This is a genomic window from Streptomyces sp. SLBN-118 (assembly GCF_006715635.1).
In the GTDB taxonomy this organism is placed as follows: domain Bacteria; phylum Actinomycetota; class Actinomycetes; order Streptomycetales; family Streptomycetaceae; genus Streptomyces.
Genome location: NZ_VFNP01000001.1, coordinates 3,380,419 through 3,436,460, shown reverse-complemented (window position 1 = coordinate 3,436,460; position 56,042 = coordinate 3,380,419). Strand labels below are relative to the sequence as shown.

Here is a 56,042-nt window from a genome sequence, read left to right as displayed (position 1 = left end):
TGCGGCAGGCGGCTGTTCGGCCTCGCCCGCACCCATCAGACCTGGAACACCGAACGCAAGCCCCGCCACCAGCGCAACGGCCACAGCCGTCGCCCCCACCACCCGCCGACGCCTGCCCCGCGCCTCACCGCGACGCCGGACCTGCCCGCCGGCCAGCGACGGCGCCGCCTCCGCATCCGCGGCCAGCACCCGCAACGCGGAGCCGAGCGAGTCCGGCTCGTGCTCAGACATGGCTCCCCTCCCTCTCGTCGGCGGACTCCTCCGGAGACAACAACTTGGCGAGCGCGGCCCGCCCACGAGAGAGCCGGGCCTTGACCGTGCCGGCCGGGGACCCCGTCTCCGCGGCGATCTGCTCAATGCTCAGGTCGCAGAGATGGTGCAGCACCACCGCCTGCCGCTGCGCCTCCGGCAGCTGCCGCAACGCCTCCACCAGCACCGTGTGCTCCGGCCCCGGCCCCGGCGTACGGTCCGCCGGCGGATGGTGCCGCACCAGTTCGAGCCACCGTCTCGCCCGCCGCCAGCGGCTCACCGCGAGCCGCATCGCAACCGTACGGATCCACGCCTCCGGAGCCGCGTCGGCCAGGAAGTGGACACGACGGTCCCAGGCCCGTACGAACGCCTCCTGGACCACGTCCTGAGCCTCGCCGTGATCCCCCGTCAACGCATACAACTGCCCCACCAGGCGCGGGAAAGAGGCCGCGTAGAAGGTGTCGAATTCCTCCTCGGTCACGAGCCGTAGGACAGCCCACACGCCCCCGCGGTTCCCTCGGAACTTTCCGCGCCGCTCGTGCAACCTGCGCCTCTCCCCGTTCGTACAGAAGCCGGACCAACACAGCTGACCCATCAGCTGATTCAGGGGGAGGAATTCATGCGAGGACACATCGGCGCCGCCGTACTCGGCCTCATCTGCGCGCTGTCGCTCACCGGCTGCTCGGGAGCGAGCGTCACATCGGGTGCCGCAACCGCACCGGCGCGGCCGGGCGACAACAGCTCGACCACCTCGCCCGGGGCATCCCGGCCCACGGCCACACCGCCGACCGCCGCCACCCGTGCCCACCTGGCCGACGCCACCGTCAACGTCGCAGAAGGAGCGCACGTCGGCGTCGGCATGCCGATATCGGTCACCTTCAAGCGCCCGATACCCGAGCCGGAGCGCGCCGACGTGGAACGCCTGCTGAAGGTCACCGCCAACCCCGGAGTCACCGGCGCCTGGGCCTGGATCAAGGACCGCAACCTCCACGACGGCCAGCGCGTGGACTTCCGCCCCGAGAGCTACTGGAAGCCGGGCACCAAGGTCAGCCTTACGGCGGGCCCGTCCATCGCACGCTCCTTCACCGTCGCCCGCTCACTCGTCGCGACCGTCGACGTCCGCAGCCACACGATGACCGTGGTCAGGGACGGCGAGGCCACCCGGACCATCCCGATCACCGCGGGCGGCCCCGGCTACGACACCTGGAACGGCACGATGGTCGTCTCGGACAAGCAGCGCCGCGTCTATATGGACTCGCGCACCGTCGACATCGCCGACTCCTACCAGGGCTGGTACAGCTACGCCGTCCACCTCACCACCTCCGGCACCTACCTCCACGAGAACGACCGCGCCAACACCCTCGCGGGCCGCAGCAATGTCACCCACGGCTGCATCGGCCTCGCATCCGACGGCACCGCTCGCGGCTTCTACGAGCAGGTCATCCCGGGCGACGTCATCCGCGTGACCAACTCCAAGGACACCGTCGCCGCGGGCAACGGCTACGGGGACTGGAACCTCTCCTGGTCCGAGTGGCGGTCCCGCAGCGCGCTGTGATCCCGCCCCTCGGACGTCACGGCACGGTGACATCCCCGGTGCGAGGATGGCCCCACGTATCCCCACCGGCGAGGTGAACAGAGCCATGACCCAGACAGTCGCAGTCCTCGGCACGGGCAAGATCGGCGAGGCCCTCCTCAGCGGCATGATCCGCGCCGGCTGGCGGCCCGCCGATCTGCTGGTCACCACCCGCCGCGCCGACCGCGCCGACGAACTCCGCACCCGCTACGGCGTCGAGCCCGTCACCAACGCCGAGGCCGCCAAGCGCGCCGACACCCTCATCCTGACCGTCAAGCCGCAGGACATGGGCAAGCTCCTCGACGAACTCAGCACGCACATCACCGCGGACCGTCTCGTCATCAGCGCCGCGGCCGGTATCCCCACCTCCTTCATCGAGGAGCGCCTGACCGCAGGCACGCCCGTCGTACGCGTCATGCCCAACACCCCCGTACTGGTCGACGAGGGCATGTCAGTGATCTCGGCCGGCAGCCATGCCACCGCCGACCACCTCGCCCACGCCGAGGAGATCTTCGGCGGCGTCGGCAAGACCCTCCGTGTCCCCGAGTCCCAGCAGGACGCCGCCACCGCCCTGTCCGGCTCGGGTCCGGCGTACTTCTACTTCCTCGTCGAAGCCATGACCGACGCGGGCATCCTGCTCGGCCTTCCCCGCGCCCAGGCGCACGACCTGATCGTCCAGGCCGCCATCGGTGCGGCGGTCATGCTCCGCGACAGCGGAGAACACCCCGTCAAACTCCGTGAAGCAGTCACTTCCCCCGCCGGAACCACCATCAGCGCCATCCGCGAACTCGAGAACCACGGTGTACGCGCCGCACTGATCGCCGCCCTCGAAGCGGCCCGCGACCGCAGCCGCGAGCTCGCATCCGGCAGCGGCTGAGGCCTGTCGACCCACCGCTGTGGCGCCACAGCGGTGGGCTCGCCGTCCGCCGCTACCCGGGCAGCAGCCCGATCGCCCGATAGGCGGCATCAACTCTCGGCCTGGCCATTCCCCTGGCCCGCTCTGCTGCCGACTTCAGCACGCCGTCGACATATCCCGGATCCGCCGCCAGCTCGGCATGCCGCTCCCGGACCGGCCGCAGCAGTTCCACCACCGCCTCGGCCGTGTCCTTCTTCAAAGCCCCGTACGACGGATACGCACCGGCCAGCTCGACGGGGTTCCCACCTTCACAGGCCGCCAGGATTTCGAGCAGATTCGCGACACCCGGCCTCGCCGCACGGTCGTACTCGACCTCGCGCCCGCTGTCCGTCACCGCCCGCATGATCTTCTTGCGGACGACATCGGCATCGTCGAGCAGATAGACGATCCCCGCCCCGGCCGCGTGCGACTTCCCCATCTTCGACGTCGGGTCCTGCAGATCCATGACCCGCGCGGCCACGGGCGGATGCGTCGCCCTGGGCACGGTGAACGTGTGCCCGTACCGCTGGTTGAACCGCACCGCCAGATCCCGGGTCAGCTCCACATGCTGTGTCTGGTCGTCCCCCACGGGCACCTCGTCGGTCCCATAGGCCAGGATGTCCGCCGCCATCAGCACCGGATAGGTCAGCAGCGACAGCCGCACACTCTGCCCGGCCGCCCGCGCCTGCGCGGCCTTCTCCTTGTACTGGATCATGCGGCGCAGCTCACCGTCCGTGGCAGTGCACTCCAGCAGATACGACAGCCGCGCGTGCTCGTCCACATGACTCTGCACGAAAACGAGGCACAGCTCCGGATCCAGCCCGGCCGCCAGCATCAGCGTGGCGGCCTGACGACTGAGTCTGCGCACCCGGGCCGGATCGTGCTCGACGGTCAGCGCATGCAGATCGACCACGCTGAACAACGCGTCCGATTGATGCTGATCCACGTCGACCCACCGGCGCAGCGCCCCGAGGTAGTTGCCCAGCGTCAGATGCCCCGTGGGCTTGATCCCGCTGAAGATCCGAGTCATTCCGCTCTCCGTCTCCTGTCGGAGCCGCCGCCACCAGCGGCCGGACTCCCGTAGGGAGAAACGCGAACGGCCGCCGTAGCGGCGGCCGTCTAGTGCATGCGTAAGTGCCGGCCGCCTCAGGCGGCCCACCACTGAAGGAAGCACCTACGCATAGTCATGCGAACGAGAGTACGCTGGCAGGCACCAGGTTGACAGCGGATTCCCAGATCCGTACTGTTCTCCGAGTTGTCCGGCGTGAGCACCGACTTCGGCCGGTCCCGGGACAACCATTCCGCAAGATCCACTTCAGCAAGCGACCTCCTGTCGCCCGGCTTTCCGTGCGCTTTTGCGAAATGAGGAATCGGCGTTCGAACGGACGCAGCCCCGATTAGCGTCGGGGACAAGGATTCCGCTAAAGTCTCACTCGTCGGAACGGCTCAACGGCCGGAAAGGCATCCCGAGTTCGACCGGGAATCAGGCCCGAAAGGATCTGGTAGAGTCGGAATCGCCGGAAAGCCGAAAGGCCGCAAAGCGAAGAACCCGCCGACGGGGAATCGGACACGAAAGAGTCTGATAGAGTCGGAAACGCAAGACCGAAGGGAAGCGCCCGGAGGAAAGCCCGTGAGGGTGAGTACGAAGGAAGCGTCCGTTCCTTGAGAACTCAACAGCGTGCCAAAAGTCAACGCCAGATTGACAACCCCGGCCCATTTCGGTGGGTTGGAGGTTCCTTTGAAAGTCCTGTCGGCCCTTGTGGCGGGCAGGCGAAAACACAGCGAGGACGCTGTGGACGACTGGTCTTATTCCGACTGGTTGTCCCGCTCTTGTGGTGTTGAACCCGATTACGGGTAAACATTCATGGAGAGTTTGATCCTGGCTCAGGACGAACGCTGGCGGCGTGCTTAACACATGCAAGTCGAACGATGAAGCCCTTCGGGGTGGATTAGTGGCGAACGGGTGAGTAACACGTGGGCAATCTGCCCTTCACTCTGGGACAAGCCCTGGAAACGGGGTCTAATACCGGATACCACCTCCCGAGGCATCTTGGGGGGTTGAAAGCTCCGGCGGTGAAGGATGAGCCCGCGGCCTATCAGCTTGTTGGTGGGGTGATGGCCTACCAAGGCGACGACGGGTAGCCGGCCTGAGAGGGCGACCGGCCACACTGGGACTGAGACACGGCCCAGACTCCTACGGGAGGCAGCAGTGGGGAATATTGCACAATGGGCGAAAGCCTGATGCAGCGACGCCGCGTGAGGGATGACGGCCTTCGGGTTGTAAACCTCTTTCAGCAGGGAAGAAGCGCAAGTGACGGTACCTGCAGAAGAAGCGCCGGCTAACTACGTGCCAGCAGCCGCGGTAATACGTAGGGCGCAAGCGTTGTCCGGAATTATTGGGCGTAAAGAGCTCGTAGGCGGCTTGTCACGTCGGATGTGAAAGCCCGGGGCTTAACCCCGGGTCTGCATTCGATACGGGCTGGCTAGAGTGTGGTAGGGGAGATCGGAATTCCTGGTGTAGCGGTGAAATGCGCAGATATCAGGAGGAACACCGGTGGCGAAGGCGGATCTCTGGGCCATTACTGACGCTGAGGAGCGAAAGCGTGGGGAGCGAACAGGATTAGATACCCTGGTAGTCCACGCCGTAAACGTTGGGAACTAGGTGTTGGCGACATTCCACGTCGTCGGTGCCGCAGCTAACGCATTAAGTTCCCCGCCTGGGGAGTACGGCCGCAAGGCTAAAACTCAAAGGAATTGACGGGGGCCCGCACAAGCAGCGGAGCATGTGGCTTAATTCGACGCAACGCGAAGAACCTTACCAAGGCTTGACATATACCGGAAAGCATCAGAGATGGTGCCCCCCTTGTGGTCGGTATACAGGTGGTGCATGGCTGTCGTCAGCTCGTGTCGTGAGATGTTGGGTTAAGTCCCGCAACGAGCGCAACCCTTGTTCTGTGTTGCCAGCATGCCCTTCGGGGTGATGGGGACTCACAGGAGACTGCCGGGGTCAACTCGGAGGAAGGTGGGGACGACGTCAAGTCATCATGCCCCTTATGTCTTGGGCTGCACACGTGCTACAATGGCCGGTACAAAGAGCTGCGATGCCGCGAGGCGGAGCGAATCTCAAAAAGCCGGTCTCAGTTCGGATTGGGGTCTGCAACTCGACCCCATGAAGTCGGAGTTGCTAGTAATCGCAGATCAGCATTGCTGCGGTGAATACGTTCCCGGGCCTTGTACACACCGCCCGTCACGTCACGAAAGTCGGTAACACCCGAAGCCGGTGGCCCAACCCCTTGTGGGAGGGAGCTGTCGAAGGTGGGACTGGCGATTGGGACGAAGTCGTAACAAGGTAGCCGTACCGGAAGGTGCGGCTGGATCACCTCCTTTCTAAGGAGCACTTCTCACCAGACCCCGGTCTGGTCAGAGGCCAGTACACCGGCGCACGTCCGGTGCTGGTAGCTCATGGGTGGAACGTTGACTATTCGGCACGGTTTCAGGGCTTCACTAGTACTGCTTCGGCGTGGAACGTGTGGTCAGGGGATCGTGTCGGGCGCGCTGTTGGGTGTCTGAGGGTGCGAGCGTGAGCTCGTCCTTCGGGATGCCGGCCCCGGTGAACTCGCCCTGTTGGGTGGGGTGGTGGGTGGCTGGTCGTTGCTTGAGAACTGCACAGTGGACGCGAGCATCTGTGGCCAAGTTTTTAAGGGCGCACGGTGGATGCCTTGGCACCAGGAACCGATGAAGGACGTGGGAGGCCACGATAGTCCCCGGGGAGCCGTCAACCAGGCTTTGATCCGGGGGTTTCCGAATGGGGAAACCCGGCAGTCGTCATGGGCTGTCACCCGCTGCTGAACACATAGGCAGTGTGGAGGGAACGAGGGGAAGTGAAACATCTCAGTACCCTCAGGAAGAGAAAACAACCGTGATTCCGGGAGTAGTGGCGAGCGAAACCGGATGAGGCCAAACCGTATGCGTGTGATACCCGGCAGGGGTTGCGCATACGGGGTTGTGGGATCTCTTTTTCATTGTCTGCCGGCGATGAGACGAGTCAGAAACCGTTGATGTAGGCGAAGGACATGCGAAAGGTCCGGCGTAGAGGGTAAGACCCCCGTAGCTGAAACGTCAGCGGCTCGTTTAAGAGACACCCAAGTAGCACGGGGCCCGAGAAATCCCGTGTGAATCTGGCGGGACCACCCGTTAAGCCTAAATATTCCCTGGTGACCGATAGCGGATAGTACCGTGAGGGAATGGTGAAAAGTACCGCGGGAGCGGAGTGAAATAGTACCTGAAACCGTGTGCCTACAAGCCGTGGGAGCGTCGCGTGCAGAGCTTGCTCTGTGCGTCGTGACTGCGTGCCTTTTGAAGAATGAGCCTGCGAGTTTGCGGTGTGTTGCGAGGTTAACCCGTGTGGGGAAGCCGTAGCGAAAGCGAGTCCGAACAGGGCGGTTTAGTAGCGCGCTCAAGACCCGAAGCGGAGTGATCTAGCCATGGGCAGGTTGAAGCGGAGGTAAGACTTCGTGGAGGACCGAACCCACCAGGGTTGAAAACCTGGGGGATGACCTGTGGTTAGGGGTGAAAGGCCAATCAAACTCCGTGATAGCTGGTTCTCCCCGAAATGCATTTAGGTGCAGCGTCGTGTGTTTCTTGCCGGAGGTAGAGCACTGGATAGGCGATGGGCCCTACCGGGTTACTGACCTTAGCCAAACTCCGAATGCCGGTAAGTGAGAGCGCGGCAGTGAGACTGTGGGGGATAAGCTCCATGGTCGAGAGGGAAACAGCCCAGAGCATCGACTAAGGCCCCTAAGCGTACGCTAAGTGGGAAAGGATGTGGAGTCGCAGAGACAACCAGGAGGTTGGCTTAGAAGCAGCCACCCTTGAAAGAGTGCGTAATAGCTCACTGGTCAAGTGATTCCGCGCCGACAATGTAGCGGGGCTCAAGCGTACCGCCGAAGTCGTGTCATTCACACATGATCCCCAACGGGAGTGTGGATGGGTAGGGGAGCGTCGTGTGCCGGGTGAAGCCGCCGCGTAAGCGAGTGGTGGACGGTTCACGAGTGAGAATGCAGGCATGAGTAGCGATACACACGTGAGAAACGTGTGCGCCGATTGACTAAGGGTTCCTGGGTCAAGCTGATCTGCCCAGGGTAAGTCGGGACCTAAGGCGAGGCCGACAGGCGTAGTCGATGGACAACCGGTTGATATTCCGGTACCCGCTTTGAAACGCCCAGTACTGAACCCTCTGATGCTAAGGCCGTGAAGCCGTCCTGGATCCTTCGGGTGAAGGGGAGTGGTGGAGCCGCCGGTCCAAGGTGGTAGTAGGTAAGCGATGGGGTGACGCAGGAAGGTAGTCCAGCCCGGGCGGTGGTTGTCCCGGGGTAAGGGTGTAGGCCGTGTGATAGGCAAATCCGTCACACATTGAGGCTGAGACCTGATGCCGAGCCGATTGTGGTGAAGTGGATGATCCTATGCTGTCGAGAAAAGCCTCTAGCGAGTTTCATGGCGGCCCGTACCCTAAACCGACTCAGGTGGTCAGGTAGAGAATACCGAGGCGTTCGGGTGAACTATGGTTAAGGAACTCGGCAAAATGCCCCCGTAACTTCGGGAGAAGGGGGGCCATCTTTGGTGATCGGACGTGCTCCGTGAGCTGGGGGTGGCCGCAGAGACCAGCGAGAAGCGACTGTTTACTAAAAACACAGGTCCGTGCGAAGCCGTAAGGCGATGTATACGGACTGACGCCTGCCCGGTGCTGGAACGTTAAGGGGACCGGTTAGTCACATTTCGGTGTGGCGAAGCTGAGAACTTAAGCGCCAGTAAACGGCGGTGGTAACTATAACCATCCTAAGGTAGCGAAATTCCTTGTCGGGTAAGTTCCGACCTGCACGAATGGCGTAACGACTTCTCGACTGTCTCAACCATAGGCCCGGTGAAATTGCACTACGAGTAAAGATGCTCGTTTCGCGCAGCAGGACGGAAAGACCCCGGGACCTTTACTACAGTTTGATATTGGTGTTCGGTTCGGCTTGTGTAGGATAGGTGGGAGACTGTGAAGCTTGGACGCCAGTTCAGGTGGAGTCGTCGTTGAAATACCACTCTGGTCGTGCTGGATGTCTAACCTGGGTCCGTGATCCGGATCAGGGACAGTGTCTGATGGGTAGTTTAACTGGGGCGGTTGCCTCCCAAAGGGTAACGGAGGCGCCCAAAGGTTCCCTCAGCCTGGTTGGCAATCAGGTGTTGAGTGTAAGTGCACAAGGGAGCTTGACTGTGAGACCGACGGGTCGAGCAGGGACGAAAGTCGGGACTAGTGATCCGGCGGTGGCTTGTGGAAGCGCCGTCGCTCAACGGATAAAAGGTACCCCGGGGATAACAGGCTGATCTTCCCCAAGAGTCCATATCGACGGGATGGTTTGGCACCTCGATGTCGGCTCGTCGCATCCTGGGGCTGGAGTCGGTCCCAAGGGTTGGGCTGTTCGCCCATTAAAGCGGTACGCGAGCTGGGTTTAGAACGTCGTGAGACAGTTCGGTCCCTATCCGCTGTGCGCGTAGGAGTCTTGAGAAGGGCTGTCCCTAGTACGAGAGGACCGGGACGGACGAACCTCTGGTGTGCCAGTTGTCCTGCCAAGGGCATGGCTGGTTGGCTACGTTCGGAAAGGATAACCGCTGAAAGCATCTAAGCGGGAAGCCTGCTTCGAGATGAGGACTCCCACCCCCTTTGAGGGGTTAAGGCTCCCAGTAGACGACTGGGTTGATAGGCCAGATGTGGAAGCCCCGCAAGGGGTGGAGCTGACTGGTACTAATAGGCCGAGGGCTTGTCCTCAGTTGCTCGCGTCCACTGTGTCAGTTCTGAAGTAACGAACTGTCGAGTCCCCCCTGGCCGGGGGATTCCGGTGTCGGATATCTTCATAGTGTTTCGGTGGTCATTGCGTTAGGGAAACGCCCGGTTACATTCCGAACCCGGAAGCTAAGCCTTTCAGCGCCGATGGTACTGCAGGGGGGACCCTGTGGGAGAGTAGGACGCCGCCGAACAATCTTTAGCCTCAACCCCCGGACTCTGTCCGGGGGTTGAGGCATTTTTGCGTTGTACGTCATGAGTGCGGGACAGCCCTTTAGGCTGAGGGCATGCGCTATGACCTCGTCATTTTCGACAACGACGGTGTGCTCGTCGACAGCGAGCCCATCTCCAACACCATCCTCGCCGGATATCTGACCGAGCTTGGGCACCCCACCTCGTACGAGGACTCCCTGCGGGACTACATGGGGGCCGCTGTGCACCGCGTACACGACACCGTCCTGGAACGGACCGGGCAGACGCTCCCCGCGGATTTTGACGAGACCCTGCACGCTCGCGTCTTTGCCGCCTTCGAGCGGGAGTTGGTCGCCGTCGACGGTGTCACGGAGGTGCTGGAGAAGCTGGTCGCGGACGAGGTGCCGTACTGTGTCGCGTCGTCCGGGAGTCATCAGCGGATCCGGGTCGGGCACCGTAAGACCGGGCTGGACCGGTTGTTCGAGGACGGGACGGTGTTCAGCGCACAGGATGTCGGGCGGGGAAAGCCGGCGCCGGACCTGTTTCTGCACGCCGCCGAGCGGATGGGGGTCGCGCCGGAGCGGTGCGTCGTCGTGGAGGACAGTCCCCTCGGGGTGGCGGCGGCCAGGGCGGCCGGGATGGATGTGTACGGGTTCACGGCGATGACCGCGGCCGAGAGACTGGCGGGGGCCAAGGGGCACTTCGGGGACATGGCGGAACTGCCCGCATTGCTTGTGTGATCGATCTACCCATGGGTAGATGAGCGGCCTACGCTGTCCGGCCATGACAGATGCGCGGTTGCGGCACGGGCGTGCCTCCTTGGCGTTGAGCTTTTTCGCGCAGGGAGTGGCGTTCGCGCTGCTCGTGACGCGCATACCGGCGATCCAGGACCGGTACGGGATATCCGACGGGCTGCTGCCCGCCTTTCTCGCGGCCGTGCCGGTGCTCGCCGGGGTGGCGAGTGTCGCCACCGAACGGCTGGTCCGGCGGGTCTCCCCGAGTGCGGTGCTCCGGTGGGCGCAGCCTGTCGTGCTGCTGGCGCTGCTCGGAGTCGCGGCGGGTGACGAGGTGTGGCAGGCGGCGCTCGCGCTCGGGGTGTTCGGGCTGGCGGTGGGTGCGCTCGACGCGTCCATGAACATGCTCGGGGTGAGTCTGCAGAGCGCGTACAGGCGCAGCATCATGCTCGGTTTCCACGCGGCGTACAGCCTCGGCGGGATCGCGGGAGCCTCGCTCGCGTGGGCCGGGGCGCACTGGCATCTCTCGCTGCTTGTCTCGTATCTGCCGGTCGTGGGTGTGCTGTTGCCCGTCGCGTTGATCGGCAGCCGGTGGTACGCGGACGGGGAGCGGGGCGGGCCGGTCCAGGCCGCGGGCGAGAAGAAGCCGGCGGGGGTCGCGTTCACACTGCTGCTGCCCCTCTGCCTGGTGATGAGCTTCGCGTACATCGGGGACTCGACGGTCTCCAACTGGAGCGCGAAGTATCTGCAGGACGTGCTGGGCAGCTCGGAGGAGCTGGCGACCGTTCCCTACAACGCCTATATGGTCACGACGCTGCTCGGGCGGGCCGTCGGGGATCTGGGGGTGCGGCGGTTCGGGGCGGTGGCCGTGGTCCGGTGCGGGACGGTGCTGGCGGCGGCCGGGTTCGGGGTGGTGGCCGTGGCGCCGGGGGCCTGGCTGGGGATTGGCGGGTTCACGATGCTGGGGCTCGGGCTGTGTGTGATCGTGCCGCAGACCTTTGCGGCGGCGGGGCGCCGGGCTGTCGAGAGTGGTGGTCCGGCGGCGAGCGACGCCGCGGTGGCGCGGCTGAATGTGTTCAACTATGTGGGGTTTTTGATCGGTTCGCCGTTGGTGGGGGCGCTCGGGGACGCGTGGAGCTACCGGTGGGCGATGGTCGTGCCGATGGTGTTGGTGCTGGTGACCCTGCGGTATGCCAAGTCGTTCGACGCGCAACAAGCCGGATACCGTGGCGTTCATGAGCGGCCGCGGGTTGTTGATGTGGGACGAGGCGGTAACGAAGTATGACTTCGGGGACGGCCATCCGATGGATCCGGTGCGCCTTGCGCTGACCATGGGGTTGGTGCGGGCTTACGGGCTGGATCGCGTCGTCGATGTGGTGTCGGCGAAGCCGGCCGGGGACTCGACCCTGCGGCTCGTGCACCGCGAGGACTATGTGGCGGCGGTGCGGGCCGCGTCGGCCGATCCGCGCGCGGCGGATCAGGCGTACGGGCTGGGGACTCCCGACGATCCCGCATTCGCAGGGATGCACGAGGCGTCGGCACTGATCGCGGGGCAGTCCGTGGGGGCCGCGGAGGCGGTGTGGCGCGGGGAGGCGACGCACGCGGTGAATTTCGCGGGCGGGCTGCATCATGCGATGCCGGGGTCGGCGGCCGGATTCTGCATCTACAACGACGCGTCGCTGGCGATCGCGCGGCTGCTGGAGCTGGGGGCCGAGCGGGTCGCGTACGTGGACGTCGACGTGCATCACGGGGACGGGGTGCAGGCGGCGTTCTGGGACGACCCGCGGGTGCTGACGATCTCGCTGCACGAGCATCCCCGGATGCTGTTTCCCGGGACCGGGTGGCCGGAGGAGACGGGCGGGCCGGGGGCCGGTGAGGGTTCGGCCGTGAACGTGGCGCTGCCGGCAGGGACGGGGGACGCGGGGTGGCTCCGGGCGTTCCACGCGGTGGTGCCGGAGCTGCTGGCGGACTTCCGGCCGCAGGTGCTGGTGACGCAGCACGGGGCCGATACGCACTTCGAGGATCCGCTGGCGCATCTGGCGGTGTCGCTGGACGCGCAGAGAATGGTGCAGGAGTCGTGCCACGCGTTGGCCCACGAGTGCGTCGAGGACGGGCGGTGGGTGGCGCTCGGGGGCGGTGGTTACGCGGTGGTGGATGTCGTACCGCGGTCGTGGACGCACCTGGTGGGCATCGCGGGGCATGCGCCGGTGGACCCGGAGTCGGTGATCCCGTCGTCGTGGCGGGACGAGGTGTATGCGCGGACGCGGCAGTTGGGGCCGGGCCGGATGACGGACGGGCTTGAGCCGCAGTGGCGGGCGTGGGAAGAGGGATACGACCCGGCGGACCGGCTGGACCAGGCGGTGCGGGCGACGCGGGGGGCTGTGTTTCCGCTGCGGGGGTTGTTGGCTTAGGGGGTGGGGCGACTGCCCTGCACTCCTGGACTGCTTTACGCCAACTGTGCGGGGTATCCGCCCTTTTGGCCCGGGATTCTTCTTCGTGCGGCAGCATCGACCGCGTGTTGAGTACCGGAGCGCTGCGTGCGCATCTCTTGGCCGCTCGGTTGGCCGGGCCCGTGGCCACCTCGCGGGAGGAGAGCCTGCGCAGTTATCGGCTCTTCGCCGCCAGGGATCCCCGTGTCACCCTCGGGCTCGATCCCGAAGGGGTCTGGGGCGAGCGGGACTTGATCGCGTTGATGGCCGAGAAGTGCGGGGTCTCCGGCGATCCCGCGCATGTCGCCGGGCCGGATGTGATTGATCCCGAGCGGACTCTGAGTGCGCTCAGGGCCTTTGCCGAGCGGATCGGGGACGTGGCCGCACGGCGCGGGGCCGTGTTGTTCGGGACCGGGCATCCGCATCGGCTGCTCGGGTTCTACGCCGGGCTGGCAGACGCATTGTCGGCAGTGGGATGCGAAGTCCTCACACCCGCGCAGGGGCGATGTGTCGACATAACGACCCGGTTCGGCGTACGCACGTACAACCTTGAGTACGTACGAGGCGTCGCGCTGGTGAGGGAACCCGGAGTGCAGGGCGCCGCCAGTGCCACCGGCGCGCACACCCACTCGCCGCTGCCGGTTCGGGCTGCCCTGGAGGGTGTCGTGCAGGGCGGCGGGCCGCTGCCCGAGCTGGTCGTCGGGGACCATGGCTGGGTCTGCGGAGCAGGTCAGCTGGGGATCGAGGCCATCGGCCTGGCCGATACGGATGATCCGGCCTTGTTCGTCGGCGAGGCCGAGGGGCGCGTGTCCGTCGCCGTTCCGCTTGATGACGCTGTGCGGTCTGATTACTACCGACCGCTGACTCGCTATGTACTCAATCGAGCGTGTCTGTCACAGTAGGCGGCCGATGGCTGCTCCTCTTCCCCACTCGCATCACCCGCCCCTAGTCTGGGGAGTGAGCGCACAGCGACGAAGAGTCACCGGAGGGGAAGCCGGTGTGCGTCGTGTGCGGAAGGTACAGGTGGGTCATGGCTGCTGGCAGCGAGAGGCCTCTCAATGAGGTCAAGTTTCTTACCGTGGCGGAAGTCGCCTCGGTAATGCGAGTGTCGAAGATGACGGTGTATCGCTTGGTACACAGCGGTCATCTGCCGGCGATCCGGGTGGGCAGGTCCTTCCGGGTTCCGGAGCAAGCAGTTCACGAGTACCTCCGCGAATCCTTCGTGGGGGTGGAATCGGCATAGCCGGAGCCGGTCGGTTCCCCTCGGATTACGGGCTCGGAGCTCGGGCGGGTAGGCTAGGCCGACGTAGGTCGTGTGGGCCCAGACGCCCCGCACCGAGTGAAGAGAAGTGAGCGAGGGTAGTCGTGGGCTCTGTTATCAAGAAGCGGCGCAAGCGGATGGCTAAGAAGAAGCACCGCAAGCTGCTCAAGCGCACCCGCGTTCAGCGTCGCAACAAGAAGTAAGCGACAGCTGTTCGTGTCGCCGCGGCCCTCCCACCAGCACGGTGGGAGGGCCGCGGTGGTTTTCGGCCCGCTGGTAAAAGTGCGTCGCGTGGTCATCACAGGGCAACACCGAACCGCTACGGTGACGCGTGAGAGTGGGACCTAGGCGGACCTAGGCGGACCTATGGGAAGGCGCTGATCTTGGGGAAGGTCGTGCTCGTCACCGGAGTGGCCCGGCAGCTCGGAGGCCGTCTCGTACGGCGCATCCAGCGGGATCCCGAGGTGGACCGGGTCATTGGCGTCGATGCGGTGGGGCCTCAGCACCATCTCGGTGGGGCAGATTTCGTCCGAGCGGACATTCGCCAGCCCGCAATAGGGCGTGTACTGGCCGAGCACGACGTCGACACGGTCGTCCATATGGACGTCACCGGTACACCACTGGGCGCGGGCGGCCGGACGACGGTCAAGGAGACCAATGTCATCGGCACCATGCAGCTTCTCGGCGCCTGCCAGAAGTCGCCGACCGTCAAGCGGCTGGTGATCAAGTCCAGTACGAGCGTGTACGGCTCGGCTCCCCGCGATCCGGCGGTCTTCACCGAGACCACCCCGCCCAAGTCCCTGCCGAGCGGAGGCTTCGCGAAGGACGCGGTGGAGGTCGAGGGCTACGTACGCGGATTCGCGCGGCGGCGGCCCGATGTGGCGGTCTGCGTGCTGCGTTTCGCGAACATCCTCGGGCCGTGCGCGGACTCCCCGCTCGCCGAGTTCTTCTCACTGCCCGTCATGCCGACCGTGTTCGGCTACGACCCTCGGCTGCAGTTCGTCCACGAGGACGATGTGATCGACGTGCTTCGGATCGCCCTGCACGAGCCGCGTCGCGGGACGCTCAACAGCGGCACGTTCAATATCGCGGGCGACGGTGTGCTGCTGCTCTCGCAGTGCTCACGGCGGCTGGGGCGGCCCACGATGCCGGTCCTGCTGCCCGCGGTCACCTGGGTCGGCTCAGCGCTGCGCACGGTCGGTGTCACGGACTTCTCGCCCGAGCAGATCCGGCTGCTCACCCATGGCCGGGTCGTGAGCACCGACCAGATGCGCGAGACACTGGGCTTCAACCCGAAGTACACGACCGCGGAGACCTTCGCGGACTTCGCGCGCAGCCGGGGCCCGGGGCTGCTGCCGCCGGAAGCCCTGGCGAAGGCTGTGGACCAGGTGGCGGCGGCACTGCCTCGCGTGGGCAGTGCGCGTACGAAGGCCACGAAGACGACTCAGAGCGACGCCGAATAAGGAGCGCAGCCAACGATGGCGGACGCCAAGGTCATTCCGTTCGACGACGACCGTTCGCGTAACGGCGCTCAGCGCGCGGCGCGGCGACGCCCTGCGGGGAGCCGCCGGAAGGCCGAGCCCGCGGCGGTACGCGAGGTTCCGGTCAGCCCTGTGCCGGGGCCGCAGGGGGTGCTGAGGGCTTCCGGGGCGCCCGGCGAGGAGTCCGGGGCGCTCCCGCAGCCGGCGGACTCCGGTGGCGGCTGGGAGCGGCGTATCGCGGGCGGGCTGGCGTTTCTGCGCCGGCGGATCACCGGTGACTACGAGGTCGATGAGTTCGGTTACGACAAGGAGCTCACCGATCAGGTCCTGATGTCGATGGTCCGGCCGCTGTACGAGAAGTACTTCCGGGTCGAGGTGAAGGGCATCGAGAACATCCCGTCCGACGGCGGGGCCCTGGTGGTGGCCAACCACTCCGGGACGCTTCCGCTGGACGGGCTGATGATGCAGGTCGCCGTCCATGACAACCACCCGGCGAACCGGCATCTGCGTCTGCTCGCCGCGGATCTGGTCTTCATGCTGCCGGTGGTCAACGAACTGGCCCGAAAGGCCGGGCACACGCTGGCGTGCTCCGAGGACGCCGAGCGGCTGCTCCAGCGCGGCGAGGTCGTCGGGGTGATGCCGGAGGGCTTCAAGGGCATCGGCAAGCCGTTCAGCGACCGCTACAAGCTTCAGCGGTTCGGGCGCGGCGGCTTCGTGTCGACGGCGCTGCGGGCGGGGGCGCCGATCGTGCCGTGCTCGATCGTCGGGGCCGAGGAGATCTACCCGATGCTCGGCAACGCGAAGACTCTCGCGCGGCTGCTGGGGTTCCCGTACTTCCCGATCACGCCGACGTTTCCCTGGCTGGGGCCGCTGGGTGCAGTGCCGCTGCCGACGAAGTGGACGATTCAGTTCGGCGAGCCGATTCCGACGGATGGCTACCCGCCGGAGGCGGCGGAGGATCCGATGCTGATGTTCAACCTCACGGATCAGGTCCGGGAGCAGATCCAGCACACGCTGTACAAGCTGCTGGTGCAGCGCCGGTCCGTGTTTTTCTGACGCCAGTTCTTCTGAGGCCAGCTCTTCCGAGGGACGCTCTCCGACGGACGTCCTGTGACACACGTAGCGGGGAGGGTCGTCCCTCCCCGCTACGCAGAGCCAGTACTGCTAGCCGTTGTCGTCGCTGAAGCCGAGACCCGGCAGGATCCCCGGCAGCAGCGGCGGGATCGTCACATCGGGCTGGGGCGCCGTCGAGGTGTTGCCGGACGGGGAAGCCGAAGCGCCGGTCGCCGGTGGCTCGAGCAGGCCGCCCGTGCTGCCGCCGAGCAGGCCCTCGTCCGCCGTCGTGGTCGAGCCCGACGGGTTGGGCTTGCCGCTGTCGCCCAGCCGGTTGTCGCCCGAGCCGGGTGAGGCCGGTGACGTACGGCCGGGGCCGGAGGTGCGCCCGGAGTCCTGCGTGGAGCCGGACGGCTGGGAGCCGCGGCCCCTCTCCGGGGGACGGGGCAGCAGCGACTCCAGCGGGCCGACTTCTTGGTCTATGGCGTCGAAGGCGGAGTTCACCTCGTCGCCGACGTCGGTCAGCTGGACGGGCAGCCGGTCGCGCAGACCGTTCCACGCGTCGCGGTGGGACCTGGCGAACGAATTGAGCGTCGCCATCGGGCCGAGCGAGCCGTCCCGTTCGTACTCCGCGTGCAGCAGGCGGTGGCCCTCGCTCACGTCGTGCCGCATGCCGTTGAGCGCGCGGCGGACCTCGCCCAGCGATTCGTGGTCCAAGGCGCCCGTGCGGCCCCGCTCCATCAGGCGCCGGGCCTCGTTCAGGCGGGTGGACGCCTGGTCGAGATAGAGCTCGCCGCGGTCGGAGTCGTCGTCCGCCAGGCCGAGCTTGAAATCTTCCATGCCACGCTTCAGCCCGTAGAGCGAGTCACCGGGCAGCGCGTCGGAACTGGCAGCGGCCACCCCGCCGAAGGCTCCCGCGGCTACTCCGACGGTCAAACCGCCGGCTGCGAGGCCCTTCGACCAGCGGGAACGCGGCCGCAATTTCCGGAGCCCGGAGGCGCGATGAGCGCCACGGCCGGTCCGCTGCTCGGGCACCGCGGTGCCCGAGGACGCACCTGCCGAGGAGAACATCTCTTCCATGGCGGCCACGAGCTGTGCTCGCTGTACCACCTTGGCCTCGGGATCCATCTCCGGTCTCGGCAACTCGCCGAGACCGTTCGCCAGAGCCAACAGCTGTCCGTGCTCGGTCGGGTCGGCCGACTCTTCGGACTGCTCGGCCGCCTGATCTTCCAAGGCCTGGGCGAAGGCGCTCGCCCGCCGGTGCGCCGATACGTTCGCGATCACTGGCGGCACCTCCTCTCGTCATGACGATCGACTCCCCTCGGGGTCTGGAGGGTTGCACGCCTTGAGCACATCCACACGATCGAGTGAGTGGCTGCGGACATGGCGTGACCACAGGGAGCCTGCATCCCGCACAACGAGCGTCGCGGCACTTGGGTTACGCGCGAAAGATGATCGGACCAGTGCGTCATCGAGGCGTCACCGATGGTGAGTTGGGGGCCGTCAGCGGGCGTCGTCGGGAAGGAGCCGGGCAAGGGTGCGCACAGCGCGGTACTGGAGGGTCTTGATCGCGCCCTCGTTCTTGCCCATGACCTTGGCGGTCTCGGCGACCGAGAGGCCCTGCAGGAAGCGCAGAGTGACGCACTCCTGCTGCTGGGGGTTGAGCCTGCGCACGGCTTCCAGCAGGGCGGCGTTCGAAAGAGACTCCAGGACGGAGTCCTCAGGGCTGCGCTCGACCTCGTTGGCGTCGAGCATTTCGCCGGTGGTGACCTCCAGCCGGAACCGGCTGGACTTGAAGTGGTCGGCCACCAGGTTGCGGGCGATCGTGACAAGCCAGGCGCCGAAGTCCCGGCCCTGCCAGGTGAAGGTGGAGATTCGGCGCAGGGCGCGCAGGAAAGTCTCGCTGGTGAGGTCCTCCGCCGTCGCCTTTCCGCCGACCCGGTAGTAGATGTAGCGGTAGACGGTGTCGCTGTACTGGTCGTAGAGACGGCCGAAGGCTTCGGCCTCGCCCGCCTGGGCGCGCTCGACCAGTTCCATCATGCGTGCGCTGTCGCTGTCGGCACTGGGCCGGCGGGCGGTGGCCGGGGCGCCGGAACCGCCCCGGCCGCCCCGTCTGCCCACGCCCCGCCCGTCACCCGACCTCCGCCCCTCAACGACAGGGCTGCGCCCCGGCACCTTTTCGATGCCGTCGGCCAGGGCGTAGCAGGGGGCGGCGGGGCCGCTTACGGCAAGGCGGGGCATGGCGAATGCGGGGACGGCGTACGCGGTGGGGACGAAGCCGCGCAAGTGGCCGAGGACCATTGCGCGCAGCGTAGCCAGGCCCGAGGCGTCAACCCCGACGTGTGGGTACACGGGACTCCCAGAGGCAGAGCTTCCATCACGTGCAGTGCGGGACCGTTCACCCGTCGTGGGGACCGGTGGGGTCCGTCATGCGTCTGAGGAGAATAACGCTTCGTACAGGCAGTGCTACACCCAGTTGCTCAAATCGCCGTTTCCGTCGCTTCTGTTACGCCCAAGCGACGCATCAAGTAGCAGATTGTGAACGCTTGTTGATTGAATGGGGTCACGATCTGTCGTATCGAGCGGTGGGTTGTGCCCGCGCCGCGGCAACGGGACTGGCCACGGGCACGCCGGGGCAAGGCCTCCCGAATGGCCGGGGGCGCGCCGCCCGTGCCCGGTGGAAAACCGGGCAGGTGTGCGTCAGCGGCGGCGGCGGTGCAGGGCGACCGCGGCGGCGGTGCCGCCCGCGATGGCGCCCACGCCGGCGGCGGCCGGGATACCGACCTTGGCCGCCTTGCGGCCGGTCCGGTAGTCGCGCAGCCGCCACTCCAGGGCGCGCGCGTGCTTGCGCAGCTTGGTGTCCGGGTTGATGGCGTACGGATGTCCCACGAGCGACAGCATGGGGATGTCGTTGTGCGAATCGCTGTAGGCCGCGCAGCGGGTCAGGTCCAGGCCCTCGGCATGGGCCAGCGCCCGCACGGCCTCTGCCTTGGCGGGCCCGTGCAGCGGTTCGCCGACGAGCCGGCCGGTGTACACGCCGTCGACGGATTCGGCGACCGTGCCGAGCGCGCCGGTCAGGCCGAGGCGGCGGGCGATGATCGTCGCCGTCTCCACGGGGGCTGCGGTCACCAGCCAGACCTTCTGGCCCGCGTCGAGGTGCGCCTGGGCGAGTGCGCGGGTGCCGGGCCAGATGCGGTCGGCCATGTACTCGTCGTAGATCTCCTCGCCGATCGACATCAGCTCGGAGACGCGGTGGCCCTTGACGATGGACAGGGCGGACTCGCGGACGTCCTGCATATGGTCCGGGTCCTCGACGCCGGCGAGCCGGAACCAGGTCTGCTGCCAGGCGAAACGGGCCAGCTCGCGGCGCTGGAAGAACTTCCGCTTATACAGGCCGCGGCCGAAGTGGAAGATCGCGGCACCCTGCATCACGGTGTTGTCGAGGTCGAAGAAGGCCGCAGCCCGGTCGTCCCCGGCGACGGGGAATACCGGTTCGGCCGGGGCAGTGCCTTCCTTCGCTTCGAGCGCGTCGAGCTCCGCGAACTGCTGTGTCGACTTGCGCGCTGCCTCGGCTGCGGCCTCGCCTGCGAGCACGCTCCGTGCTGTGGCGGAGCGCCTGCGGGGGGTGAGCCATCCCAGTGCGGCCATGTCGTGAGCATAGCCAGTCCGTTCGGTGGTTCCCGACACGCCGGGATGCCATGGCGTGAACACTCCGCGACCGGGCTGTTAAACCGGCGGTTCGTCGCGCGGGCCACGGGGGAGCGCTGCACGTGCGAGCGGGGCGGAGAATGGCTGCATGAGTCCTGTGGTGCGGCGTACGAAGAAGAGGGCGGCCGAGCGCGTGGTGACGCTGATCGGGAAGCCGGGGTGTCATCTCTGTGACGATGCGCGGTCGGTGGTCGAGGAGGTGTGCGCCGCGACGGGTGCGTCCTTCGAGGAGAAGGACATCACCCAGGACGAAGCACTGCACCGTGCCTACTGGGAGCAGATTCCGGTCGTCCTGGTCGACGGGGAGCAGCACACCTTCTGGCGCGTGGACGCCGGACGGCTGCGCCGCGCGCTGGGCGCGTGACGACAAGGTTTGTCACCACCGTGGACGTTTTGCCGGCTCTTTCCGGCGGGTCCGGCTCTATCCGGACACGACAGGGACAGGGCACAGTAGAGCGGTCTCGGGGGCGTCATCATGAGGAGCGTGTACGGCTTTGCCCCCTTCGGCTCTTCAACGGATCCATGCGGTTCGGGGTTCCGGGATCATGTGGCCGGAATGCGTGACCCCGGTCACTTTGCGCGGACAAAGCGGACACCATCTTTGTGCACGCGTTCACAAAGACATAGCCTGCATTCGACGGGGCGGTCCTTGGACGTCTGGCCGCCTGCAGCCTCGCTCATCCCGCAGGAGCACCGTGGCAACTGGCCGAAATCACCGACCGGCGACCCGTAGCCGAGGAATCCCCGAGGCCACCGTCGCCCGGCTTCCGCTGTACCTGCGCGCACTGACCGCGCTGTCCGAGCGGTCCGTACCCACGGTTTCCTCCGAAGAGCTCGCGGCGGCCGCGGGGGTCAACTCCGCGAAGCTGCGCAAGGACTTCTCCTACCTCGGCTCCTACGGCACGCGGGGCGTCGGCTATGACGTCGAGTACCTCGTCTACCAGATCTCCCGTGAGCTCGGCCTCACCCAGGACTGGCCGGTCGTCATCGTCGGCATCGGTAACCTCGGCGCCGCGCTCGCCAACTACGGCGGGTTCGCCTCCCGCGGCTTCCGCGTCGCCGCGCTGATCGACGCCGATCCCACCATGGCAGGAAAGCCGGTCGCCGGGATTCCGGTCCAGCACACCGACGAGCTCGAGAAGATCATCAGCGACAACGGGGTGTCCATCGGTGTCATCTCGACGCCCGCCGGTGCCGCGCAGCAGGTGTGCGAGCGCCTGATCGCCGCCGGTGTCACCTCCATCCTCAACTTCGCCCCCACCGTCCTCTCCGTGCCCGACGGTGTCGATGTGCGCAAGGTCGACCTCTCGATCGAGCTGCAGATCCTCGCCTTCCACGAGCAGCGGAAGGCCGGCGAGGAGGCCGAGGCCGCGGCAGGCCGGAAGGGACCGGACGGGGACATGCCCGCCGTGATGCCGGCATGAGCCTTCTGGTCGTCGGACTGAGTCACCGCAGCGCGCCGGTGAGCGTGCTGGAGCGGGCCTCGCTGTCTGCGGACGCGCAGGTCAAGCTGCTCCAGGACACGCTGGCCGCGGAGCCCGCCACCGAGGCCGCGGTGCTGGCCACGTGCAACCGCATCGAGCTGTACGCGGACGTGGACAAGTTCCACGCGGGTGTCGCCGAGCTGTCCACGCTGCTCGCGCAGCACAGCGGCGTGGGGCTCGAGGAACTCACTCCTTATCTCTACGTGCACTACGAGGACCGGGCGGTCCACCACCTCTTCTCGGTGGCCTGCGGCCTGGACTCCATGGTGGTCGGCGAGGGCCAGATCCTCGGGCAGATCAAGGACGCCCTCGCGCTCGGGCAGGAACTGCACACCGCGGGCCGCCTGATCAACGACTTCTTCCAGCAGGCGCTGCGTGTCGGCAAGCGCGCGCACAGCGAGACCGGGATCGACCGGGCCGGGCAGTCGCTCGTCACCTTCGGACTCGAGCAGCTGGCGGACGGCGCGGACGTCGAAGAGTGGGCCGCGGACAAGCGAGTGCTCGTGATCGGCGCGGGCTCGATGTCCTCGCTCGCCGCGACGACGCTCGCGCGCCTGGGTGTACGTGAACTGGTCATCGCCAACCGGACGCTGGAGCGCGCCGAGCGCCTTGCCGCGGCGCTGGGCGAGCCCAGTGGGGTGACGGCGCGCGCGGTGCCGATGGACGGCCTCGCCGGGGAGCTGACACGTGCCGACGCCGTGGTCTCGTGCACCGGTGCGACGGGTCTTGTCCTGACGGCCGAGTCGATCGCGGCGGCCCTCGCGGTGGCGCCCTCCGCACAGGACACCGGTGCGGGCGACAGGCTGCGCGCGCCGGACGGCAGCCTGGTGGCGCGCCTTGCCGCGGCGGCGGCACGGGACGGCCGTGTGGCCGACAAATCGCTCGCGGGGACGTCGTTCGGTGACACGGGTGTGAGTAACACCGGTACGGACGATGCGGACTCCGGCCGGGGCTCCGAGGGCCGTGCCGACAGCGGGCCGGATGATGCCTGCCCGGTGGAACCGGACGGCCGGCACGCCGACGAGCTCGCGCAGCACGGCGCCTGGGTCGACAACGCGGTACGCAGCCGTACCGCTTCCGGACCCCGGACGACGCGGGCCGACGGAGACGTACGGATCGCGCTGCTCGATCTCGCCATGCCGCGGGACATCGACGGCGCCGTCCACCGCCTCGCCGGTGTGCGGCTGGTCGACATCGAGTCCCTCGCCGAGGCCTCCGCCGACGCCCCCATGGCCGCCGATGTGGACCAGGTGCGGCGCATCGTCTCCGACGAGGTCGCCGCCTTCGGCGCGGCCCAGCGCGCCGCGCACATCACTCCGACCGTCGTCGCCCTGCGCACCATGGCCGCCGATGTCGTCGCCGGTGAGATCGCGCGGCTGGAGGGCCGGTTGACCGGTCTGGACGAGAAGCAGCGTGCCGAGATCAACCAGACCGTTCGCCGCGTCGTCGACAAGCTCCTGCACGCGCCCACCGTGCGGGTCAAGCAGCTGGCCGGCGAGCCCGGAGGCGCCGGGTACGCGGACGCGCTGCGGACACTCTTCGACCTCGACCCGGAGACGGTCGCATCCGTCAGCCGGGCCGACATGAATGACCCGAATCGAGGGCGAGTATGACCGATAGGGCACTGAGGCTCGGGACCAGGCGCAGCAAGCTGGCCATGGCCCAGTCCGGGCAAGTGGCTCAGGCGGTGCGCCAGTTGACCGGCCGGCCCGTCGAGCTCGTCGAGATCACCACGTACGGAGACACCTCCCGTGAGCATCTCGCGCAGATCGGCGGTACGGGGGTCTTCGTCACCGCCCTGCGGGACGCCTTGCTGCGGGGTGACGTCGACTTCGCCGTCCACTCCCTGAAGGACCTGCCCACCGCGCAGCCCGACGACCTGACGCTGGCGGCCGTGCCGCCGCGCGAGGACCCGCGGGACGCGCTGGTGGCCCGCGACGGGCTGGCCTTCGACCGGCTGGCTGCTCCTTCCCCAAGGGGGGCTGCCCGGATCGGCACCGGTTCGCCGCGCCGCATGGCGCAGCTCAACGCGTACGCCCGTGCGCACGGCCTGAGCATCGAGACCGTGCCGATCCGCGGCAATGTCGACACCCGGATCGGATACGTACGCAGCGGAGAGCTGGACGCCGTGGTGCTTGCCGCGGCCGGGCTCAACCGCCTCGGCAGGATCGACCAGGTCACCGACTTCCTGCCGGTCGACTCCGTCCTGCCCGCCCCCGGCCAGGGGGCACTGGCGATCGAGTGTGCCGCGGTCAACGCGGACCTCGCCGCCGCGCTCGCCGAGCTCGACGACCCGTTCACGCGGGCCGCCGTGACCGCCGAGCGTTCCCTGCTCGCCGCCCTGGAGGCCGGCTGCACCGCACCTGTTGGTGCGCTGGCCGACCTGCTGGCCGACGGACAGGTTTTCACCGAAATGCGCCTGCGCGGCGTCGTCGGCACGACCGACGGCTCGACGCTGGTGCAGCTGTCCACCACCGGTCCCGTACCCACGTCGCACGGCGACGCCATCGCGCTCGGTCGCGAACTCGCGTCCGAGATGCTCGCCAAGGGTGCGGCCGGTCTTATGGGGGAGCGAGCACTTTGAGCCCCACCAGCCCCACCAACAACGCATCCTCGACGCTCTCGGCACACGGGCACGTCACTTTCCTCGGCGCCGGTCCCGGCGACCCCGGACTGCTGACTCTGCGCGCCGTCGAAGCGCTCGCGGGCGCGGACGTACTGATCGCCGAACCGGATGTGCTCGACGTCGTACGCAGCCATGCGCGGGCGAATGTAAGCACGCCTGAACTGACGGTTGTTGACGACGCGTCAACAGCCGCCGGAATCCCCGTCCTCAGGGATGCGGCCAATCTTGTCATGGAGGCCGCGCGCAACGGCAAGCGGGTCGTGCGTGCGGTGACCGGCGATCCCGGCCTGGACACCGACGCAGGTCAGGAGATGCTCGCCTGCGCCGCGGAGGGGATTCCCTTCGAGGTCGTGCCCGGTGTGGCCACCGCGGTGGGTGTGCCCGCCTACGCCGGTGTGCCGCTGCGTGACGCGCAGGGTACGGACGTCCGCTTCGTCGACGCCCGTACCGCGAGCGAGCGTTGCTGGACCGAGGTCGGCGCCAGCGACGGCACGGTCGTCGTCTCCACGACGCTGGAAACGGTCGCCGCGGCCGCGGGCGAGCTGGTGGCCGCGGGCCGCAAGCCCGACACCCCGCTGACCGTCACCGCCGCGGGGACCACGACGCGGCAGCGGACGTGGACCGCGACGCTCGGCACGATCGCCCAGACCCTGAAGCAGGCGAAGGTGCTGCCGGCGCCCGACGGCCACCAGCCCGTCATAGCCGTGGTCGGTGAGCGCAGTGCCGCCGCTCAGCGCGACCAGCTCGCGTGGTTCGAGTCCAAGCCGCTGTTCGGCTGGAAGGTGCTCGTGCCGCGGACCAAGGAGCAGGCGGCGTCGCTCTCCGACCAGCTTCGTTCGTACGGCGCGGTGCCGCACGAGGTTCCGACGATCGCCGTCGAACCGCCGCGGACACCGCAGCAGATGGAGCGCGCGGTCAAGGGCCTGGTGACGGGCCGCTACGAGTGGATCGCCTTCACCTCGGTGAACGCCGTGAAGGCGGTACGGGAGAAGTTCGAGGAGTACGGGCTCGACGCGCGGGCCTTCGCGGGGATCAAGGTCGCGGCGGTGGGGGAGCAGACCGCGGCCTCACTGGTGGACTTCGGCGTGAAGCCGGACCTTGTACCGAGCGGTGAGCAGTCAGCGGCCGGTCTCCTGGAGGACTGGCCGCCGTACGACCCTGTCTTCGACCCGATCGACAGGGTCTTCCTGCCGCGGGCCGACATCGCGACCGAGACCCTGGTCGCGGGCCTGATCGAACTCGGCTGGGAGGTCGACGACGTCACGGCCTACCGGACCGTACGGGCGTCGCCGCCGCCGGCGGACACACGCGAGGCGATCAAGGGCGGCGGCTTCGACGCGGTCCTGTTCACGTCGTCGTCGACGGTGCGGAACCTGGTGGGTATCGCGGGCAAGCCGCACAACGTGACCGTCATCGCGTGCATCGGTCCTGCGACCGCGAAGACCGCGGAGGAGCACGGGCTGCGGGTGGACGTGCTGTCCCCCGAGCCGTCGGTGCACAAGCTCGCGGAGGCGCTCGCGGAATTCGGGGCGCGGCGGAGGGTGGCGGCGCTGGAGGCGGGCGAGCATGTGACGCGGCCGAGCGAGCGGCGGCCGGGGGGTCGGCGTCGGCGCACCACGTAGCGCCGACGGTGCGGGTTCCGCGGGGCGGGGCGGGGGTTTGTTCCCCCACCCCGCCCCTTCCCGTAACCGGGGGCGGAGCCCCCAGCCCCCCGTCCGCTTCGCGGCGCGAACCGGGGCTCCGCCCCAGACCCCGTATGCGACCTTCGGCCGCATGTCCTCAAACGCCGGACGGGCTGAAATTCAGCCCTCCGGCGTTTGAGGAGCGGGGGTCCGGGGGCGGAGCCCCCGGTTACGGGAAGGGGCGGGGTAGGGGAACAGGCCCCGCGCAGCGGCACCGCCCGCGCCGACGGGCTGTCGGTACGTGCGCCCCCCGGACGGGCGTACCGTTCCCGTATGACTGCGTACGGATCCTTCCCCGGCGCGCGGCCACGGCGGCTGCGCACCACCCCCGCCATGCGCCGCATGGTCGCCGAGACTCGCCTGCACCCCGCCGATCTGATCCTTCCCGCCTTCGTCCGGGAGGGCATCCGCGAGCCGGTGCCGATCACCGCGATGCCCGGCGTCGTGCAGCACACCCGGGACACACTGCGGAAGGCCGCCGTCGAGGCGCTGGAGGCGGGTGTCGCCGGGATCATGCTGTTCGGGGTCCCGGAGGACGCGAAGAAGGACGGCGCGGGGACCGCGGGGACGGACCCGGACGGGATTCTGCAGGTCGCGATCCGGGACGTGAAGGCCGAGGTCGGGGACGAGCTCGTGATCATGTCCGACCTGTGTCTGGACGAGTACACGGACCACGGCCACTGCGGCGTCCTGGACGCGGACGGCCGCGTCGACAACGACGCCACCCTTGAGCGGTACGCAGAGATGGCTCAGGTCCAGGCCGACGCCGGTGTCCATGTCGTCGGCCCCAGCGGCATGATGGACGGCCAGGTCGGCGTCATCCGCGACGCGCTCGACCAGACGGGCCACGAGGACGTCTCGATCCTCGCCTACACGGCGAAGTACTCGTCGGCCTTCTACGGGCCCTTCCGCGAGGCCGTCGGCTCCTCCCTCACGGGCGACCGCAAGACGTACCAGCAGGACCCGGCCAACCTCCGCGAGTCCCTGCGGGAGCTGGCGCTGGACCTCGAAGAGGGCGCCGACATGGTCATGGTCAAGCCCGCGGGCCCCTACCTCGATGTGCTGGCCAAGGTCGCCGAGTCCGTCGACGTGCCGGTCGCCGCGTACCAGATCAGCGGTGAGTACGCGATGGTCGAGGCCGCCGCCGAGAAGGGCTGGATCGACCGGGACAAGGCCATCCTGGAGACCCTGACCGGTATCCGGCGGGCCGGTGCGCAGATGATCCTCACCTACTGGGCGACCGAGGTCGCGCGCACCCTCTGAGCGGCGAAGAGCGGGACATGGTGTGGCCGCGGGCCGGGGGAATGTTCTCCCCGGCCCGCGGCCCGTTGTGGGGGGTGGTCAGCAGTACAGGTTGGATCCGGTGGGCACACCGAGGATCTGCGTGAACTGCGTGTAGCTGTTCACGCGGCTCTGGACCTGGGCCGGGTTCTTGCCGTCGCACTCCAGCGAGCCGTTGATCGAGCGGATGGTCTGGCCGAAGCCCGCCTGGTTCACCATCGCGTTGTGCGGGGTCATTGAGCCTGGGCCGTTCTGGGTGTTCCAGTACCAAAGGCCCGTCTTCCAGGCCACGGCCGCGTCGTTCTGCACAAGCCAGGGGTTGTTCAGCAGATCGATGCCGAGTGCGTCGCCCGCCGCCTTGTAGTTGAAGTTCCAGCTGAGCTGGATCGGCCCGCGGCCGTAGTACGCCGCCTGGCCCGCCGGGCAGCCGTAGGACTGGCTCCAGTCGCAGTAGTGCGGGTAGTTGGCCTGGTTCTGCTCCACGATGTGGACGAGGCCGCCCGTCTCGTGGTTCACGTTCGCCAGGAAGGCTGCGGCCTCCTGCTTCTTGACCGTGTCGCTGCCGGTGTTCGCGAAGCCGGGGTACGCGCCGAGCGCGGCCTTCAGGCCGCTGTACGTGTAGAACGAATTCCGGTTCGGGAACATCTGGTTGAACTGCGCCTCGCTCACGACGAAGCCCGAGGGGTCCGGGTCCCCGCCGCCGCTGCAGCTGTACGGGTCCCAGAACCAGGTGCTGATCGTCGGGTCATAGCCCGGGTTGTCGTGCTCGGCTATGTAGTACTTGCCGTCCGTGTATCTGACAACGTTGCCGGTGGCGTACCAGGTACCGGCCGACCAGTTCGGTGCGGAGGTACAGGCGTCCGCGGTGGCGGCGGTGGCGGCGGGCACGAAGACCGCCGCCAGTCCGCTTCCTACGAGGATGGCGATCAGCAACGCCAGGATGCGGTGTCGTCTCAACACTCGATCACTCCTTAGCACGTAACGGCCGTGCCGTGGTGGGGGGTTGTGAGCCACACTCAAGCGCGCTTGACGTGATCGAGTCAAGGTATAGACCAATCCGAATCACGGTCAGCCGGAAACCGCTTCTGCGGTCAGTCCCACCAGAAGGTCCAGTGCTGTTTCCCCAGCAGGCCCTCCGCCGCGTACTCGCGGATCGTGTCGTACCCCTGCCGGACGTTGTCCGGGCAGAACGCGTGGTGCTCGGCAGCGACGGCGAGCGCATCCGTCATCGTGCTGGGCGGGGCCGCGACTGACACGTCCAGGCGATCGAAGTGGAGTGCGACGACGCGCATTCCGAAACGGTCCTCCCAGGAACGCAGGATGGTGGACAGCGGGCCCGTCTCGTAGTGGTTGCCCGCGGCGGTCCAGCCCAGCGCGCTGGGGATGTCCGCGCTGCGGCGTACGGGTATCAGCCCGGCCCGGGCGTCGGGCAGCCGACCGGCCTTCATCAGCTCGCCCGCGACCCGGGCGGCCGTGACGTCGGGATCGCCCAACCGCTCGCCCGCGGGGGCGAGGCCCGGCCACTCGGATGTGAACGGGGCGATGGTGTCCGCGTCGGCCTCGGCATCGTTCTCCGCCATGTCGTAGTCCCACAGAGATGCCAGGGCCTCTTCGACGTCGAAGTCGTCCGGGTGCGACACACGGTCGAGATCGAGGTCCCGGTCCCAGGTGAGGGAGCGGTCCTCGTCGTTGACGAGCAGCACCGGGTGCATGCCGGACGCCTCCCGGGCGGGGAGCAGGCGCGCCCAAGTGTTCAGTTGAGCAGGCTCGTTCGCGTACCAGAGGGACGGCTGGACGCGCATCGCACCTGGCGGCAGGTCGAGGCCGAGTGCGTTCGGGTTGATCACCATGCAGGCGACTCTAGGGGTCGCCACTGACAAATGGTTCAGCGCAGGGTGGTGGTGAACGCGGCCCAAGTGGCGGGGGTGAGGGTGAGCATGGGGCCGTCGGGGTTCTTTGAGTCCCGGACGTGGACGGCGGCGGGGTGGGTGGCAATCTCGACGCACGCGCCGCCTTCGCTGCCGCTGTAGCTGGACTTGCGCCAGTCGTACGCGACTTCGAGGCAGGCCCCGCCTTGCTCGCTGCTGTAGCTCGACTTGAACCACTTCAGTGCGGTGCTCATTGGTCTCCTAGCAGCCGGTCCAACAGGCCCTTCGTTTCCTCGGGGTTGAGGGCTTGCGTCCGCAGCATCGCATATTTCTGTGCCAGGATGCTGACCTCGTCAGGGGCGGAGACGAGCTGGCTGCCGCGCTGGGTTTCGGTATAGGCCAGGTGTTGATGGTCTGGCGTTTCGAGGAGGATGAACGGGCCGTCGAGCGCTGCATGGGTTTCACGGCCGAAAGGCATGAGCTGGAGGACGATTCCCGGCAGATCAGCGCAGGCGCGGAGATACCGGAGCGTCTCCTCGTGCACCGCATAGCCTCCGAGGCGGTCCCGCACAATCGCTTCGGAGATGATGAAGCTGGCGGTTGGGGGCACCTTGCGATGCAGGATCTCCTGCCGCTCCAGGCGAGCCACCACTTGGGCGCCGATCTCTTGCTCAGAGAGGATGGGCACCTTGCTGCGGAACACGGCGCGTGCGTAACTCTCCGTCTGTAGCAAGCCGGGCAGTACCTGGTTTTCGAACCACGAGAGCGCAATCGCATCGCGCTCCAGGTCCATGTACTGCTCCGCCCACGCCGGGATCAGATCAATCTCCGGCATGTTGTCCACCGCCGTCTCCAGCGCCCCCTTCGTATCGAGAACCCGGTCCAGCACCCTCGCCATGTCCGGTTTCAGCGGGCGGCGCCCCTGTTCAATCGACGCGATCGTCTCCTCGTGCACGCAGACCCGATCGGCCAACTCGCGCTGTGTGATCGCGGCAAAGTCCCGGAACCGGCCCACCAGCGCGCCGACGAGCTTCATCGCTGACGTGTTTCTCCGCTGCCGCCTTCTGGGGTGCATGCCCGTCCAACTCCCCACCCATGTCCGTACGTCACGCTCTTGGGACCCGTACGGATTTCTTGTACGGGCTCGCGTACTGCACCACCGTAGTCACAGTCAGTGACGCTCGTCTCATGGAAGACGTGATTCAACAGCGCTGCCTGCGCGAGCAGTTCTACCGACGTGAGCGACGATCTGTGCCCGCTGCCAGGGAGTTCGTACGGACGGCCGTGACCGACTGGGGGCTCGGCGCGCGGATGGACGATGTACTGCTCTGCGTGAGCGAGCTGGCCACCAACGCCCTCGTGCACGGTGTTCCACCCGGGCGCGGCTACCGGCTGAAGCTGTGGCTGCATGGGGCCGGGGTATTGCGCGTCGAGGTGCATGACAGCGGCGGCGGGCTGCCGTCCCTCCAGGAGCCGGACGGGGAGTCGGGGCGGGGGCTCCTGCTCGTGGCCGCGCTTGCCGACAAGTGGGGGGTCGACGAGCGCGATCCGGGGAAGATCGTCTGGTGCGAGTTCGCCGTCAGCGCTTGAGCAGGTCGGCGGTGCGGGACAGGCCGTCGGCCTCGTATCCCTCGGCCCACAAGTACCGACTCATAAGTCAGGTACGCACCATTCGGTAAGTGATGTGGTGATCACCGGCCCGGCGGCGCACTCTGGAGAGGTACCGCTGGAGGTGGTCCGCCATGCAGACACTCGTCGGATGGCATGTCGAGATGGAATTCCAGGAAGAAGGCGACCGGACCAGGGCGGCCGCCATGGTGAGACTGGGCGACGGCACGGAAATCCGCGGCCACGGTAATGCCCAGCGTCACCACTCCGACCCGGAGCAGCTCCGGGTCGGCGAGGAGATCTCGGGCGCGCGGGCGCTCATGGACATCGCCTCGCAACTCCTTCAGAAGGCTCATGTGGAGATCGACGAGGCTTCTGGCCGGACGTCGCACGCGCTGAAGTGACGGGCCCAGCAGGGCTCAGTAGGCGAGGGCGTCGGACATGCTGCTCTGCCAGTAGCTGACACTCGCGTTGTTGTCGAGGTAGGTGCCGGCAGGGAGCTTCAGCATGTCCGGCGCCGTGTCGGTCGAGCCGGACCCGTCGCGCGGGGCGAAGTGGATGGTCAGGTTCTTCGCCGTACGCCCGTTCTGGCCGCTGCCGTCGGCGGACGACAGGAGGATCGAGGCGTAGGCGGACTCTCCGGGGGAGAGGCTGACAACGGCCTGCGGCTTGCTGTCATCCATGATCTGGGTGACGGCCTGGTCCTGGTCGAAGCGGAGGAGCGGGGCGTGATAGGCGTTGCACGCCCGGGAGCCGGTGTTGGTCATCGTGAGCAGCAGGTGGTTGATGGGGCGGCTGACCCTGCTGACGGTGACCTTGGTGTTCTCCCCGATGCAGGCGGAGGTGCCGGAGCCCTTACCGGTGCCCGTGCCTGTTCCGCCTCCCTTTCCGTTGCCCGCGGGGGTCTGCTTGGCGCCTCCCGCAGGCTGCTTGGAGTTGTCGGCGGCCGGGGTCGGGACGGCGGGCGCGCCCGTGGACACAGTCGCCGGGGCCGATGCGTCCGGCTTCTTCCCGTCGTCGGCGCGGTCGTCGGAGGACTGGCACGCGGTCAGTGAGAGGGCGGCCAGCAGGGCGGTGGCGGCTACGACGGTGTTGCGCATGATGTTCGGTTCTCCCCGTGTGGATGGTCTGTTGGGTCAGTAACGGCAGATGAGGGCCGTGACGATCGCCGTCGAAGCGATCAGTACGAGCAACGCCACGGCGTCAATGAGGCAGTTGCGGATACGGCTTTGCATTGATCACAGGCTGGGCGACCGCGGATTCCGGCCGCAACGCCCCACGAACCATTGGGGACGGTGGAATGACGGCGCGTACTGTGACCTGGGCGGACATCCCGTCCCTGGAACGGTGTTCTGGGACAGTCGGCAGGGCTTACGAGGGGGAACACGGCAGTGGCGACGTCAGAGGCTGAGGATTTCGCGGCCTTGCTGAGGGAGCTGAAGGACCGTTCTGGGCGCAGCTACGGCGCACTCGCGGGCAAGCTCCACGTCAGTACGTCCACGCTCCACCGGTACTGCAACGGCGACGCCGTACCCACCGATTACGCGCCCGTGGAACGGCTCGCGCGGCTGTGTGCGGCCACGCCGGACGAGCTCGTGGAGCTGCACCGGCGCTGGATCGTGGCGGACGGGGCGCGGCGGCGAGCCCGGGCCGAGGTTTCACAGGCCCTGGAGGCCGATGGTCCGGTTGATGCCCCGGAGCCCGAGGCCGCGGAGGAGGACGGCGCCGCGGAGGAGCCCGGCGTCGTGGAGGAGTCCGGCGTCGCGGCCCGCGGCCGCGGCGGCAAGCGGATCCGAATCGCCCTTGCCGCAGGGGCTGTTGTCGCTCTCGCCGTGCCCGCCGCCTTCGTCGTCAGCCACGCGGCCACGGGGAACGAGGACGGGAAGCGGCCCGACAGCGTCTCCGGTGCCAGTGCCCCGCCCGGCACAGCCGCACCACGCGCCACGTCCCCCAGTGCCTCACCGAGCGGCAGCCCTTCCGCGAGCGCGTCGCCGACCGGGAGCCCGTCGGCCGCGACAACTCCGAGCCGCCGAGCCACGCCCCCGGCGACGGGCGGCGTACCGCTGAAGGTGGGTGTCAGCTCGTACAACTGGGACGAGCCCTGCGGGCAGTACTACCTGCTGGACCAGGCACCCGACGCGGTCCCGCCGCCGCCCGCACCGCAGGACTCCCGCGGTTGGGCCCGTGCGCTGGGTGGCGTCGACGGCGGCCACATGCGGCTCCAGCTGACTGCCACGGGCAAGACCGAGGAGTCGGTGGTGCTGAATGCCGTGCACGTACGCGTCGTGGGGCGCAAGGCGCCGCTCGGCTGGGACGCGTACTCGATGGGAGACGGCTGCGGCGGCGGTGTCACACCGCAGACCTTCGACATCGACCTGGACGCGTCGCATCCCCTGGTGAAGCCCGTGGCGGGACAGGACGGGGACACCGTCGTGCCCGCCAAGGACTTCCCGTACAAGGTCGCGTCCAACGACCCTCAGGTGCTCAACCTCGACGTCCACACCGAGGGACACGACGTGAGCTGGTACCTGGAGCTCGACTGGAGCAGCGGGGACCGGCGGGGCACGGTTCGTGTCGACGACGGCGGGAAGCCGTTCCGTGCGAGCGCGATCGAGGGACGGAAGCAGTACGGCTGGTGGCCGGACAGGAGCGCCTGGGTCGCGCAGACCGCTTCCTGAGGGTCTCTGAAGGTCTCTGAGGGTCAGTCGACCCTCAGAGACCCTGAGTGTCAGAGACGCTCGGGGGTGCGGATGCCGAGGAGCGCCATGCCCTGGTGCAGCGTGCGGGCCGTCATGTCGCAGAGCAACAGGCGGTTCTCGGCGACCTCACGCGCAGGCGCGGGCTTGATGACCGGGCACTTGTCGTAGAACGTCGTGAACAGCGACGCCAGCTGGTAGAGGTACGCGGCCAGCTTGTGCGGCTCGTACGAGCCCGCGACCTCCGCCAGCGTCTCGCCGAACTGGTCCAGGTGCAGACCCAACGCCCGCTCCGCCGCAGCCAGTTCGAGCTCCGGGTGCGCGGCCGGTTTGACCTCGCCCGCCTTCCGGAGGATCGACTGGATACGGGCGTACGCGTACTGCAGGTACACGGACGTGTCGCCGTTCAGCGAGACCATCTGGTCCAGGTCGAACTTGTAGTCCCGGGCCGCCGACGTCGACAGGTCGGCGTATTTGATCGCGCCGATGCCCACCTGCGTGCCGCGCTCCGCGATCTCTTCCTCGGTGAGCTGGTTCTGGACGTCCTTCTCGCGAACGACCGCCGTCGCCCGCTCGATCGCCTCGTCCAGCAGGTCCACCAGCCGTACCGTCTCGCCCTCACGGGTCTTGAAGGGCTTGCCGTCCTTGCCGAGCACCGTGCCGAACGCCAGCTGGACGGCCTTGACCTCGTCGTTCAGCCAGCCTGCCCGGCGCGCGGTCTCGAAGACCATCTTGAAGTGCAGCGACTGCCGGGCGTCCACGACATAGATGAGCGTGTCCGCTTTGAGCTTTTGCACCCGGTCGCGGATGGCGGAGAGGTCGGTGGCCGCGTAGCCGTAACCGCCGTTGCTCTTCCTGACGATGAGCGGGGTCGGGTTGCCGTCCGGTCCCTTCACGTCGTCGAAGAACACGCACAGCGCACCCTCCGAGCGGACCGCGACGCCCGCCTCCTCCAGCAGGCGGCAGGTCTCGTCGAGCATGTCGTTGTAGCCGGACTCGCCGACGATGTCCGGGTCGCGGATCTCCATGTCGAGCTTGTCGAAGACCGAGTAGAAGTAGATCTTCGACTCGTCGACGAACCGCTGCCAGTGGGCGCGGGTCTCGGGGTCCCCGGCCTGCAGGGACACCACCCGGTCGCGGGCACGCTCCTTGAATGCCTCGTCGGAGTCGAAGAGTGCGCGCGAAGCCTTGTAGATGCGGTCGAGGGACGACATCGCCTCCTCGCCGGTGACCTCTTCGCCCTCGTGGTCCAGCTCGTGCGGGTGCTCGATCAGGTACTGGATGAGCATGCCGTACTGGGTGCCCCAGTCGCCGATGTGGTGGCGCCTGATCACCTTCTCGCCCGCGAACTCCAGGATCTGGACCATCGCGTCGCCGATCACCGCGGAGCGGAGGTGGCCGACGTGCATCTCCTTGGCCACGTTCGGCTGGGCGTAGTCGATCACCGTGGTGCCCGGGTTCTGCGCGTACGGGACGCCGAGCCGGTCGTCGGTGGCGCGCGCGGCGAGGGTCTTCACGATCGCCTCGTCGGTGAGAGTGATGTTGAGGAAGCCGGGGCCCGACACCTCGATCTCCTCGATCAGGTCACCGGAGGGCAGGCCCGCGACGACCTTGGCCGCCAGCTCGCGAGGGTTGCCCTTCAGCTTCTTGGCGAGCGCGAGGATGCCGTTGGCCTGGAAGTCGGCCCGGTCGCTACGTCGCAGCAGGGGGTCGGCGGAACCGGCCTCCGGCAGAGCTGCCGAGAGGACGTCCGCGAGGCGCTGCTGCACGGTCGAAGCGAGGGAAGGGACCGAGGCCATGAGCTTCCGTTCTTGTCGAGTCTCGTCGGGAGGGCTATTTCGGTTGTCAAGTGTCCCATGGGGCAGCAACCTCTTTCTCCCGGGATTTCTCCCCGGAATCAGCAAGGCGATGAGCAACCTCAGAGGGAGCCGTTCCGTCTGGGACAATGGCGTACGACGCCTGTCGAGAACCCAAGAGAACTCCAAGCATTCAAGGACGTGCCGATCGTGGCTCAGAGCAGCACCGAGACCGACTGGGTCTCCCGTTTCGCGGACGAGGTCATCGCCGAGTCGGAGCGACGTGCGCCTGGCAAACCGGTCGTCGTCGCGTCCGGCCTCTCGCCCTCCGGGCCGATCCACCTGGGCAATCTGCGTGAGGTGATGACCCCGCACCTGGTCGCCGACGAGATCCGGCGTCGCGGGTACGAGGTCCGCCACCTGATCTCCTGGGACGACTACGACCGGTACCGCAAGGTCCCGAACGGCGTGCCGGGTGTGGACGGCTCGTGGGGCGAGCACATCGGCAAGCCCCTGACCTCGGTGCCCGCGCCGGCCGGCTCGGACCACGCGAACTGGGCCGAGCACTTCAAGGCCGCGATGACCGCGTCCCTGGCCGAGCTGGGCGTCGAGTACGACGGCATCAGCCAGACCGATCAGTACACCTCCGGTGTGTACCGCGAGCAGGTCCTGCACGCGATGAAGAACCGGGCGAAGATCGACGCGATCCTCGACCAGTACCGCACGAAGAAGGCGCCCGCGAAGAAGTCGCAGAAGCCGCTCGACGAGGCGGAGTTGGAGGCGGCGGAGGGATCCGGCGCGGCCGCCGAGGACGACGGCAGCGGCGGGACCGCGGGCTACTTCCCGTACAAGCCCTACTGCGGGCAGTGCGAGAAGGACCTCACCACCGTCACCTCGTACGACGACGAGACCACCGAGCTGACCTACGTCTGCACGGCGTGCGGCCACGGCGAGACGGTGCTGCTGAGCGAGTTCAACCGCGGCAAGCTGGTCTGGAAGGTCGACTGGCCCATGCGCTGGGCGTACGAAGGCGTGATCTTCGAGCCGAGCGGCGTCGACCATTCCTCGCCGGGATCGTCGTTCGTCGTCGGCGGGCAGATCGTGCGCGAGATCTTCGACGGAGTGCAGCCGATCGGCCCCATGTACGCGTTCGTGGGGATCTCCGGGATGGCGAAGATGTCGTCCTCGCGCGGAGGCGTGCCGACGCCGGCGGACGCGCTGAAGATCATGGAGCCGCAGCTGCTGCGCTGGCTGTACGCGCGCCGCAAGCCGAACCAGTCCTTCAAGATCGCCTTCGACCAGGAGATCCAGCGGCTGTACGACGAGTGGGACAAGCTGGAGTCGAAGGTCGTGGACGGGACCGCGCTGCCGGCGGACGCCGCGGCGTACTCGCGCGCCGCGCGCACGGCGGCGAAAGAGCTGCCGCGGACGCCGCGGCCGCTGCCGTACCGCACGCTCGCGTCGGTCGCCGACATCACGGCCGGGCACGACGAGCAGACGATCCGCATCCTCAGCGACCTCGATCCGTCCAACCCGCTGTCCTCCCTGGACGAGGTCCGGCCCCGGCTGGACCGCGCCGAGAACTGGATCACGTCGCAGGTCCCGGCGGAGGCGCGGACGGTCGTGCGCTCCGAGCCCGACGCGGAGCTGCTGTCGTCGCTGGACGAGCAGGGCCGCGAGTCGCTGCGGCTGCTTCTGGAGGGCCTGGACACGCACTGGTCCCTGGACGGCCTGACGACGCTGGTCTACGGCGTACCGAAGGTGATGGAGGGCCTGGCGCCGGATGCCAAGCCGACGCCGGAGCTGAAGGTGGCGCAGCGGACGTTCTTCGCGCTGCTGTACCACCTGCTGGTGGGCAAGGACACGGGGCCGAGGCTGCCGACGCTGCTGCTCGCGGTGGGGGCGGAGCGGGTGCGGAAGCTGCTGGGCGCGTAGTCCGCTGCGCGGTGCGGGTTTCGCGGGGCGGGGGTTTGTTCCCCCCCGCCCTTTCCCGTAACCGGGGCTCCGCCCCCCCGCCTCATGCGCCGGTGGGGGCTCCGCCCCCCGGACCCCGGCGCCTCAAGCGCCGGTGGGGCTGGCTTTCTGGGCCCTGCCCCCCACCTGGCTCCGCAAGCGTCGGCGGGGCTGAATTCAGCCCGTCCGGCGTTTGAGGACATGCGGCCGAAGGTCGCATTCGGGGACCAGGGGCGGAGCCCCCCGTTCGCGCCGCGAGGCGGACGGGGGGCTGGGGGCTTGCCCCCAGTTCGGGAAAGGGCGGGGTGGGGAACAGGCCCCGCGCAGCGGCACCGCACCCGCACCCCCGGCCGCGTCAGGCGATGTGTTCCGCCTCAAGGTCCGCCTGGAAGCGGGTCTTGAACTCGGGCATCAGCTGGCGCAACAGCGCCGCGCTGCGCGGGTGGCGGATGCCATGCGCGTCCGAGAGGTGTATGTCGAGCTGCTCGGTGCTAGGCCAGTCGCTGTGTTCCTTCACGTACGACTCGAAGACCGGGTACGCCAGCTCCCGGAACTCCGCGGCGTCGGCCGGCGGCTCCGGGAACTCCTCCTGGACGGGCTCCGGCGCGGGGGCCTCGACGCGTTGGCCGGGAACCATGCCGCCGAGCGGCCGGGTGCGGCCCGGGCCCGCGGGAACGCGGACCGGGGTGGGCTCCAGGCCCTCCACGTACGTCGGGTTGAAGGCGCTCTCGTACGCCTCCTGGTACGCCTCCTGCGGGACCTGCGGCGCGGCGAACCACGGGCTCTCGTGGTTGGCGGGGCGGCCCTGCTCGTACGGCTCCTGCTGTTCCCGCTGTCCCTGCTCGTACGGCTGCTCGTACTGCTCGGGCCCGCGCTCCTGCGTCCACTCCTGAGCCCGTGGCAGCTCCGCCTGCCGCGGCTGTTGCGACTGCGGCGGCGCCGGGGGTATCAGCGCAGGCTCGACGCCCGCCGCGGCCAGCCCCGCCGGAGCCGTCTCGGCGAGCGGCACGCCGTACTTCGCCAGGCGCAGCGGCATGAGTGACTCGACCGGCGCCTTGCGTCTCCAGGCCCGCCCGAAGCGGGCCTGCAGGCGCGCCTGGTAGATCAGCCGGTCCTGCTCCAGCTTGATGACCTGCTCGTAACTGCGCAGCTCCCACAGCTTCATGCGGCGCCACAGCTTGAACGTGGGGACCGGGGACAGCAGCCAGCGCGTGAGCCGGACGCCCTCCATGTGCTTGTCGGCCGTGATGTCCGCGATGCGGCCCACCGCGTGCCGCGCCGCCTCGACCGAGACGACGAACAGCACCGGGATGACGGCGTGCATGCCGACGCCGAGCGGGTCCGGCCACGAGGCGGCGCCGTTGAAGGCGATCGTCGCGACGGTCAGCAGCCAGGCGGTCTGGCGCAGTAGGGGGAAGGGGATGCGCATCCACGTCAGCAGCAGATCGAGGGCGAGCAGAACACAGATGCCCGCGTCGATGCCGATGGGGAAGACGAGGGAGAATTCGCCGAAGCCCTTGCGCTCGGCGAGCGCGCGCACGGCGGCGTAGGAGCCCGCGAATCCGATCGCGGCGATGATGACCGCGCCCGTGACGACGACCCCGATGAGTATGCGGTGCGTGCGTGTCAGCTGCATCGCGGCCACCCGCGATCCCCTCCCGTATTCGAATCCAGCGGGCACAGCCTGGCACATGCTTACGGAGCCCGTCCCTCCGGGCGTCCCTCGCCTGGTGCTACCGCGGGTACGCCGGGGGTGGCGGGCTCCGTCAACAGGCCCTGGCCGGAACCTACTTGTTGGCCGTGCTCACCGAGGCCACGGCCTCCTTGGCGGCCGCCACAGCGCCTTCCAACAGGTCGGCGGCGGACGGGGACTTGGCGCCCGCGTAGCCCGTGCCGTTGTAGGTGAGCGTGATCACGACGTTGTCGACGCGGGTCACGATCGTGGCGTACGTGAAGTCCTCGCCGGTCTTCCTCAGTTCGTAGCCAATGGACGTGGCCGTCTCGCCGACGCCGCCCGCGGGGGAGGTCCGGACGTTCTTCGCGCCCTCGGTCGCCTTCGCGCCTGCGACTTCCTTGGCGTAATTGTCCTCGGCGCGCTTCTTCCCGCTGACGCCGAGCGACTGCTCGGACTCGTAGCGCAGGAAGGAGACGTCGAGCCAGCGGTACTGGGAGCCCTTGATGCCGTTGTCGTCCAGGCCGTTCCATGAGCAGTTGCCGCGGGTGGTGGTGTCCGAGGACTTTCCTGCGGTGCCCGCCTTGGCCTTGGTCTCGGGGACCAGCTTCGCGATCGTCTTCGTCGAGATCGACTTGCAGGGCTCGGGAAGCTTGGCGTACTTCACCGGCTCGACGGCCTCGGGCTTCGGCCCGCCCTGCAAGGTGGCGGAGGAGGACGAGCCCGAGCCCGAGTCCTTCTTGCTGTCGGAGTCCGAGAACGACGAGCAGCCGGCGACGACGAGCATCACCGGGACGGCGGCACAGGCGAGAATGCGGGTGAGTCGCGGGGCTGAACGGTGCATGGTTCCTTCAGTCGGTGTCAGTCGATGTCGGCCGACAGTCGTACGGTCGGTCCGGTCGGCCAGGCCACCGTACGCGGACCCGGCCCGTCCGCGGGACTCTCCACCGATACGTACGCCACATCGCAACCCTTCCGCCCAGCGGGTCAGTCGCTGAACTCCTCGGCGAGCTTGCGGGCCAGACTCTGGGCCTTTTCCTGCAGTTCCTTGCTGTCCGGGACCTCTGTCGTACGAGCGGGCTGTTCGCCGTAGACGAGGGTCACGATCACGTTCGATGTGCGGAAGACCACGCTGACCGTGCGGCGCTGGGCGGTGGATCCCGCCCCGGCTCCGGTGAGGACGTCGTCGAGGAATGCGGCGTCGCCGAGGCCGTCGAGGACGCGGGGCTGCAGGCCGTCGGGGGTGCCGGTGGCGCTTGACGCGGGTGTGCCCGCCGGGGTTCCGGTCGCGGGCTTGGAGACCGGGGGCGTGGTGGACGGGGACGCCTGGCCCTGCTTGCCGTCCGCGCCCGCCTCTGCGTCGGCCGTGTCCGCCGGGACCGGCAGGTTGGCGGCGTCCTGCTTCGTGACGAAGACCTCCTGCGCCCGGTCGTCGTCGCTCACGGCCCCGTCGTAGGAGACGACGCGCTCGAAGTCGACGCTGAGGTGGTGGGAGGCGTCCGGTGAGTCGGCCTTCCAGCTGCAGCCGACCCGGCGGTCCGTGTCATAGGTGACAGCGGCCGTGCCGCGGAAGATCTTCTTCTGCTGCTCCTCGGGCAACTCGCCGGTGCCCGGCAGCAGATCCTTGAGCGTGGAGCCCGGGACGGAGCCGCAGGGCTCACGCAGGGTGCGGTACTTGCCGGGCTGCGCGACGGAGGACGTACTGCTCCCGGACTTGGGGTCGATGGCGGAGCCGTCGGTGCCGCTGTCGGCGGTGCAGCCGACGACGAGCGCCACCAGGAGCGCCGCGAGGCCGGGTACGTACGCCTTTCGTTGCACGGTCCCAGGCTCCCTTCGAGAGGAAAAGCGGTTGCCGCGTCAGAGCGGCCGATGGACACAATGTCTATCGCACGCGCAGCCGTGGATGCCGGTCCGTTGAGTCTTTTGCGGTCTTAGGTTCCGGCTTTTGCGCTTTGAGTCTTTTCATGGTGTTTCGGGGGAATCGAGGAAGTATGTCGTACGTAGAAGTGCCCGGTGCGAAGGTGCCCATCCGGATGTGGGCGGACCCTTCGACGGTCGAGAGCGGCGCGATGCAGCAGCTGAGGAACGTCGCCACGCTGCCCTGGATCAAGGGCCTCGCGGTGATGCCGGACGTCCACTACGGCAAGGGCGCGACGGTCGGCTCGGTGATCGCGATGCACGGAGCGGTCTGCCCGGCGGCCGTGGGTGTCGACATCGGCTGCGGTATGTCGGCGGTGAAGACCTCGCTGACGGCGAACGACCTGCCCGGAGACCTTTCCCGGCTGCGCTCCAAGATCGAGCAGGCGATCCCGGTCGGGCGGGGGATGCACGACGATCCGGTCGACCCGGGGCAGCTGCACGGCTTCCAGACGGCGGGGTGGGACAACTTCTGGGCGCGGTTCGACGGGGTGGCCGACGCGGTCAAGTTCCGTCAGGAGCGGGCGACAAAGCAGATGGGAACGCTCGGCTCCGGCAACCACTTCGTCGAGTTCTGCCTGGACGAGTCCGGCTCGGTCTGGCTGATGCTGCACTCCGGATCCCGCAACATCGGCAAGGAACTCGCGGACTTCCACATCGGCGAGGCGCAGAAGCTGCCGCACAACCAGGGCCTGATCGACCGCGACCTGGCGGTGTTCATCGCGGACACCCCGCAGATGGCGGCGTACCGGAACGACCTCTACTGGGCGCAGGAGTACGCGAAGTACAACCGCGCGATCATGATGTCGCTCTTCCAGGACGTGGTCCGCAAGGAGTTCAAGAAGGCGAAGGTGACCTTCGAGCCGGTGATCTCCTGCCAGCAGGAAGATGCCGAAGGTCAGATGAGGACCGTCGAGTACCGCCCTGGTGTGATCAGCTGCCATCACAACTATGTCAGTGAAGAGCGCTACGAGGGGATGGATCTGCTGGTCACCCGCAAGGGAGCCATCAGCGCGGGCTCGGGGGAGTGGGGGATCATCCCGGGTTCGATGGGCACGGGCTCGTACATCGTCCGTGGTCTGGGTAATCCGGCGTCGTTCAACTCGGCGTCGCACGGGGCGGGTCGGAAGATGAGCCGAAACGCGGCGAAGCGGCGGTTCTCGACGAAGGACCTGGAGGAGCAGACGCGGGGTGTGGAGTGCCGTAAGGACTCCGGTGTCGTGGATGAGATCCCGGGTGCGTACAAGCCGATCGAGAAGGTGATGGAGCAGCAGAAGGACCTGGTCGAGGTGGTCGCGAAGCTCAAGCAGGTCGTGTGCGTCAAGGGCTGAGGTCCAGTACTCCACCTGATCGACAGAGCCCCGGATGATTCCGGGGCTCTCTGCCTTTCCTACTGCTCTACCTGTGGCAGCCGCTCGACGCCACCATCCGAGACGACCTCTTCCTCGACCTGAGCGGACTGGGTCCACGGTTCAAGCTCAGTAATTGGGTGGTCCAACCAAGGTGGCCTACGGGCAGATCCTCTGCGGCAATCGCGCGCCTCCGTTCGGACGCGTGGGCTGCGTCCTTCGAGTTTCGCCTCGTCGCCGCCTCCTCGTTAGCGGAACCAGTTGCGGAGACAGCGCAGGGACCCGCGCCAAGCCAGCAGGAAGTCCTCCGAGCCGCAGGCGGCGGGGCTCGACGAATCCCATCAGCGGGTGGTGCCCGAACGTCTTCTTCCAGGTCGCGGCGGCATCCTGCTTCTCGGAGTGCGCCAGGACGAGGACTCCGTCGAGGTCCACGATCACCTGCCCGCCCGCGTCCGGCGCCGCATCCCCGGCCAACCGCCAGACGTGTTCGCGCACTTCGGCGTGGGCGGTGCGGAGCGCGGCCAGGACCCGCTTGCCGCCCGACGCCAACTGGCCGACCAGGCGGGAGACTGTCGGGTCGGAGGCCACCGGCCCGAACACGGCCGGCTCGGCCCGCAGCAGGGCCACATCGGCCAGGCAGTCCCCGCCCAGCGCAACTGCGAGCGCCACATCCAGCAGGACCTTGCCCGGATCGTGCACCGCTCGGGCCTTGCGCCACGGCGCCAGCGCCGCCGATATCGCCGCATCCAGCCCGGTCTTGCGGACCGTCTCGACCAGCAGCACCGCCCCGGCCTGCGAAACCACTGCGCGACCGCCGCCCTCGACGCGGACGCGCGGGTAGGAACCGATACGCTTCTTCACCTGGAAAGTGCCTCCGGCGGTGGCGGGAACAGGGACCTCGACAATGCTCATTCTCGCTGGTCAGAGGCACTTTCTGCTTTCGTGATCACCAGTCGGACAGCCCGCCTCGTGAAAGCGCGAGGCTAGCCTCCATCTTTCGTGACGGCCCGTCGATTCTTCGGCGAGCCGTTTCGGCGGTTCGGGCCGGTGGCGGCTCAGCCTCATCTGCTACCGCAGACTCACCAAATGAGACGACGTCTGAGGCTCGCCCGTTCAACGGGGTGACGTGAAGCTGTGCGCCGAGCCCTCAGCTGCTGGGACGCGGGGCCGCGACCGGGGCGGCCTGCGCCGCGTTCGCTGGGTGGTTCCCGGCTGTCCCTCCCCCCCCCTGCCGACGGCCGCGGAGGAGATGTTCACCCTAAGTTTCCGATGGCCAACGCAAAATTATGCGACATGTGATATTGCACTACGCCTGAGTCGGCCCGATGCTGTGCCACACGCCACACGCCACACGCCACACGCCACACGCCACACGCCACACGCCACACGCCACACGCCACACCCCACTCCCCGCCCCCTCGGCAGAGGAACTCCCATGATCCCCAAATTCACACGATGGGCCGTCGCGATCGGCGCGCTGGCCGTCGTCATTTCGGGTGGGCTGGAATCGACGGCGACGGCCCTCCCGGGGACCGCGCGCCAGAGATGCACGCTCACCGTCCCATCCCCCAAGTCGGAGGGCCAGCCCAGTTGTGTCGCGGTCGACCTGAAGCTCGACAAGCTTCCCGCCGTGGGTCAGACCGCGACCCTGCGGGTCAGCCTCCGTTCCCAGATCGCAGTGCCGCACGCCCGACTGACCGTCCGGGTCCCCTCCACCCTCCAACTCCTCACCGCAGGCTCCCCTCTGGGCGAGCCCCAGCGGGTCGGGACCATGAGCGAGGCCAAGGGGGGACTGGTCCTCAGCACCGAAAGGAAGAGCCTCACCCTGCACGTGCGCGCCACGGCGCCGGGGCCTGCCCAGATCGAGGCCCATCTCTCCGACACCGGCTCCCCCTCGCCGCAGCGGGCCGCCAACGACGCCGTCCTGCTCACCATCGGCAAGAAGTCCTCGCGGTCCGGGGCGGACATCACCTCACTCCCCGCCCTCAAGAGCCACCGGTACACGGGTCCGACGAGCAAGAAGTTCAAAAAGGTCCCACAGCCCACCAAGCCCACCAAGTCCACTGAGCCCACCAAGCCCACCAAGACTCAGCCCACTAAGTCCACCCAGACCACCAACGTTGCCGCGGCCCCCGCGGGGCAGATCTGTGCCTACGGCGGCTGGCAATACCACAACAAGGCCGGCGTCCTGAAACCCGCCCGCAACCTCACCGTGCGGGTGCTGGGCCAGGCCACCCAGGGCGCGGTGGAGTACATCTACGCCAGTGGCCTGACCGGCAACAGCGGCGGGTACAACCTCTGCTTCACCCCACCGAACGGCTCGATGTACTCGATGCGCGTGGAGTTCCGCGCGGAGAGTTCGCTCTGGCAGGTGCTCGACGAGAACGGTGCTGTCTACTCAGCCATGACGGCGTACGAATACAACGTCCCCACCGGCGACAAGAACTTCGGCTGGAGGGAGTCAGTCGCGGCCCAGGACCGCGCCTGGCACGCCTTCGACACCCTGAACATCACCTATTGGTGGCGCAGCTCCAGCACCACCTGCTGGACCTCCCATGAGGCCTCGAACAATTGCACCAAGATCACAATAAAGTGGTGGTGGTACAACGCCAACGGGACCCTCAACGTAGACGGTGGATCGTACACCCCCGGGAACTCCGCAGCCAATAGCTTCATCAAGCTGCGGTGGTACGACCCCGACTCCGAGCACACCGTGGTCCACGAAACGGGACACGCTCTGATGCACCGGCTCTACAACTGGTCCTTCCCCAACGTTGGATCCTGCCTCAACCACAGCATCTGGACGGCTTTGTCCGCCGGATGTGCGTGGACCGAGGGGTTCGCCAACGCTGTCACCGGCCATGCCATGGGCGACAACAGCTACGTCGACGCGAACGGCAACGTGACCAACCTGATGAACACCACCTGGAACGACACCAACTACCTCGTCGGGAACACCAACTGGAACGACGGTGACTGGGTGGAAGGACGTGTGGCCGGCTCCCTGATCGACCTGTGGAACAACGTCGACGGTGGACAGGTCAGCACGATCAATCTGATGCTGACCCAGAAGTCGGACACCTTCGACGAGTACTTCAAGACCGACCGTCTCGCGGCCGGTCTGATCGTGTCGGACTACGCCCGCCACCTGCTGTACAAGCACACCATCGACTACCGGACCAACCTGCTCAACAACGCCAGCTTCGAAAGTGGCACGGCCAACTGGTACCCGAACTCGTCGCAGGGCGGGGCGATCATCGGCAACTGGGCGACGTATCCGGCCCACACCGGCTCCTACTACGCCTGGATGGGCGGCTACGGAACCGCGAACACGACGACTCTGGAATCCTCGTGGGTCTACATCCCGGCGCAGGGTGGGACGCTGGACTTCTTCAGCCGCATCGCCACCGATGAGTCCGGCTCCACGGCGTACGACACGCTCTCGGTGCAGGTCACCGACGGCACCACGACCACCACGCTGGGAACGCTGTCCAACGCGGACCACTCCAACGGCTACCAGCACCGCTCCTACGACCTGTACAACCAACGGTCAAAGTGGGTGTGGATCAAGCTCGTCGGCACCGAGAACGCGAGCCTCAAGACGGACTTCGTCCTCGACGACGTCAAGGTCGCCGCCTCGCGATGACAGGCAACGCCGACGGCACTTCCCGATAAGGAGGAACAAAGCAATGCGTGGGGGCTCCAGGCCTACGGCCTGGAGCCCCCAACGGCTTGCGGACCGGCCTTAGGCGTGCGGTGCGTCGCGGACGACATCGCCGCGCTGTTCTTCTCGATCGCTGGCTGACCCTCTCCCGCGCACCGGCCCTCAGGCGGACCGCATGAGGGCCGGTGCGCGGGCCCGGCAGCAGCAGCGCCGGTGCCCAGGGAAATCGCGGCCGGCTCCCAGGGCTGCGCTCGATGGGCACCGGCTCGTGCATCGTCCGCAGTCCGGACAACCCGAAGTCGTCAGTCGTCAGTCGCCTTCGCTTCGCGCGGCGTCCTGTGTGCCTGTCACCCCTGTGACGGCGGTTTCCGGGTCGCTGCTGTCGGCCACTTGAACTCGATCTCCAGCTCGATCTCCCCATTACCGACCTCGACCTCTATCTCGCTGCGGAGGTCGTCGGGGATCCGCAGGCTCAGCCTCCCGGGGCCGAGTTCCAGGTCGGCATCACCACCGTGCTTGAGCGCGGCCGCGATCGCCGTGAGCTGATCAGCCGCCTCAAGGCGTGACAGCGAGCGTTTCTGCTCAAACTTGAGGTCCTTCATGGATGTCTCCGATCAGGCAGAAACAGCAGATAACACCAATTCTGACGCCATCTGCCGGATCGGACATCCTCATGCCGGGGGACCGCCCGACATGTGCGTCTCGCGCCTCTGCCACACGCTGGAGGCATGACCAACGATGCTCACGAGGCGTTCCACCCCACCCCCGTCGTCGTCCTCGCCGTCGTGCGGACCGATCCGCCGTACCGGCTGGTGGAGATCAACGGGGAGATGGCCGGGGCCGCCCACACCATGCTGGATGTGATCAGGCTGGCGCACCAGGCGGGGCTGACCCATATCGACGTCGACGATCCCGCGGTCGTGAGATGGGTCGGCGGAGGCAAGTACAAGTGGACCCCTTGAGCAAACGCCACCTGCGTGAGCGCCGAAGCGGCCCAGGCCGCGGCGCGCGCGGGGGTCTTGAGTTCTGCCTCCGCCCAAGGGGTGGATCCGGGCCGGGTGCTACAGCTCGCGGTGGACCTTGGAGTTGGAGGCCTGGGCGCGCGGGCGGACCACCAGGAGGTCGATGTTGACGTGCGAGGGGCGGGTGACCGCCCAGGTGATGGTGTCCGCCACGTCGTCGGCGGTGAGCGGCTGGGCCACGCCCGCGTAGACCTTGGCGGCCTTCTCCTCGTCGCCGCGGAAGCGGGTCGTGGCGAACTCCTCGGTCTTGACCATGCCGGGCGCGATCTCGATCACCCGGACCGGGGTGCCGACGATCTCCAGGCGGAGGGTCTCGGCGAGGACGTGGGCGCCGTGCTTGGCGGCGACATAGCCGCCGCCGCCCTCGTAGGTCCCGAGGCCCGCGGTGGAGGAGAGGATCACGACGGTGCCGTCGCCGCCGGAGGTGAGGGCCGGGAGCAGCGCCTGGGTGGTGTTGAGGGCGCCGATGACGTTGACCTCGAACATCTGGCGCCAGTCGGCGGGGTCGCCGGTGGCGACGGGGTCGGCGCCGAGTGCGCCGCCCGCGTTGTTGAGCAGGACGTCGCAGCGGTCGAGGGATGCGGCGAACTCGTCGACGGCAGGCCGGTCGGTGACATCGAGGGCGTACGCGGTGGCCCGGTGGCCCGCGGCGACGAGCTCGGCGGCGAGCGCTTCGATGCGGTCCTTGCGGCGGGCGGTGAGGACGACGTGGTACCCGGCGGCGGCGAGCCCGCGTGCGGTGGCGGCGCCGATGCCGCTGCTGGCTCCGGTTATGACGGCGACGGGGGTCCCAGCGGCGGTCATGTCCTACTCCTCGCGCATGTGATCGATACGGGCCCAGGATAGGCGGCGGGTCCGGCGAGCTACTGCCCGGCGTCAGCGGCTCCGTGGTGCGTACATGATCAACGCCACGCCCGCGAGGCAGACCAGCGCCCCGATCACGTCCCAGCGATCCGGGCGGTAGCCGTCGGCGACCATGCCCCAGGCGAGGGAGCCCGCGACGAAGACGCCGCCGTATGCGGCGAGGATCCGCCCGAACTCGCCCTCGGGCTGGAGCGTCGCGACAAAGCCGTACGCGCCGAGTGCGATGACGCCCGCGCCGATCCAGATCCAGCCGCGGTGCTCCCTGAGTCCCTGCCAGACGAGCCAGGCTCCGCCGATCTCGAAGACGGCGGCGACGAGGAAGAGGGCTACGGAACGGGCGGTGAGCATGGGGGCAGCGTGCCACGGGAGGCATCCCGTGCTCGGCGCAAGGTGCTCAGGACTCGCCGGGACTGACGGGCAATCAGGAATATTTATGAGTAAAAGGTATCTTCGGATCATGCGTGTGATGCGTAAGGAACTGTTGGCGGTAGCCGCCGCAGTGGTGCTGCAGGTCGGTGCGGGGGCGAGCGCGGATGCGGACGGCCGGTCGATTGCACCGGAGGCGGATGTGGCGCACCACGGCCATGCCTCGTTGACGCGCGGGCGGCTCGGGGTCTCGCTGCTCTCCGAGAACCATGGCCCCTCGAGCCTCGCGAACGCGACCGTGCGGGTGTCCTTCTCCGTGCCGTTGGCCGGGGTCCAGGCGCTGCCCGCCGGGTGCCTGTGGGGCGGCGACAGGATGGTCCTGTGCGCGACAGGTGAGCTGCGGGCCGGTGGAACCGGACACCGGGTCGCTCTCGACCTGCGGACCGTCGGGACGCCGGCCGAGGTTGTCGTGCAGGTCGGCACCCAGTGGAACGGCGGCGCGACCGACCGGAACCCGGACAACAACGAGCATCGGGTGCTCACGCCCGCCACCGGGGACCCGTACGCCTTCTGACGGGTGGACGGCACGCCCGCGCCCCACGTCGGGCGGTTCACCGGCCCTGTGCCCAGGCGATGTAGCCGTCGGGGCGGATCAGCAGCGCGCCGCGGCGGTCCGAGGCCCAGGTCGCCCGTATGACGCTTCCGGGCGCGGCCGGTGCCGCGGGGGTCTCGCCCTCCGGCGCCACCAGCACGAACCGGCCCTCGCGGAGCAGTTCATAAAGCCTGCCCTCCCTGAGCTCCAGGTCGGGTGCGCGCCGGCCCGTGAGGCGGTGGGCGCCGCGCGGTGCGGCGTATGAGATGCCGATGCCGGAGATCATGCCCATCGCCCGGGTGGACGCCGGTCGCAGTGCGTTCAGGAAGCGGGACACGAGGGAGCGGGCGGCGCGCTGGAGCGGGGTGTGGGCCATCGCGAGCCGGACGATCGTGCCGCTGCTGCGCAGGACCAACGCGCCGACGGGGTGCCGCTCCGACTGGTAGCTGTCGAGCAGGGCTTCGGGGTCGGGAGCCTGGCCCCGGACGACGGAGGCGAGCTTCCAGGACAGGTTCGCCGCGTCCTGCAGGCCGGTGTTCATGCCCTGGCCGCCCGCGGGGGAGTGGACGTGCGCCGCGTCGCCCGCCAGGAAGACGCGGCCGCTCCGGTACGAGGGGGCCTGACGCTCGTCGCTGTGGAAGCGGGAGATCCAGCGTGCGTCATGCATGCCATGGTCGGTGCCGAGGGCTTGGCGGGCGATCTCGCGGACCTCGTCGAGGTCGACGGGCTCGCTGTCGGGGACCTGCCGCTTGCGGTTCCAGCCCATGACGCGGTACCAGCCGTCGCCGAAGGGGGCTATGAAGGCGAAGGCGTCGCCCGTGCCATTGACGGTGAGAAGGCCCTCGGGCTCCTCCGTGAGCCGGACGTCCGCGAGGACGATCGAGCGGATCACCGAGACGCCGGGGAACGGCAGGTCGAGAGCCTTGCGCACGGCGCTGCGCACCCCGTCCGTGCCGACCAGATAGCGGGCCCGCAGCGTGCTCCGGGTTCCGTCGGCGTCCCGGACCTCGGCGGCCACCTCGCCGGATGCGCCGGACTCGTCCGACTGGCTCAGGCCCAGCAGCTCCGTGCCGTGGCGGAAGGTCACCCCCGCGTCGAGCGCCCGGCGCTCCAGCAGGCACTCCACCTCGTACTGCGGGGTGATGAGCAGAAACGGGAAGCGGGAGTGGAGCCGGGACAGGTCGAGGGACAGCCGGCGGAAGAGCCGGAGGCCGGTGATGGATGTACCGGTCTTCACCAGCTCGTCGGCCAGGCCCCGGGCGTCCAGCAGCTCCAGCGTGCGGGCGTGCACACCGAAGGCACGCGTCATGTTGCTGGTCTCGTGCGGGCGGCGCTCGATGACGGTGACCCGGACGCCCGCGGCCGCGAGGTCGCCCGCGAGCAGCATGCCGGTGGGGCCCGCGCCCACGACGAGGACGTCGGTGCTGTCACCGGGGGCCGTGCCGGTCGTGCGGGTGGTGCCTTCGGTTCCGGGCTTGCCGGTCATGGCTGCCTCCTTGTGTGCCAACGCTTGTTGGTCAACGCTTGTTGGCAAATGTAGGACGGCCCGGTCTGGCATGTCAACACTTGTTGGCCTACAGTTGTTGGCATGATGACGGAAGCCCCCGACGGTCCCCGCCGCTCCGATGCCACCAGGGCCGCCATCCTCGAAGCCGCCCGCGAGCGCTTCGCGGCCGACGGGTACGAGCGCGCCACCATCCGCGCCGTCGCCCGCGACGCGGGCATCGATCCTTCGATGGTCATGCGCTACTACGGCAACAAGGAGGGGCTGTTCGCCGCAGCCTCCGAATTCGACCTGCGCATGCCCGCGCTGGGTGCCGTGCCCGACAAGCACATCGGCGCGGTCCTCGTGTCCCACTTCCTCGACCGGTGGGAGCAGGACGAGGTGCTGACCGCGCTGCTGCGGGCCAGCGTCACCAATGCGACCGCGGCCGAGCGCGCCCAGGAGATCTTCAAGCGCCAGCTCGGGCCGGTCGCCGCGGTGGTCTGCCCCGATCCGGCCGAGGCTCCCAGGCGCGCCGCGCTCGTCGCTTCGCAGATACTCGGGATGGCGCTGGTGCGCTTTGTGCTGCGCTTCCCGCCAGCCGTCGACATGTCCCGGGAGGAGCTGATCGCCTGGCTGGCGCCGACGGTTCAGCGGTATCTGACGGCGGAGATGCCTTAGCGGTTGGCGCCGCGGGTGCGGTCGCGGGGCGAGTGTGTTTGGTCCGTAGAATCTCTGCATGACGCAGAAGAGTGCGGCCGGTCGCGGCAGGCTGATGGAAGAGCTGTCCACCGCCTCGCGGCGCTACATGGCCTCGTACGCCCTGTTCAACCAGGCAATCGCCGACCACCTGCGGCTCCATCCCACCGATCTTCAGTGCCTCAATCTGCTGGCGCTCGAACCCGGACCGGTCACCACCGGACGGGTCGCCGAGCTGACCGGGCTGACCACCGGGTCGGCGACGCGGCTCGTCGACCGACTGGAGCGGGCCGGGTATGTCACGCGCGAGCGCGACGTGGAGGACCGGCGGCGGGTGCTGGTGACGCTGGTTGCCGAGCGCATGGCGGAGTTCGGCGCGGTGTGGCAGAAGCTGAACGGCTCGTGGTTCGCCATGTTCGACGCGTACAGCGATGAGGAGATCGCGCTTCTCACCGCGCACATGCGGCGGACGGTGGAGCTGAGCGCGGCGCAGGTGGAGCGGTTGCGGAGTGGGGAGCTCTGAGGCGGGGCCCGTTGCCGGGGCACCGCCTCGACGCGCCACAACCCCCGGACTTTGTCCAGGGGGACCCCACGGGGCTGGTTTTCGGGTTCCGCCCCGGGCCCCGTACGCGACCTTCGGCCGACTGTCCTCAACGCCGGACGGGCTGAGTTATGCCGCGGCGTCGCCGAATTCTCTCAGCGCCTCTTCGACGATCGCCTCCAGCCGGGCATGGTGTGCGCCCCGCCAGTACACGCGCTCGCATGCCGTGCACCGCGCGAACACGTCGTATGTCCGCTGCGTGCCCTGCTGCAACTGGTCCTGGACCGAGTCCTTGTCGGCATCCGTCAGCCGGCCGTTGCACGCAGTGCAGCGGGTCCAGGGCATGAGCCTCGGCGCGAACCGGGCAAGTACGTCGCGCAGTTGGTCGTCCGGCCGGTCGCTGTAGATGTACGCCCCCGCCCAGATCTCCCGCCGTCTCAGCAGCCCGCGGTCCCGGGAGAGCAGCACCCGCTGCTCCTTCGCCGACAGGGAGGCCAGCGCCGGGTCGCCGATGTCCTCGTTCTCGTAGGCCGCGTCGACGCCGAGGAGCCGCAGCCGTCGCGCCAGTGTGCCGAGGTGGACGTCGAGCAGGAAGCGCAGCGGGGCTCCGGGGACTTCCTGGGGCCGTTCGACGCCGTACACCTCGACGGTCTCGCCCGCCCGCGGGATGTGGGAGACGGGCACCTCGCGGCCGTCCACGAGCACTCGGCCCGCCTCGGTGAGCGGGACGCCGAGCGACTCGATGACATGGCCGAGGGTCGATGATCCGTCGGTGACCAGGGCGGTACGTCCCCGGCGGCGCTCGGAGGGGACGAAGAGCCGCAGCTCAGGGGCGACGCTGAGATGGATTTCCGGTCCGTTCACGCCGCCAGCATGTCATCGGGCGGCCCGCGTCAGCCAGGCCGTTTTGAACGCGTCGGCGCTCGAAGCCGCCCACTCGGCGAAGCTGCGGGCCGGGTGGCCGGTGAGTTCCTCGACGGCATGGGTCAGTGGCGTGGGCGAGCCGTCCGTCGAGGCCCAGTAGTCGAGCAGCCCGTCGGCGAAGGTGTCCGGCATGTATCCGGTCATGGCCGCCTTCCATGTCTCGCGCGTCACGGCGGTGTAGGGGAAGGGGGTGCCGACCGCCCGTTCCAGGATGGCGAGTTGCTCGGTGAAGGTGAGCGATTCGGGGCCGGTCAGGTGGTACGTCCTGCCGCGCAGCTCCGGCCGGGTGAACAGTGCGAACGCCGCCTCGGCGATGTCGCGTTCGTGGATGGGATCGCCGTAACTGCCGGGGTACGGCAGGTCGATCGATCCCGCGGACTCAAGCGCCCAGCGCCACTGGAGCGCGTTGGCCGCGAAGGCGCCCGGCTGAAGGACGCTCGTCTCGATGGGCGAGCCGGCGAGCGCCTGCTCGACCGCGAGATGTGACGCCGCGATCGGATTGCCGGCAGCGCCGGGATCGAGGACCGAGCTGGAGGAGAGCAGCACGATGTGCTCGACGCCCGCGGCCGCGGCCTGGTCGAGGAACGCGCCGGTCTGCGACGGCTCCGCGTACAGAAAGACAGAAGTCACGGAGTCGAGGGCGGCCGGGAAGGTCGCGGGATCGTCGAGCGCGCAGTGCACGGCTTCGACGCCCGTCGGCAGGCTGAGCTTCTCGGGGGCGGCGGAGGCGGCACGGACATCGGCTCCCGCCTCGTGGAGGAGTGTGATGAGGGCGGAGCCGACTTTGCCGCGGCTTCCGGTGACGAGGACAGTCATGGCGGAGGTTCCTTAAGGGAGTTGGCGCAAGGAGGTGCGCACAAAGGGCGGTGCGCACAAACGGAGGTGCACAGAAGGGGAGTCGGACATAAACTCTTCGCTGTGCAGTATCTGTGTGACGCAGATAAATATCCGTGAAACGGCGCGCCCCGTCAAGCGACCCGCGTCAGCTGCTGCGCTCGGCCCTGCACAGGTCCAGTCGCCAGTCGTTGGACACCGCCACATGGCCCGGCGGGTACTCGAAGTCGCACTCGCCCACCAGCTCGAAGCCCACCTTCCTGCAGACCGCGTTCGAAGGGAGGTTGTCAGGGGGCGGGAACGCGTGCAGATAGCGGTGCTTGTGCTCGGCGCGCGCCGCCTCGACCACCGCACGCGTGCCCGATGTAGCGATCCCGCGCCCCTGGAAGCCGAGCAGGACGCCCCACCCTGTCTCGTACACCTCCTCGCCCTGCCAGGTCCTTTCCCAGAAGCCGACCGAGCCCACCGACTCCCCGCTCTCCTCCAGGACGATGCGGTACATCCGGCCCCTGCCCGTACGGTCCGAGCTCAGCTCCACATAGCGAGCGTGCCGCTTGACCAACTGCTCTTCTGTCTCCGGGCCTCCCAGGTGTTCCATCAACTCCGGTGCGTTCGCAGCCCGGAGAAGGCCGAAGTCGCCCTCGGACCATGGCTCGATCCGTACCGCCGATGCTTTGATCTCCATGTCACGCACTGTAAAACGGGGGTCTGACAGCCGGGAGTCCTGAGGATGAGCTTCACCCGGGTGTGGGCGATCGGCGCCGTCCCCGATGCCGACGTCGCGGCCCTGCCCGGGCGTTTCGCGCACCTGGAGGGGGAGTGGACCACGCCCCCGGGATACGCCGAGGATCTGGCGTGGTGGCTCGGCGGCGGTGACCGCGAACCGTACTTCACGCCGGCGCCCACGCCCGAAGCCCACCGCTTCGCCGCCTTCGCGCGCAGTGGCGGGCCCAGCGCGCCGGCCGTCGCCGCGATGAAGGAGGCGGCCATGGATCTGCTGCGGGACGCGGAAGGGGAGGCCGCCTTCGCCGCCGCCGCGCGCAAGGGCGATCCGGCCGTTGCCCTCTGTTACGGGCTGGGGGCGCAGGCCGTGGCCCGGCTCCCCGGCTGGTTCGGCGACTTCCTGCTGACCGCCGCCGAGGTACGGGCCGTCCTGCCGCACGCCGAGTCCGTGCTCGCCGTCACCGGGCCCCGCCGTGCCGAGGTCATCGGCCGCATCGACGCCTGGATGTCGGCCATGAGCGACGAGCCCGGCTTCGACGCGCGCACGCTGCTGGACGGGCCGCTGCGGGTGCTGCGGTACGCGGCCGGCCACGGAACGGGTGCCGTCGGTGTCACCGAGAGTTACTGACGACTAGGGGGCGCCTGGCGGGCGTACGCGGTCGGCGGTACGCCCACCGTGGCGGTGAAGTCCCGTACGAGATGGGCCTGATCGCTGTAGCCGAGCTCGGCGGCGAGCGCCGCCCAGTCCAGCCCGCCGCCGTCCGCGCCCGCGCCGTCCCCGTCCGCCGGGGCCGCGGCCTCGGCATCCTCCGCCCGCTCCAGGGCCTCATGGATGCGGTAGCGCAAAATGACCCACTTGGGGCCGACCCCGACGTACGCCGAGAAGAGCCGCTGCAGCGAACGCGCCGACACACCCTCCGCCTCCGCCAGCTGGGCCACCCGCCGGATCGTACGGTCCCCGCGCACCAGATCGACCAGCTCCATCGCACGCAGCGCCTGCGGGTCCGCCGCGGGCTCCAGCCCCAGCAGGAAGGCGTCCAGCGCGGCGACGCGCTCGTCCTGCGCCTCCGGCCCGAGGATCGCGCCCGCCGTGTCCGGCCCCGCGCCCGCGAGGACGTCCGCGACCGGCACGCGATGCCCCGTCCAGTCGGACACCGGCCGCGCGGGCGAGAACGGCCGGAAACCGCCGGGGCGGAACTGCACCCCGCACACGCGCCCCCGCCCCTCAAGCTTCTGTGTGAACAGCCCAAGTCCAATGCCCGCGACCTCCCCCCACGGCGGCTCGTCGCCATACCGCTGGAAGACCACGTTCACGGACGGATGGGGCACCAGATGGGAGGCGTAGGGCTCCGCCAGCTCCCAGTCGATGAGCCAGTAGTGCTCGAGATACGGACGCAGCTCCGGCGCGGGCTCGCGGCGGCGGAACTCGACCCGTGCGAAGAGCTCGCGGGCTTCGACGATTCCCCTGGTGTCGCGGCGCGGACCTGCCATGACGCGGATCCTATGTCGCGTTTGTTCAATACGCAGGGGCTCTGCCGCTCCTACCGTCGAGGCATGACGAAACCCATCAGTGAGCTGTTCGACGCGGCGGCGAAGCGCGCGGTGCCGGTGGTGCGCGGTATCACCGACGACCGGCTGTCCGATCCGACGCCCTGCACCGAGTACGACGTACGCGACCTCACGAATCACCTCATCCAGGTCCTGATCAACTTCCAGAAACTGGCCGCGAAGGAGAAATCCGACTTCGGCGCCGAGCCGCACTGCATGGAGGGCGACTGGCGGTCCCGGTTCGCCGACGAGGCCGACGCGCTCGTCGCGGCGTGGGCGGCACCCGGGGCCGAGGAGGGCACCACCGGGAGCATGGGCTTCCCGGCCAGGACCGTCGCCGGCATGGCGCTGGGCGATCTGACCCTGCACGCCTGGGACCTGGCCCGTGCCACCGGACAGGACTTCACCCCCGACCCGGCCGTGGTCGACGAGATCGGGCCGACGCTCGC

At 68.2% G+C, this 56,042-nt stretch carries 51 protein-coding genes, 3 rRNA genes and 1 pseudogene (2 of these 55 only partly in view); 31 read left to right on the top strand and 24 right to left on the bottom strand.

Translation table 11 applies throughout. The features are described from left to right. Window positions 1-231, bottom strand: partial view of a murein L,D-transpeptidase gene (locus FBY35_RS15590; protein ID WP_142214368.1) — the 5' portion only. 387 nt of this gene lie to the left of the window's left edge; only the first 231 of its 618 coding nucleotides appear in the window; the start codon lies at window positions 229-231; its stop codon lies off the left edge, out of view. After that, window positions 224-730, bottom strand: coding sequence for a SigE family RNA polymerase sigma factor (locus FBY35_RS15585; protein WP_142214367.1), 507 nt, complete (start codon window positions 728-730; stop codon window positions 224-226). Before FBY35_RS15585 ends, FBY35_RS15590 begins: the two co-directional genes overlap by 8 nt. 138 nt (window positions 731-868) lie before the next feature. Between FBY35_RS15585 and FBY35_RS15580 the strand changes: the two genes are divergently transcribed. Further along, window positions 869-1,804 (top strand): L,D-transpeptidase, encoded by a 936-nt coding sequence (locus FBY35_RS15580; RefSeq protein ID WP_142214366.1) that lies wholly within the window; start codon window positions 869-871, stop codon window positions 1,802-1,804. 85 nt (window positions 1,805-1,889) lie between these two features. Further along, window positions 1,890-2,699, top strand: a complete 810-nt coding sequence (gene proC, locus FBY35_RS15575; protein WP_142214365.1) for a pyrroline-5-carboxylate reductase — start codon at window positions 1,890-1,892, stop codon at window positions 2,697-2,699. Between the two features lie 52 nt (window positions 2,700-2,751). On the opposite strand, the gene trpS is transcribed toward proC, so the two are convergent. Then, the gene (trpS, locus tag FBY35_RS15570; protein WP_142214364.1) at window positions 2,752-3,747 is read right to left on the bottom strand and encodes a tryptophan--tRNA ligase; all 996 of its coding nucleotides are present in this window, start codon (window positions 3,745-3,747) and stop codon (window positions 2,752-2,754) included. Window positions 3,748-4,578: 831 nt separating this feature from the next. Between trpS and FBY35_RS15560 the strand changes: the two genes are divergently transcribed. The 11 genes from FBY35_RS15560 to FBY35_RS15510 all read left to right on the top strand — a co-directional run bounded on the left by FBY35_RS15560 (window position 4,579) and on the right by FBY35_RS15510 (window position 16,696). Then, window positions 4,579-6,104: ribosomal RNA gene (locus FBY35_RS15560) — 16S ribosomal RNA — on the top strand. A gap of 300 nt (window positions 6,105-6,404) precedes the next feature. Then, a 23S ribosomal RNA gene (locus FBY35_RS15555) occupies window positions 6,405-9,528 on the top strand. A gap of 92 nt (window positions 9,529-9,620) precedes the next feature. Next, a 5S ribosomal RNA gene (gene rrf, locus FBY35_RS15550) occupies window positions 9,621-9,737 on the top strand. The 16S, 23S and 5S rRNA genes sit together here, the layout of an rRNA operon. Window positions 9,738-9,830: 93 nt before the next feature. Continuing rightward, complete coding sequence (locus FBY35_RS15545) at window positions 9,831-10,475, top strand: HAD family phosphatase (protein ID WP_142214363.1); 645 nt, start codon at window positions 9,831-9,833, stop codon at window positions 10,473-10,475. 43 nt (window positions 10,476-10,518) lie between these two features. Next, the gene (locus FBY35_RS15540) at window positions 10,519-11,754 is read left to right on the top strand and encodes an MFS transporter (RefSeq protein ID WP_186356944.1); all 1,236 of its coding nucleotides are present in this window, start codon (window positions 10,519-10,521) and stop codon (window positions 11,752-11,754) included. Continuing rightward, on the top strand, window positions 11,705-12,880 hold the full coding sequence (locus FBY35_RS15535; protein ID WP_186356943.1) for an acetoin utilization protein AcuC: 1,176 nt from the start codon (window positions 11,705-11,707) through the stop codon (window positions 12,878-12,880). Before FBY35_RS15540 ends, FBY35_RS15535 begins: the two co-directional genes overlap by 50 nt. A 104-nt stretch (window positions 12,881-12,984) precedes the next feature. Continuing rightward, window positions 12,985-13,800, top strand: coding sequence for a phosphatase (locus FBY35_RS15530; RefSeq protein WP_142214362.1), 816 nt, complete (start codon window positions 12,985-12,987; stop codon window positions 13,798-13,800). A 128-nt stretch (window positions 13,801-13,928) separates the two neighbouring features. Next, window positions 13,929-14,141, top strand: a complete 213-nt coding sequence (locus FBY35_RS15525) for a helix-turn-helix domain-containing protein (protein ID WP_014046653.1) — start codon at window positions 13,929-13,931, stop codon at window positions 14,139-14,141. Between the two features lie 122 nt (window positions 14,142-14,263). Further along, a complete protein-coding gene (locus tag FBY35_RS15520) occupies window positions 14,264-14,362 on the top strand; it encodes a 30S ribosomal protein bS22 (RefSeq protein ID WP_003948845.1) in 99 nt (32 codons plus the stop codon). A 180-nt stretch (window positions 14,363-14,542) separates the two neighbouring features. Then, window positions 14,543-15,622, top strand: a complete 1,080-nt coding sequence (locus FBY35_RS15515) for an NAD-dependent epimerase/dehydratase family protein (RefSeq protein ID WP_142214360.1) — start codon at window positions 14,543-14,545, stop codon at window positions 15,620-15,622. A gap of 15 nt (window positions 15,623-15,637) precedes the next feature. After that, a complete protein-coding gene (locus FBY35_RS15510) occupies window positions 15,638-16,696 on the top strand; it encodes a lysophospholipid acyltransferase family protein (RefSeq protein ID WP_142214359.1) in 1,059 nt (352 codons plus the stop codon). 108 nt (window positions 16,697-16,804) lie between these two features. On the opposite strand, the gene FBY35_RS15505 is transcribed toward FBY35_RS15510, so the two are convergent. The 3 genes from FBY35_RS15505 to FBY35_RS15495 all read right to left on the bottom strand — a co-directional run bounded on the left by FBY35_RS15505 (window position 16,805) and on the right by FBY35_RS15495 (window position 20,341). Next, on the bottom strand, window positions 16,805-17,977 hold the full coding sequence (locus tag FBY35_RS15505; protein ID WP_142214358.1) for a DUF5667 domain-containing protein: 1,173 nt from the start codon (window positions 17,975-17,977) through the stop codon (window positions 16,805-16,807). 219 nt (window positions 17,978-18,196) lie between these two features. After that, window positions 18,197-19,045, bottom strand: coding sequence for an ECF subfamily RNA polymerase sigma factor, BldN family (locus tag FBY35_RS15500; protein WP_142214357.1), 849 nt, complete (start codon window positions 19,043-19,045; stop codon window positions 18,197-18,199). Window positions 19,046-19,393: 348 nt separating this feature from the next. Further along, window positions 19,394-20,341 (bottom strand): HAD family phosphatase, encoded by a 948-nt coding sequence (locus FBY35_RS15495; RefSeq protein WP_142214356.1) that lies wholly within the window; start codon window positions 20,339-20,341, stop codon window positions 19,394-19,396. A 148-nt stretch (window positions 20,342-20,489) separates the two neighbouring features. On the opposite strand from FBY35_RS15495, the gene FBY35_RS15490 reads away from it, so the two are divergent. The 6 genes from FBY35_RS15490 (at window position 20,490) to hemB (ending at window position 27,456) form a co-directional block, all read left to right on the top strand. Continuing rightward, entirely contained in the window at window positions 20,490-20,765 is a 276-nt protein-coding gene (locus FBY35_RS15490) for a glutaredoxin family protein (protein ID WP_142214355.1), read from the top strand. A 331-nt stretch (window positions 20,766-21,096) separates the two neighbouring features. Further along, complete coding sequence (locus FBY35_RS15485; RefSeq protein WP_142214354.1) at window positions 21,097-21,825, top strand: redox-sensing transcriptional repressor Rex; 729 nt, start codon at window positions 21,097-21,099, stop codon at window positions 21,823-21,825. After that, window positions 21,822-23,498, top strand: a complete 1,677-nt coding sequence (locus tag FBY35_RS15480; protein WP_142214353.1) for a glutamyl-tRNA reductase — start codon at window positions 21,822-21,824, stop codon at window positions 23,496-23,498. The genes FBY35_RS15485 and FBY35_RS15480 overlap by 4 nt, the downstream gene beginning before the upstream one ends. Further along, entirely contained in the window at window positions 23,495-24,469 is a 975-nt protein-coding gene (hemC, locus tag FBY35_RS15475; RefSeq protein WP_142214352.1) for a hydroxymethylbilane synthase, read from the top strand. Before FBY35_RS15480 ends, hemC begins: the two co-directional genes overlap by 4 nt. Beyond that, complete coding sequence (locus tag FBY35_RS15470; RefSeq protein ID WP_142214351.1) at window positions 24,466-26,133, top strand: uroporphyrinogen-III synthase; 1,668 nt, start codon at window positions 24,466-24,468, stop codon at window positions 26,131-26,133. The genes hemC and FBY35_RS15470 overlap by 4 nt, the downstream gene beginning before the upstream one ends. 333 nt (window positions 26,134-26,466) lie before the next feature. After that, on the top strand, window positions 26,467-27,456 hold the full coding sequence (gene hemB / locus FBY35_RS15465; RefSeq protein ID WP_142214350.1) for a porphobilinogen synthase: 990 nt from the start codon (window positions 26,467-26,469) through the stop codon (window positions 27,454-27,456). Window positions 27,457-27,534: 78 nt separating this feature from the next. On the opposite strand, the gene FBY35_RS15460 is transcribed toward hemB, so the two are convergent. From FBY35_RS15460 to FBY35_RS15445, 4 genes are all read right to left on the bottom strand, one after another. Further along, complete coding sequence (locus FBY35_RS15460) at window positions 27,535-28,431, bottom strand: glycoside hydrolase family 19 protein (protein ID WP_142215090.1); 897 nt, start codon at window positions 28,429-28,431, stop codon at window positions 27,535-27,537. A gap of 134 nt (window positions 28,432-28,565) precedes the next feature. Continuing rightward, window positions 28,566-29,324 (bottom strand): DUF4253 domain-containing protein, encoded by a 759-nt coding sequence (locus FBY35_RS15455; RefSeq protein ID WP_142214349.1) that lies wholly within the window; start codon window positions 29,322-29,324, stop codon window positions 28,566-28,568. A gap of 35 nt (window positions 29,325-29,359) precedes the next feature. Next, the gene (locus tag FBY35_RS15450; protein WP_142214348.1) at window positions 29,360-29,596 is read right to left on the bottom strand and encodes a DUF397 domain-containing protein; all 237 of its coding nucleotides are present in this window, start codon (window positions 29,594-29,596) and stop codon (window positions 29,360-29,362) included. After that, complete coding sequence (locus FBY35_RS15445) at window positions 29,593-30,378, bottom strand: helix-turn-helix transcriptional regulator (RefSeq protein WP_260848622.1); 786 nt, start codon at window positions 30,376-30,378, stop codon at window positions 29,593-29,595. Before FBY35_RS15445 ends, FBY35_RS15450 begins: the two co-directional genes overlap by 4 nt. Before the next feature lie 152 nt (window positions 30,379-30,530). Here FBY35_RS15445 and FBY35_RS15440 point away from each other — a divergent pair, with 152 nt between their 5' ends. Continuing rightward, the gene (locus FBY35_RS15440) at window positions 30,531-30,932 is read left to right on the top strand and encodes an ATP-binding protein (RefSeq protein ID WP_142214346.1); all 402 of its coding nucleotides are present in this window, start codon (window positions 30,531-30,533) and stop codon (window positions 30,930-30,932) included. Window positions 30,933-31,084: 152 nt separating this feature from the next. Next, window positions 31,085-31,354, top strand: a complete 270-nt coding sequence (locus FBY35_RS15435; protein WP_142214345.1) for a DUF1876 domain-containing protein — start codon at window positions 31,085-31,087, stop codon at window positions 31,352-31,354. Window positions 31,355-31,369: 15 nt separating this feature from the next. On the opposite strand, the gene FBY35_RS15430 is transcribed toward FBY35_RS15435, so the two are convergent. Then, window positions 31,370-32,050 (bottom strand): DUF4232 domain-containing protein, encoded by a 681-nt coding sequence (locus tag FBY35_RS15430; protein ID WP_142214344.1) that lies wholly within the window; start codon window positions 32,048-32,050, stop codon window positions 31,370-31,372. A 291-nt stretch (window positions 32,051-32,341) separates the two neighbouring features. Between FBY35_RS15430 and FBY35_RS15425 the strand changes: the two genes are divergently transcribed. Further along, the gene (locus tag FBY35_RS15425; RefSeq protein WP_142214343.1) at window positions 32,342-33,628 is read left to right on the top strand and encodes a helix-turn-helix transcriptional regulator; all 1,287 of its coding nucleotides are present in this window, start codon (window positions 32,342-32,344) and stop codon (window positions 33,626-33,628) included. A 50-nt stretch (window positions 33,629-33,678) separates the two neighbouring features. Here FBY35_RS15425 and argS read toward each other — a convergent pair whose 3' ends face one another. Beyond that, a complete protein-coding gene (gene argS / locus FBY35_RS15420; RefSeq protein WP_142214342.1) occupies window positions 33,679-35,445 on the bottom strand; it encodes an arginine--tRNA ligase in 1,767 nt (588 codons plus the stop codon). A 198-nt stretch (window positions 35,446-35,643) separates the two neighbouring features. On the opposite strand from argS, the gene lysS reads away from it, so the two are divergent. Then, on the top strand, window positions 35,644-37,377 hold the full coding sequence (gene lysS / locus FBY35_RS15415; protein WP_142214341.1) for a lysine--tRNA ligase: 1,734 nt from the start codon (window positions 35,644-35,646) through the stop codon (window positions 37,375-37,377). 373 nt (window positions 37,378-37,750) lie between these two features. Here lysS and FBY35_RS15410 read toward each other — a convergent pair whose 3' ends face one another. The 3 genes from FBY35_RS15410 to FBY35_RS15400 form a co-directional block, all read right to left on the bottom strand. Continuing rightward, window positions 37,751-39,040: a DUF2637 domain-containing protein gene (locus tag FBY35_RS15410; protein ID WP_142214340.1), complete on the bottom strand. Its 1,290-nt coding sequence runs from the start codon at window positions 39,038-39,040 to the stop codon at window positions 37,751-37,753. A 142-nt stretch (window positions 39,041-39,182) separates the two neighbouring features. Then, the gene (locus tag FBY35_RS15405) at window positions 39,183-39,911 is read right to left on the bottom strand and encodes a DUF3558 domain-containing protein (protein WP_142214339.1); all 729 of its coding nucleotides are present in this window, start codon (window positions 39,909-39,911) and stop codon (window positions 39,183-39,185) included. Window positions 39,912-40,054: 143 nt separating this feature from the next. Further along, a complete protein-coding gene (locus FBY35_RS15400; protein ID WP_142214338.1) occupies window positions 40,055-40,885 on the bottom strand; it encodes a DUF3558 domain-containing protein in 831 nt (276 codons plus the stop codon). Between the two features lie 173 nt (window positions 40,886-41,058). Here FBY35_RS15400 and FBY35_RS15395 point away from each other — a divergent pair, with 173 nt between their 5' ends. Beyond that, a complete protein-coding gene (locus FBY35_RS15395) occupies window positions 41,059-42,315 on the top strand; it encodes an RtcB family protein (RefSeq protein WP_142214337.1) in 1,257 nt (418 codons plus the stop codon). Between the two features lie 345 nt (window positions 42,316-42,660). Here FBY35_RS15395 and FBY35_RS15390 read toward each other — a convergent pair. After that, window positions 42,661-43,194: pseudogene (locus tag FBY35_RS15390) on the bottom strand (transposase); the annotation flags it as partial. A 574-nt stretch (window positions 43,195-43,768) separates the two neighbouring features. Here FBY35_RS15390 and FBY35_RS15380 point away from each other — a divergent pair. Continuing rightward, window positions 43,769-45,979, top strand: a complete 2,211-nt coding sequence (locus FBY35_RS15380) for a hypothetical protein (protein ID WP_160159272.1) — start codon at window positions 43,769-43,771, stop codon at window positions 45,977-45,979. Window positions 45,980-46,344: 365 nt separating this feature from the next. Here FBY35_RS15380 and FBY35_RS15375 read toward each other — a convergent pair whose 3' ends face one another. After that, on the bottom strand, window positions 46,345-46,599 hold the full coding sequence (locus FBY35_RS15375; protein ID WP_142214335.1) for an amphi-Trp domain-containing protein: 255 nt from the start codon (window positions 46,597-46,599) through the stop codon (window positions 46,345-46,347). 126 nt (window positions 46,600-46,725) lie between these two features. Here FBY35_RS15375 and FBY35_RS15370 point away from each other — a divergent pair, with 126 nt between their 5' ends. Then, entirely contained in the window at window positions 46,726-46,959 is a 234-nt protein-coding gene (locus FBY35_RS15370; protein WP_142214334.1) for a hypothetical protein, read from the top strand. A 99-nt stretch (window positions 46,960-47,058) separates the two neighbouring features. On the opposite strand, the gene FBY35_RS15365 is transcribed toward FBY35_RS15370, so the two are convergent. Both FBY35_RS15365 and FBY35_RS15360 read right to left on the bottom strand, forming a co-directional pair. Further along, window positions 47,059-47,823 carry an SDR family NAD(P)-dependent oxidoreductase gene (locus tag FBY35_RS15365; RefSeq protein WP_142214333.1) on the bottom strand — a complete coding sequence of 255 codons (765 nt, stop codon included), beginning with the start codon at window positions 47,821-47,823 and terminating at the stop codon, window positions 47,059-47,061. Between the two features lie 72 nt (window positions 47,824-47,895). Continuing rightward, window positions 47,896-48,231: a YnfA family protein gene (locus FBY35_RS15360; RefSeq protein WP_142214332.1), complete on the bottom strand. Its 336-nt coding sequence runs from the start codon at window positions 48,229-48,231 to the stop codon at window positions 47,896-47,898. 109 nt (window positions 48,232-48,340) lie between these two features. Between FBY35_RS15360 and FBY35_RS15355 the strand changes: the two genes are divergently transcribed. Continuing rightward, window positions 48,341-48,823 (top strand): hypothetical protein, encoded by a 483-nt coding sequence (locus tag FBY35_RS15355; protein ID WP_142214331.1) that lies wholly within the window; start codon window positions 48,341-48,343, stop codon window positions 48,821-48,823. A gap of 37 nt (window positions 48,824-48,860) precedes the next feature. Here the strand turns inward: FBY35_RS15355 and FBY35_RS15350 are convergent, their stop codons facing one another. Continuing rightward, complete coding sequence (locus tag FBY35_RS15350) at window positions 48,861-50,327, bottom strand: FAD-dependent monooxygenase (protein WP_142214330.1); 1,467 nt, start codon at window positions 50,325-50,327, stop codon at window positions 48,861-48,863. A gap of 105 nt (window positions 50,328-50,432) precedes the next feature. On the opposite strand from FBY35_RS15350, the gene FBY35_RS15345 reads away from it, so the two are divergent. Together FBY35_RS15345 and FBY35_RS15340 are read left to right on the top strand one after the other, a co-directional pair. Further along, entirely contained in the window at window positions 50,433-51,005 is a 573-nt protein-coding gene (locus FBY35_RS15345) for a TetR/AcrR family transcriptional regulator (RefSeq protein WP_142215089.1), read from the top strand. Between the two features lie 58 nt (window positions 51,006-51,063). Then, window positions 51,064-51,546 (top strand): MarR family winged helix-turn-helix transcriptional regulator, encoded by a 483-nt coding sequence (locus FBY35_RS15340; protein ID WP_142214329.1) that lies wholly within the window; start codon window positions 51,064-51,066, stop codon window positions 51,544-51,546. Between the two features lie 147 nt (window positions 51,547-51,693). Here FBY35_RS15340 and FBY35_RS15335 read toward each other — a convergent pair whose 3' ends face one another. From FBY35_RS15335 to FBY35_RS15325, 3 genes are all read right to left on the bottom strand, one after another. After that, complete coding sequence (locus FBY35_RS15335) at window positions 51,694-52,428, bottom strand: Mut7-C RNAse domain-containing protein (RefSeq protein WP_142214328.1); 735 nt, start codon at window positions 52,426-52,428, stop codon at window positions 51,694-51,696. 12 nt (window positions 52,429-52,440) lie between these two features. Further along, on the bottom strand, window positions 52,441-53,304 hold the full coding sequence (locus FBY35_RS15330) for an NAD(P)H-binding protein (RefSeq protein WP_142214327.1): 864 nt from the start codon (window positions 53,302-53,304) through the stop codon (window positions 52,441-52,443). Between the two features lie 166 nt (window positions 53,305-53,470). Next, window positions 53,471-54,007 carry a GNAT family N-acetyltransferase gene (locus FBY35_RS15325; protein WP_142214326.1) on the bottom strand — a complete coding sequence of 179 codons (537 nt, stop codon included), beginning with the start codon at window positions 54,005-54,007 and terminating at the stop codon, window positions 53,471-53,473. Window positions 54,008-54,052: 45 nt separating this feature from the next. Here FBY35_RS15325 and FBY35_RS15320 point away from each other — a divergent pair, with 45 nt between their 5' ends. Then, window positions 54,053-54,673 carry a hypothetical protein gene (locus FBY35_RS15320; protein WP_142214325.1) on the top strand — a complete coding sequence of 207 codons (621 nt, stop codon included), beginning with the start codon at window positions 54,053-54,055 and terminating at the stop codon, window positions 54,671-54,673. On the opposite strand, the gene FBY35_RS15315 is transcribed toward FBY35_RS15320, so the two are convergent. Beyond that, window positions 54,667-55,536, bottom strand: coding sequence for a helix-turn-helix domain-containing protein (locus FBY35_RS15315; RefSeq protein WP_142214324.1), 870 nt, complete (start codon window positions 55,534-55,536; stop codon window positions 54,667-54,669). The two genes, FBY35_RS15320 and FBY35_RS15315, sit on opposite strands and share 7 nt — an antisense overlap. A 63-nt stretch (window positions 55,537-55,599) precedes the next feature. Between FBY35_RS15315 and FBY35_RS15310 the strand changes: the two genes are divergently transcribed. Beyond that, window positions 55,600-56,042: the 5' portion of a TIGR03086 family metal-binding protein gene (locus FBY35_RS15310; RefSeq protein ID WP_142214323.1), read on the top strand. 124 nt of this gene lie beyond the right edge of the window; the window shows 443 of its 567 coding nt (coding positions 1-443); the start codon lies at window positions 55,600-55,602; its stop codon lies off the right edge, out of view.

What these genes read in the sequence shown, in the direction of transcription:
- FBY35_RS15350 (WP_142214330.1), bottom strand. Translation starts at nt 50,327, where the DNA reads ATGACCGGCAAGCCCGGAACCGAAGGCACCACCCGCACGACCGGCACG.
- FBY35_RS15495 (WP_142214356.1), bottom strand. Translation starts at nt 20,341, where the DNA reads ATGGCCGCACTGGGATGGCTCACCCCCCGCAGGCGCTCCGCCACAGCA.
- FBY35_RS15580 (WP_142214366.1), top strand. Translation starts at nt 869, where the DNA reads ATGCGAGGACACATCGGCGCCGCCGTACTCGGCCTCATCTGCGCGCTG.
- argS (WP_142214342.1), bottom strand. Translation starts at nt 35,445, where the DNA reads ATGGCCTCGGTCCCTTCCCTCGCTTCGACCGTGCAGCAGCGCCTCGCG.
- FBY35_RS15405 (WP_142214339.1), bottom strand. Translation starts at nt 39,911, where the DNA reads ATGCACCGTTCAGCCCCGCGACTCACCCGCATTCTCGCCTGTGCCGCC.
- FBY35_RS15510 (WP_142214359.1), top strand. Translation starts at nt 15,638, where the DNA reads ATGGCGGACGCCAAGGTCATTCCGTTCGACGACGACCGTTCGCGTAAC.
- FBY35_RS15455 (WP_142214349.1), bottom strand. Translation starts at nt 29,324, where the DNA reads ATGGTGATCAACCCGAACGCACTCGGCCTCGACCTGCCGCCAGGTGCG.
- FBY35_RS15375 (WP_142214335.1), bottom strand. Translation starts at nt 46,599, where the DNA reads ATGAAGGACCTCAAGTTTGAGCAGAAACGCTCGCTGTCACGCCTTGAG.
- FBY35_RS15345 (WP_142215089.1), top strand. Translation starts at nt 50,433, where the DNA reads ATGACGGAAGCCCCCGACGGTCCCCGCCGCTCCGATGCCACCAGGGCC.
- FBY35_RS15325 (WP_142214326.1), bottom strand. Translation starts at nt 54,007, where the DNA reads ATGGAGATCAAAGCATCGGCGGTACGGATCGAGCCATGGTCCGAGGGC.
- FBY35_RS15315 (WP_142214324.1), bottom strand. Translation starts at nt 55,536, where the DNA reads ATGGCAGGTCCGCGCCGCGACACCAGGGGAATCGTCGAAGCCCGCGAG.
- FBY35_RS15450 (WP_142214348.1), bottom strand. Translation starts at nt 29,596, where the DNA reads ATGAGCACCGCACTGAAGTGGTTCAAGTCGAGCTACAGCAGCGAGCAA.
- FBY35_RS15365 (WP_142214333.1), bottom strand. Translation starts at nt 47,823, where the DNA reads ATGACCGCCGCTGGGACCCCCGTCGCCGTCATAACCGGAGCCAGCAGC.
- proC (WP_142214365.1), top strand. Translation starts at nt 1,890, where the DNA reads ATGACCCAGACAGTCGCAGTCCTCGGCACGGGCAAGATCGGCGAGGCC.
- FBY35_RS15340 (WP_142214329.1), top strand. Translation starts at nt 51,064, where the DNA reads ATGACGCAGAAGAGTGCGGCCGGTCGCGGCAGGCTGATGGAAGAGCTG.
- FBY35_RS15445 (WP_260848622.1), bottom strand. Translation starts at nt 30,378, where the DNA reads ATGAAGCTCGTCGGCGCGCTGGTGGGCCGGTTCCGGGACTTTGCCGCG.
- FBY35_RS15330 (WP_142214327.1), bottom strand. Translation starts at nt 53,304, where the DNA reads ATGACTGTCCTCGTCACCGGAAGCCGCGGCAAAGTCGGCTCCGCCCTC.
- FBY35_RS15370 (WP_142214334.1), top strand. Translation starts at nt 46,726, where the DNA reads ATGACCAACGATGCTCACGAGGCGTTCCACCCCACCCCCGTCGTCGTC.
- FBY35_RS15535 (WP_186356943.1), top strand. Translation starts at nt 11,705, where the DNA reads ATGAGCGGCCGCGGGTTGTTGATGTGGGACGAGGCGGTAACGAAGTAT.
- hemC (WP_142214352.1), top strand. Translation starts at nt 23,495, where the DNA reads ATGACCGATAGGGCACTGAGGCTCGGGACCAGGCGCAGCAAGCTGGCC.
- hemB (WP_142214350.1), top strand. Translation starts at nt 26,467, where the DNA reads ATGACTGCGTACGGATCCTTCCCCGGCGCGCGGCCACGGCGGCTGCGC.
- FBY35_RS15380 (WP_160159272.1), top strand. Translation starts at nt 43,769, where the DNA reads ATGATCCCCAAATTCACACGATGGGCCGTCGCGATCGGCGCGCTGGCC.
- FBY35_RS15430 (WP_142214344.1), bottom strand. Translation starts at nt 32,050, where the DNA reads ATGCGCAACACCGTCGTAGCCGCCACCGCCCTGCTGGCCGCCCTCTCA.
- trpS (WP_142214364.1), bottom strand. Translation starts at nt 3,747, where the DNA reads ATGACTCGGATCTTCAGCGGGATCAAGCCCACGGGGCATCTGACGCTG.
- FBY35_RS15490 (WP_142214355.1), top strand. Translation starts at nt 20,490, where the DNA reads ATGAGTCCTGTGGTGCGGCGTACGAAGAAGAGGGCGGCCGAGCGCGTG.
- FBY35_RS15360 (WP_142214332.1), bottom strand. Translation starts at nt 48,231, where the DNA reads ATGCTCACCGCCCGTTCCGTAGCCCTCTTCCTCGTCGCCGCCGTCTTC.
- FBY35_RS15545 (WP_142214363.1), top strand. Translation starts at nt 9,831, where the DNA reads ATGCGCTATGACCTCGTCATTTTCGACAACGACGGTGTGCTCGTCGAC.
- FBY35_RS15440 (WP_142214346.1), top strand. Translation starts at nt 30,531, where the DNA reads ATGGAAGACGTGATTCAACAGCGCTGCCTGCGCGAGCAGTTCTACCGA.
- FBY35_RS15540 (WP_186356944.1), top strand. Translation starts at nt 10,519, where the DNA reads ATGACAGATGCGCGGTTGCGGCACGGGCGTGCCTCCTTGGCGTTGAGC.
- FBY35_RS15525 (WP_014046653.1), top strand. Translation starts at nt 13,929, where the DNA reads ATGGCTGCTGGCAGCGAGAGGCCTCTCAATGAGGTCAAGTTTCTTACC.
- FBY35_RS15395 (WP_142214337.1), top strand. Translation starts at nt 41,059, where the DNA reads ATGTCGTACGTAGAAGTGCCCGGTGCGAAGGTGCCCATCCGGATGTGG.
- FBY35_RS15320 (WP_142214325.1), top strand. Translation starts at nt 54,053, where the DNA reads ATGAGCTTCACCCGGGTGTGGGCGATCGGCGCCGTCCCCGATGCCGAC.
- FBY35_RS15480 (WP_142214353.1), top strand. Translation starts at nt 21,822, where the DNA reads ATGAGCCTTCTGGTCGTCGGACTGAGTCACCGCAGCGCGCCGGTGAGC.
- FBY35_RS15435 (WP_142214345.1), top strand. Translation starts at nt 31,085, where the DNA reads ATGCAGACACTCGTCGGATGGCATGTCGAGATGGAATTCCAGGAAGAA.
- FBY35_RS15355 (WP_142214331.1), top strand. Translation starts at nt 48,341, where the DNA reads ATGCGTGTGATGCGTAAGGAACTGTTGGCGGTAGCCGCCGCAGTGGTG.